This is a genomic window from Thermoactinomyces sp. CICC 10523 (assembly GCF_016055105.1).
Taxonomy (GTDB): Bacteria; Bacillota; Bacilli; order Thermoactinomycetales; family Thermoactinomycetaceae; genus Thermoactinomyces_A; species Thermoactinomyces_A daqus.
This window is the reverse complement of sequence record NZ_JAECVX010000008.1, coordinates 57672-115342: the sequence shown is the minus strand read 5'-3', so window position 1 is coordinate 115342 and position 57671 is coordinate 57672. Positions and strand designations below refer to the sequence as shown.

The 57671-nt window shown below is 50.3% G+C and carries 54 protein-coding genes and 1 tRNA gene (1 of these 55 only partly in view); 13 read left to right on the top strand and 42 right to left on the bottom strand.

Going from position 1 to position 57671, the window contains the following annotated elements; translation table 11 throughout:
- The 4 genes from I8U19_RS11395 to rpoN form a co-directional block, all read right to left on the bottom strand.
- A protein-coding gene (locus I8U19_RS11395) for a phosphoglycerate kinase (protein WP_033099847.1) crosses the window boundary here: on the bottom strand, window positions 1-1027 show its 5' portion. 161 nt of this gene lie to the left of the window's left edge; the window shows 1027 of its 1188 coding nt (coding positions 1-1027); its start codon is at window positions 1025-1027; the stop codon falls past the left edge of the window.
- A gap of 123 nt (window positions 1028-1150) precedes the next feature.
- Window positions 1151-2161: a type I glyceraldehyde-3-phosphate dehydrogenase gene (gap, locus tag I8U19_RS11390; RefSeq protein WP_033099846.1), complete on the bottom strand. Its 1011-nt coding sequence runs from the start codon at window positions 2159-2161 to the stop codon at window positions 1151-1153.
- Between the two features lie 59 nt (window positions 2162-2220).
- Entirely contained in the window at window positions 2221-3252 is a 1032-nt protein-coding gene (locus I8U19_RS11385; RefSeq protein WP_033099882.1) for a sugar-binding transcriptional regulator, read from the bottom strand.
- Window positions 3253-3401: 149 nt separating this feature from the next.
- A complete protein-coding gene (gene rpoN / locus I8U19_RS11380; RefSeq protein WP_052153984.1) occupies window positions 3402-4769 on the bottom strand; it encodes an RNA polymerase factor sigma-54 in 1368 nt (455 codons plus the stop codon).
- A gap of 303 nt (window positions 4770-5072) precedes the next feature.
- Between rpoN and I8U19_RS11375 the strand changes: the two genes are divergently transcribed.
- Window positions 5073-5147 (top strand) — tRNA-Arg (locus I8U19_RS11375).
- A gap of 65 nt (window positions 5148-5212) precedes the next feature.
- On the opposite strand, the gene I8U19_RS11370 is transcribed toward I8U19_RS11375, so the two are convergent.
- Window positions 5213-5629, bottom strand: coding sequence for an NUDIX hydrolase (locus I8U19_RS11370; RefSeq protein ID WP_033099845.1), 417 nt, complete (start codon window positions 5627-5629; stop codon window positions 5213-5215).
- Between the two features lie 435 nt (window positions 5630-6064).
- Here I8U19_RS11370 and clpP point away from each other — a divergent pair, with 435 nt between their 5' ends.
- Window positions 6065-6655 (top strand): ATP-dependent Clp endopeptidase proteolytic subunit ClpP, encoded by a 591-nt coding sequence (clpP, locus tag I8U19_RS11365; protein WP_033099844.1) that lies wholly within the window; start codon window positions 6065-6067, stop codon window positions 6653-6655.
- 331 nt (window positions 6656-6986) lie between these two features.
- On the opposite strand, the gene I8U19_RS11360 is transcribed toward clpP, so the two are convergent.
- The 18 genes from I8U19_RS11360 to I8U19_RS11275 all read right to left on the bottom strand — a co-directional run bounded on the left by I8U19_RS11360 (window position 6987) and on the right by I8U19_RS11275 (window position 21997).
- Entirely contained in the window at window positions 6987-7349 is a 363-nt protein-coding gene (locus tag I8U19_RS11360; protein ID WP_033099843.1) for a cation diffusion facilitator family transporter, read from the bottom strand.
- A gap of 92 nt (window positions 7350-7441) precedes the next feature.
- A complete protein-coding gene (locus I8U19_RS11355; RefSeq protein ID WP_033099842.1) occupies window positions 7442-8116 on the bottom strand; it encodes a hypothetical protein in 675 nt (224 codons plus the stop codon).
- 188 nt (window positions 8117-8304) lie between these two features.
- Window positions 8305-8562: an HPr family phosphocarrier protein gene (locus I8U19_RS11350; protein WP_033099841.1), complete on the bottom strand. Its 258-nt coding sequence runs from the start codon at window positions 8560-8562 to the stop codon at window positions 8305-8307.
- Window positions 8563-8577: 15 nt separating this feature from the next.
- The gene (gene whiA, locus I8U19_RS11345; RefSeq protein WP_033099840.1) at window positions 8578-9522 is read right to left on the bottom strand and encodes a DNA-binding protein WhiA; all 945 of its coding nucleotides are present in this window, start codon (window positions 9520-9522) and stop codon (window positions 8578-8580) included.
- Between the two features lie 15 nt (window positions 9523-9537).
- Window positions 9538-10524: a gluconeogenesis factor YvcK family protein gene (locus I8U19_RS11340; RefSeq protein WP_033099880.1), complete on the bottom strand. Its 987-nt coding sequence runs from the start codon at window positions 10522-10524 to the stop codon at window positions 9538-9540.
- Window positions 10525-10544: 20 nt separating this feature from the next.
- Window positions 10545-11420: an RNase adapter RapZ gene (gene rapZ / locus I8U19_RS11335; RefSeq protein ID WP_033099839.1), complete on the bottom strand. Its 876-nt coding sequence runs from the start codon at window positions 11418-11420 to the stop codon at window positions 10545-10547.
- A 34-nt stretch (window positions 11421-11454) separates the two neighbouring features.
- Complete coding sequence (locus I8U19_RS11330; protein WP_033099838.1) at window positions 11455-12399, bottom strand: ROK family glucokinase; 945 nt, start codon at window positions 12397-12399, stop codon at window positions 11455-11457.
- Between the two features lie 223 nt (window positions 12400-12622).
- A complete protein-coding gene (locus tag I8U19_RS11325) occupies window positions 12623-12949 on the bottom strand; it encodes a thioredoxin family protein (RefSeq protein ID WP_033099837.1) in 327 nt (108 codons plus the stop codon).
- A gap of 18 nt (window positions 12950-12967) precedes the next feature.
- On the bottom strand, window positions 12968-14629 hold the full coding sequence (locus tag I8U19_RS11320) for a tetratricopeptide repeat protein (protein ID WP_052153983.1): 1662 nt from the start codon (window positions 14627-14629) through the stop codon (window positions 12968-12970).
- A gap of 196 nt (window positions 14630-14825) precedes the next feature.
- Entirely contained in the window at window positions 14826-15473 is a 648-nt protein-coding gene (gene hisIE, locus I8U19_RS11315; RefSeq protein ID WP_198055956.1) for a bifunctional phosphoribosyl-AMP cyclohydrolase/phosphoribosyl-ATP diphosphatase HisIE, read from the bottom strand.
- On the bottom strand, window positions 15470-16228 hold the full coding sequence (gene hisF, locus I8U19_RS11310) for an imidazole glycerol phosphate synthase subunit HisF (RefSeq protein WP_033099835.1): 759 nt from the start codon (window positions 16226-16228) through the stop codon (window positions 15470-15472). The genes hisIE and hisF overlap by 4 nt, the downstream gene beginning before the upstream one ends.
- The gene (gene hisA / locus I8U19_RS11305) at window positions 16225-16968 is read right to left on the bottom strand and encodes a 1-(5-phosphoribosyl)-5-[(5-phosphoribosylamino)methylideneamino]imidazole-4-carboxamide isomerase (RefSeq protein WP_033099834.1); all 744 of its coding nucleotides are present in this window, start codon (window positions 16966-16968) and stop codon (window positions 16225-16227) included. Before hisA ends, hisF begins: the two co-directional genes overlap by 4 nt.
- A 1-nt stretch (window position 16969) precedes the next feature.
- Complete coding sequence (gene hisH / locus I8U19_RS11300) at window positions 16970-17587, bottom strand: imidazole glycerol phosphate synthase subunit HisH (RefSeq protein ID WP_033099833.1); 618 nt, start codon at window positions 17585-17587, stop codon at window positions 16970-16972.
- Window positions 17587-18183, bottom strand: a complete 597-nt coding sequence (hisB, locus tag I8U19_RS11295; RefSeq protein ID WP_033099832.1) for an imidazoleglycerol-phosphate dehydratase HisB — start codon at window positions 18181-18183, stop codon at window positions 17587-17589. Before hisB ends, hisH begins: the two co-directional genes overlap by 1 nt.
- A complete protein-coding gene (hisD, locus tag I8U19_RS11290; protein WP_370589776.1) occupies window positions 18158-19468 on the bottom strand; it encodes a histidinol dehydrogenase in 1311 nt (436 codons plus the stop codon). Before hisD ends, hisB begins: the two co-directional genes overlap by 26 nt.
- Complete coding sequence (hisG, locus tag I8U19_RS11285) at window positions 19468-20100, bottom strand: ATP phosphoribosyltransferase (RefSeq protein WP_033099831.1); 633 nt, start codon at window positions 20098-20100, stop codon at window positions 19468-19470. Before hisG ends, hisD begins: the two co-directional genes overlap by 1 nt.
- Entirely contained in the window at window positions 20094-21275 is a 1182-nt protein-coding gene (gene hisZ, locus I8U19_RS11280; RefSeq protein ID WP_198055954.1) for an ATP phosphoribosyltransferase regulatory subunit, read from the bottom strand. Before hisZ ends, hisG begins: the two co-directional genes overlap by 7 nt.
- A 149-nt stretch (window positions 21276-21424) precedes the next feature.
- Window positions 21425-21997, bottom strand: a complete 573-nt coding sequence (locus tag I8U19_RS11275; RefSeq protein ID WP_033099829.1) for a non-canonical purine NTP pyrophosphatase — start codon at window positions 21995-21997, stop codon at window positions 21425-21427.
- A gap of 395 nt (window positions 21998-22392) precedes the next feature.
- Here I8U19_RS11275 and I8U19_RS11270 point away from each other — a divergent pair, with 395 nt between their 5' ends.
- The gene (locus I8U19_RS11270; protein WP_160173800.1) at window positions 22393-22539 is read left to right on the top strand and encodes a hypothetical protein; all 147 of its coding nucleotides are present in this window, start codon (window positions 22393-22395) and stop codon (window positions 22537-22539) included.
- A gap of 63 nt (window positions 22540-22602) precedes the next feature.
- Here I8U19_RS11270 and I8U19_RS11265 read toward each other — a convergent pair whose 3' ends face one another.
- Genes I8U19_RS11265 through I8U19_RS11255 form a run of 3 tightly spaced genes read right to left on the bottom strand, consistent with a single transcriptional unit; the run spans window position 22603 to window position 24760 of the window.
- Complete coding sequence (locus tag I8U19_RS11265; RefSeq protein ID WP_033099828.1) at window positions 22603-23328, bottom strand: amino acid ABC transporter ATP-binding protein; 726 nt, start codon at window positions 23326-23328, stop codon at window positions 22603-22605.
- The gene (locus I8U19_RS11260) at window positions 23325-23993 is read right to left on the bottom strand and encodes an amino acid ABC transporter permease (protein ID WP_033099827.1); all 669 of its coding nucleotides are present in this window, start codon (window positions 23991-23993) and stop codon (window positions 23325-23327) included. Before I8U19_RS11260 ends, I8U19_RS11265 begins: the two co-directional genes overlap by 4 nt.
- Window positions 23993-24760: an ABC transporter substrate-binding protein gene (locus I8U19_RS11255; RefSeq protein ID WP_198055953.1), complete on the bottom strand. Its 768-nt coding sequence runs from the start codon at window positions 24758-24760 to the stop codon at window positions 23993-23995. Before I8U19_RS11255 ends, I8U19_RS11260 begins: the two co-directional genes overlap by 1 nt.
- A gap of 440 nt (window positions 24761-25200) precedes the next feature.
- Here I8U19_RS11255 and I8U19_RS11250 point away from each other — a divergent pair, with 440 nt between their 5' ends.
- Both I8U19_RS11250 and I8U19_RS11245 read left to right on the top strand, forming a co-directional pair.
- Window positions 25201-25554, top strand: a complete 354-nt coding sequence (locus I8U19_RS11250) for an EthD family reductase (protein ID WP_160173799.1) — start codon at window positions 25201-25203, stop codon at window positions 25552-25554.
- A 153-nt stretch (window positions 25555-25707) separates the two neighbouring features.
- Entirely contained in the window at window positions 25708-26793 is a 1086-nt protein-coding gene (locus I8U19_RS11245) for a quinone-dependent dihydroorotate dehydrogenase (protein ID WP_198055980.1), read from the top strand.
- 229 nt (window positions 26794-27022) lie between these two features.
- On the opposite strand, the gene I8U19_RS17675 is transcribed toward I8U19_RS11245, so the two are convergent.
- Complete coding sequence (locus tag I8U19_RS17675) at window positions 27023-29683, bottom strand: deaminase domain-containing protein (RefSeq protein WP_198055952.1); 2661 nt, start codon at window positions 29681-29683, stop codon at window positions 27023-27025.
- A gap of 333 nt (window positions 29684-30016) precedes the next feature.
- Window positions 30017-30226 (bottom strand): RNA chaperone Hfq, encoded by a 210-nt coding sequence (gene hfq, locus I8U19_RS11235; protein WP_198055951.1) that lies wholly within the window; start codon window positions 30224-30226, stop codon window positions 30017-30019.
- 312 nt (window positions 30227-30538) lie between these two features.
- On the opposite strand from hfq, the gene I8U19_RS11230 reads away from it, so the two are divergent.
- Both I8U19_RS11230 and I8U19_RS11225 read left to right on the top strand, forming a co-directional pair.
- The gene (locus tag I8U19_RS11230; protein WP_198055950.1) at window positions 30539-32098 is read left to right on the top strand and encodes a golvesin C-terminal-like domain-containing protein; all 1560 of its coding nucleotides are present in this window, start codon (window positions 30539-30541) and stop codon (window positions 32096-32098) included.
- 205 nt (window positions 32099-32303) lie between these two features.
- Complete coding sequence (locus I8U19_RS11225; protein ID WP_198055949.1) at window positions 32304-32624, top strand: YolD-like family protein; 321 nt, start codon at window positions 32304-32306, stop codon at window positions 32622-32624.
- Between the two features lie 38 nt (window positions 32625-32662).
- On the opposite strand, the gene I8U19_RS11220 is transcribed toward I8U19_RS11225, so the two are convergent.
- From I8U19_RS11220 to lgt, 4 genes are all read right to left on the bottom strand, one after another.
- Window positions 32663-36160, bottom strand: coding sequence for an efflux RND transporter permease subunit (locus I8U19_RS11220; protein WP_198055948.1), 3498 nt, complete (start codon window positions 36158-36160; stop codon window positions 32663-32665).
- A gap of 207 nt (window positions 36161-36367) precedes the next feature.
- Window positions 36368-36868, bottom strand: coding sequence for an acyltransferase (locus I8U19_RS11215; RefSeq protein ID WP_033099818.1), 501 nt, complete (start codon window positions 36866-36868; stop codon window positions 36368-36370).
- A 12-nt stretch (window positions 36869-36880) separates the two neighbouring features.
- Window positions 36881-37522: a pyrophosphatase PpaX gene (gene ppaX, locus I8U19_RS11210; RefSeq protein ID WP_033099817.1), complete on the bottom strand. Its 642-nt coding sequence runs from the start codon at window positions 37520-37522 to the stop codon at window positions 36881-36883.
- Window positions 37523-37536: 14 nt separating this feature from the next.
- Window positions 37537-38442: a prolipoprotein diacylglyceryl transferase gene (gene lgt / locus I8U19_RS11205; protein ID WP_198055947.1), complete on the bottom strand. Its 906-nt coding sequence runs from the start codon at window positions 38440-38442 to the stop codon at window positions 37537-37539.
- Between the two features lie 455 nt (window positions 38443-38897).
- Between lgt and I8U19_RS11200 the strand changes: the two genes are divergently transcribed.
- Window positions 38898-39116: a hypothetical protein gene (locus I8U19_RS11200; protein WP_198055946.1), complete on the top strand. Its 219-nt coding sequence runs from the start codon at window positions 38898-38900 to the stop codon at window positions 39114-39116.
- A gap of 46 nt (window positions 39117-39162) precedes the next feature.
- Here I8U19_RS11200 and hprK read toward each other — a convergent pair whose 3' ends face one another.
- The 3 genes from hprK to I8U19_RS11185 form a co-directional block, all read right to left on the bottom strand.
- Window positions 39163-40095, bottom strand: coding sequence for an HPr(Ser) kinase/phosphatase (hprK, locus tag I8U19_RS11195; RefSeq protein WP_152568475.1), 933 nt, complete (start codon window positions 40093-40095; stop codon window positions 39163-39165).
- Window positions 40096-40184: 89 nt separating this feature from the next.
- Window positions 40185-41297 carry an ABC transporter ATP-binding protein gene (locus I8U19_RS11190; protein WP_198055945.1) on the bottom strand — a complete coding sequence of 371 codons (1113 nt, stop codon included), beginning with the start codon at window positions 41295-41297 and terminating at the stop codon, window positions 40185-40187.
- 114 nt (window positions 41298-41411) lie between these two features.
- Window positions 41412-42374 (bottom strand): PucR family transcriptional regulator, encoded by a 963-nt coding sequence (locus I8U19_RS11185; RefSeq protein WP_198055944.1) that lies wholly within the window; start codon window positions 42372-42374, stop codon window positions 41412-41414.
- A 269-nt stretch (window positions 42375-42643) separates the two neighbouring features.
- On the opposite strand from I8U19_RS11185, the gene I8U19_RS11180 reads away from it, so the two are divergent.
- Window positions 42644-43282, top strand: coding sequence for a class D sortase (locus I8U19_RS11180; protein WP_198055943.1), 639 nt, complete (start codon window positions 42644-42646; stop codon window positions 43280-43282).
- Window positions 43283-43464: 182 nt separating this feature from the next.
- Here I8U19_RS11180 and I8U19_RS11175 read toward each other — a convergent pair whose 3' ends face one another.
- The gene (locus tag I8U19_RS11175; RefSeq protein WP_033099811.1) at window positions 43465-43800 is read right to left on the bottom strand and encodes a phage holin family protein; all 336 of its coding nucleotides are present in this window, start codon (window positions 43798-43800) and stop codon (window positions 43465-43467) included.
- 354 nt (window positions 43801-44154) lie between these two features.
- Here I8U19_RS11175 and gnd point away from each other — a divergent pair, with 354 nt between their 5' ends.
- The 4 genes from gnd (at window position 44155) to I8U19_RS11155 (ending at window position 47552) form a co-directional block, all read left to right on the top strand.
- Complete coding sequence (gene gnd, locus I8U19_RS11170) at window positions 44155-45051, top strand: phosphogluconate dehydrogenase (NAD(+)-dependent, decarboxylating) (RefSeq protein WP_198055942.1); 897 nt, start codon at window positions 44155-44157, stop codon at window positions 45049-45051.
- A gap of 213 nt (window positions 45052-45264) precedes the next feature.
- The gene (locus I8U19_RS11165; RefSeq protein ID WP_198055941.1) at window positions 45265-45684 is read left to right on the top strand and encodes an Rrf2 family transcriptional regulator; all 420 of its coding nucleotides are present in this window, start codon (window positions 45265-45267) and stop codon (window positions 45682-45684) included.
- A gap of 209 nt (window positions 45685-45893) precedes the next feature.
- On the top strand, window positions 45894-46562 hold the full coding sequence (locus I8U19_RS11160; RefSeq protein ID WP_033099808.1) for an NAD(P)H-dependent oxidoreductase: 669 nt from the start codon (window positions 45894-45896) through the stop codon (window positions 46560-46562).
- Window positions 46563-47021: 459 nt separating this feature from the next.
- Entirely contained in the window at window positions 47022-47552 is a 531-nt protein-coding gene (locus I8U19_RS11155) for a peroxiredoxin (protein WP_198055940.1), read from the top strand.
- A 544-nt stretch (window positions 47553-48096) separates the two neighbouring features.
- On the opposite strand, the gene I8U19_RS11150 is transcribed toward I8U19_RS11155, so the two are convergent.
- The 6 genes from I8U19_RS11150 to I8U19_RS11125 all read right to left on the bottom strand — a co-directional run bounded on the left by I8U19_RS11150 (window position 48097) and on the right by I8U19_RS11125 (window position 57487).
- Window positions 48097-48291: an alpha/beta-type small acid-soluble spore protein gene (locus I8U19_RS11150; RefSeq protein WP_033099805.1), complete on the bottom strand. Its 195-nt coding sequence runs from the start codon at window positions 48289-48291 to the stop codon at window positions 48097-48099.
- A gap of 88 nt (window positions 48292-48379) precedes the next feature.
- Entirely contained in the window at window positions 48380-51262 is a 2883-nt protein-coding gene (gene uvrA / locus I8U19_RS11145) for an excinuclease ABC subunit UvrA (RefSeq protein WP_033099804.1), read from the bottom strand.
- A gap of 6 nt (window positions 51263-51268) precedes the next feature.
- Window positions 51269-53248: an excinuclease ABC subunit UvrB gene (gene uvrB / locus I8U19_RS11140; protein ID WP_198055938.1), complete on the bottom strand. Its 1980-nt coding sequence runs from the start codon at window positions 53246-53248 to the stop codon at window positions 51269-51271.
- A gap of 209 nt (window positions 53249-53457) precedes the next feature.
- Window positions 53458-54567, bottom strand: a complete 1110-nt coding sequence (locus I8U19_RS17670; protein ID WP_152568474.1) for a PDZ domain-containing protein — start codon at window positions 54565-54567, stop codon at window positions 53458-53460.
- A gap of 215 nt (window positions 54568-54782) precedes the next feature.
- Complete coding sequence (locus tag I8U19_RS11130) at window positions 54783-56258, bottom strand: S41 family peptidase (protein ID WP_370589198.1); 1476 nt, start codon at window positions 56256-56258, stop codon at window positions 54783-54785.
- A 137-nt stretch (window positions 56259-56395) separates the two neighbouring features.
- Window positions 56396-57487, bottom strand: coding sequence for a murein hydrolase activator EnvC family protein (locus tag I8U19_RS11125; protein WP_081943700.1), 1092 nt, complete (start codon window positions 57485-57487; stop codon window positions 56396-56398).
- Window positions 57488-57671: the final 184 nt, after the last annotated feature.

Sequence of the window (57671 nt, the reverse complement as noted above, 5' to 3'; positions counted from 1 at the left end):
TTGATTCGGCCAGCGCTTTGGCCACTGCATTGGTTCCCGCGGCAAACTGGTCAAATTCAAATACACCCATCGGCCCGTTCCAGATCACCAGTTTTGAAGCCTTCACCACATCGGCAAACAGTTCCCGGGTTTTCGGACCGATATCGACAGCTTCCATGTCGGCCGGAATCTGGTCGATATCCACAATTTTAACGGTCTTCGGATTGGGGCCGAATTCGTCGACAACAACCACATCAACGGGCATGTAAAAACGAACGCCGTTGCGCTCCGCTTTTTTTATCATCTCTTTGGCCAGTTCCACTTTATTTTCTTCAAAGAGCGATTTTCCGATCTCATACCCCTTGGCGTAGGCAAAAGTATAAGATAAACCGCCGCCGATGATCAGGTTATCCACTTTATCGAGCAGATTTTCGATCACGCCGATTTTGTCCTTCACTTTTGCCCCGCCGACGATCGCCGTAAAGGGACGCTCCGGATTGGTCAAGGCACGGCTTAATGTTTCAATCTCTTTTTGCAGCAGGAAACCGGCGACCGCAGGGAGATAAGCGGCAATTCCCGCAGTGGAAGCATGTGCCCGGTGAGCGGCGCCAAATGCGTCATTCACATAGAGATCGGCCAAACGGGCAAATCCTTTTGCCAACTCAGGATCATTTTTCTCTTCTCCAGGATAAAAGCGGACATTTTCCAGCAGAAGCACATCTCCGTCTTTCATCTCGTTTACCCGGGCTTCAACGGCAGGCCCAACGGCTTCATCCACTTTAAGTACAGACTGACCCAGATATTTGGACAAGGCTTCGGCGACCGCGTTCAAACGCAGTTCCTCAACCACTTTTCCTTTAGGCCGGCCCAAATGGCTGGCCAAAATCACTTTGGCCCCGTGTTCAATTAAGTATTGGATCGTGGGCAGTGCCGCGCGAATCCGGGTATCGTCGGTGATTTTCCCTTCTTCCATGGGCACGTTGAAATCGACGCGGCAAAAGACGCGCTTGCCGCGAACGTCAACATCGCGCACAGATTTTTTATTCATGGGGCTTCCCTCCTTATGCTGAGAAAGAGGAGAGCAGCTCTCCTCTTCCCGATCTTCCAAACCGTTCATTAGTATAACATATTTGCAATTAGTATAACTTCATCCGATTATTTAATTTATGGATCAAAGTCCTTTACCGGCTATATAAGCGGCTAGATCAACAACACGGTTGGAATAGCCCCATTCGTTATCATACCAGGAAACGACTTTTACCATATTGCCTTCCATCACCATCGTGGACAAGGCATCGATGGTCGAGGAGTGGGAATTTCCGTTATAGTCGATGGATACGAGCGGCTCTTCAGAGTAAGCCAGAATACCTTTGAGTTCGCCTTCAGCAGCTTCACGGAGTGCACCGTTTACTTCTTCAACGGTGACTTCTTTGCTCAGTTCAGCCACCAAGTCCACAACGGATACGTTTTTGGTCGGAACGCGCATGGCCATTCCGTTTAATTTCCCTTTCAGTTCCGGCAATACGAGGGAAACCGCTTTGGCGGCACCGGTCGTTGTCGGAATGATCGATTCACCAGCAGCCCGGGCTCGGCGCAAATCTTTGTGCGGCAGGTCAAGAATTTGCTGGTCATTGGTATAGGCGTGAACGGTGGTCATCAAACCGCGCACAATCCCGAATTTTTCGTGCAATACTTTGGCAAACGGCGCAAGGCAGTTGGTGGTGCAGGAAGCGTTGGAAATCACTTGATGGCTGGCAGGATCATATTTTTCCTCGTTTACACCCATCACGATGGTAATGTCCTCACCTTTGGCCGGAGCGGAGATGATCACTTTTTTTGCTCCTCCAACCAGGTGTTTGGCTGCATCTTCACGGTTCGTAAAACGGCCGGTCGATTCAACAACGATCTCTGCGCCTTCTTCGGCCCATTTGATTTGTGCAGGGTCGCGTTCAGCCGTTACTTTTACTTCCCGGCCATTCACGCTGAAGCCATTTTCCGTAACCTTTACTTCTGCGTCCAATTTTCCGTGCACGGAATCATATTTCAAAAGATGAGCCAACGTTTTGGAGTCGGTCAAATCGTTTACGGCTACAACTTCCAATTCGGGATGGTTCAGCATAGCACGGAACACATTTCGACCGATACGGCCAAATCCGTTGATACCCACTTTTACTTTTGCCATTATCTCTTCCTCCTTAATGTCTTATCCGTAGTATCCACAGTTAAGGGTGGGATTCATTCTCACATGGCAATCGCATTTTGCAGAATTGCCCGTGCTGCTCCTTCATCTGTGATCAAGGTGTCCTGGGAAATGTGGGAGCAGATCGCGACAATCGCTTCCGCTTTGCTGGAACCTCCGGCCACGGCCACAGCTTTTTCCACCTGATCGAGTTCCTCCAGCTTCAGGCCCAGCGTTTTGATGCGATGAACGATCTCTCCGTCGCGGTTGAAGTAATAACCAAATGACTCGCCTACCGCTTTCGTCTCCTCCAGTTTTTTCAGGATTCCGGGATCCGATTTGCGCCGGAGCGCCATGGTTTTGGCATCGCCGATCCCGTAAATGACGATACGAGCCTTTTTCAGAGAGCTCAGTACCTCCTGAATGTGCGGTTCGCGGATCAAGGTTTGGTATACTTCGTCGCTTACCTGATCGGGCACATGCATCATGCGGTATTTGCCACCCGTCCGTTTTGCCATCAGGGATGCGATGTAGTTCGCTTCCAGTTCCACCGCTTCCCCAACACCGCCGCGGGCAGGAACAAAAGTGGTCATTTTGAAGGCGGGAGTCGGCAACATCATTTCAGCCACCGCCAGCATGGTGCTTCCCCCGGAGACAGCGACAATCTGTTCTGGTTCCGCCTGCTCCTTCAGGTAACGGGCACCCGCTCTCCCGATCTCCTTCTTGGTCCAATCGGAGTCATCCGCATCGCCGGGAACGATGATGACTTCCTTCACACCCAGAAATGCCTTTAACTCCGCCTCCAATTGGTTCAGGCCAAACAGTTCCTTCATGAGCGGTTCCATGTCGGCGAGCAGCTCACTTCCCTTTTCCGTCAGTTTCATTCCGGTCGAATCGACAGAGAGCAGCCCTTGTGCCCGCAAAAAATCAGCTTCTCCGCGCAGCACTCTTTCCGTCATCTTCAAGGCAGCCGTCAAACTCCGCCGGCCGACCGGTTGCATCAACTGAACATGCCTGAGAATTTCATACCGTTTATGCATGACCTGAAGCAGATCCGGCAACAATTGCTTCTGAAGGTTTAAGATTTTATCCATTTCATCCCCCACCACAAGGGACTTCATACGTCCCGCGTAGGACAAAATCGTCCCGACCCGTTCAAAAAAAATCCCCGTTTCGGGATCAACTTCATTTTATCGCAAAGGTGTTTTTCTTGACAAGCCGTCTTTCCATTTTTATTGAAAATTCAAAGAAAACGCTTACGCCGGGCCGAGGAGACAATCCCCATTTCATCCCGGTATTTGGCGACCGTTCGCCGTGAAATCCGAATTCCTTCTCCGCAGAGCAGATCAGCAATTTTTTGGTCTGATAAAGGATCTTTTTTATCTTCCCCCGAAATGAACTGTTTTATTTTTTTCTTCACTGTCTCCTGTGACAGGTTCTCTCCCGATTTCGTTGCCAGACCGGAAGGGAAAAAATAGCGAAACGGAAACAGTCCTTTCGGCGTTTGCATATATTTGTGCTGGGTGGCCCGGCTCACCGTCGATTCGTGCAGACCGACTTCTTCAGCAATGGTTTTCAGTGTGAGCGGTTTTAAATAATCCACGCCTTTTTCAAAAAACTCCTTTTGCCTGGTCACAATCGCTTCGGCAACCCGAAAGACGGTATCCCGGCGCTGCTCGATGCCCTTGATGAGCCACAGAGCGGACTGCAGCCAATTTTTCAGATACTGCTCCACTTCTTCGCCCATCTGTCCTCTGCTGCGGATCAGCTGCTGGTAGTAATGGTTTACCGTCAGCTGAGGCGTATCGCTCTCATTCATCACGACAACGTATTCATCATTCACTTTCTCTACATAAACATCCGGATATACGTATTGGGTGGGTGCGCCGGTATCATATCCCCTTCCCGGGCGGGGATTGCACTTTTTAATCTCATCAACAGCCGCTTGCAGTTCTTCCATCCCTGCTCCGAGAGCCTGTTCCATCTTGCGCCATTTGCCATCCGCAACATCTTCGAGATGGTGACGGGCAATCTCAATCGCCAGTGGATTGGGATGATCCATCCTTTTCAATTGAATTTCCAGACACTCTGACAGCGAACGCGCCCCGACACCGGCCGGTTCCATCGCCTGGATGACCTCCAGACACTCTTCAAACCGCTTTTCACTTATATGAAAGCGCTTACAGACATGGACGGCATCCACGTCAAGATAACCTCTTTCATCCAAATTATAAATAAGATAATGACAAATTTTCCGTTTTGCCGGCGTCAGATCAAACTCGAACAGCTGTGCCTCCAGCTCTTCAGCAAGCGTTCCGCTCCCTGCTGCATAAGGTTCAAAGACGGATTCCTTTTGCTCTTGCCGATAGCCTCCCCTGCGGCGGGAAACCGGCATCTCCTGAAGGTAATTCAGCCATTTATCCAAATTCAGGCGTTCCGCTTCCAGATCCGGCAACTCCAGCACCGGGTTTTCCGTCATCTGTTCAATGATGTACTGCCATAAATCGCTTGCGGAGAATTGCAATATTTGAATGGCCTGACGCAATTCCGGCGTCATCACCATCTTCATCCTTTGCTCCTGATAAAGACCATAACCCATCTGTATAGCCATTCTTTTCACCTCCGCCCCTTCTGTTGATCGCTCCCGGATTATGGATGACGAAAAACGGTTTCCAATAATATTATAATCGGGTCAGCCGCACCAAACCGCAGCATTGGAATACATGCCTCTCTCTTTTTATCAACATGTAAACTTCCTTTTTCTTCACTTAATCAATTATATTTTAACATAAGAAAGCCTGGTACTTTTTACTCTTTTTTGCCAGTACAAAGACCTGAAATTCAATTAAAAAAATCCTTGCCCCGGTTCATTCACTGTGTTATAATGACTTTCGTCAGCTTAATATTTCATTATGCGCCTATAGCTCAGGGGATAGAGCGCTGGTCTCCGGAACCAGGTGCCCAGGTTCGAATCCTGGTAGGCGCGCCAAAATACTGAAAACCACCACTTCCTTTGCTTTGGAAATGGTGGTTTTTTGTCGTCCGTGCTCCGGTCTAAGAAGAAACTGTCTGAAACCCCGCTGAGATGGCACGCTTTGTAAACTCATTAAGAGGTCCATGCGGCACATCATCCTTTACGGAAACCCACTGATAATCGGAATGATCTTCACTCAGCCGGATCAGAGCCGGGTCACTCAGGAGCCGGACCAGAAAGACGATCTCAACCAGGTGCTGATTCGTGTATTCGGAAACGTAAGAAAAGATCTGATAGGGCCGGACAATCTCCACATCCATATTCACTTCTTCGCGAAACTCCCGTTTCAACGCCTCCTCCGGATCTTCGCCGAAATCCACCTTTCCTCCGGGCAATTCATAGAAACCGGGCATGGTCAATTCCGTCAAAGACCGCTGAATGAGGAGCGTTTTTCCCTGATGATAAAGAAAGCCCCGGCAAATGATTTTTTGCTCCATTTCAACCTCCTGCAACCTCATTGCGCAAGCCCGCCTCTTTTTCAATCGGGCTGCCTTTTTCCGGATGAATGCGATTTAAGGAAAATGTTGTCATGCCGGACCATCAACGCCGAAATGCTTTCCGCGAAACAGGGCAGGAACGCCGCCCTTCCTGCGCCGCTCCCCATCTTTAGGGCGTTGACAATCGTTACGTCAACCGATTTACACATCCATTTTAGCAAATCTTCCCACCCGGTTTAAGCAACTCTGCAAAAGGTTTATCCTTTCCCGCTAAAGGTAAAGATACAGAGGCAGTCTTTTTCAAACAGGATTGATTTGACCTTTTTTGACCTTTAGGGTATGATAATAACAGGAACTGTTGTTGAAGTCAGCTACTCGGATAGAGAGAAAGGAGGGGGAGGGTGCCGTTGAAAACTTTTTCAGGCACCCGCAACCATGAACTTGATTCCGATGGTCGTTGAACAGACAAACCGAGGAGAACGTTCATATGACATCTATTCCCGCCTGCTGAAAGACCGGATTATCTTGCTGGGCAGCCCGGTCACAGATGAAGTGGCCAATACCATTGTGGCACAGCTTTTGTTTTTGGCTGCAGAAGACCCGGAAAAAGACATTCATCTCTATATTAATTCCCCGGGCGGCTCGATCACGGCGGGGATGGCGATTTTCGATACCATGCAGTTCGTCAAACCGGATGTTTCCACGATTTGTATCGGGATGGCCGCTTCGATGGGAGCATTTCTGCTCGCTGCCGGAGCCAAGGGCAAACGCTTTGCTCTTCCCAACAGCGAAGTGATGATTCACCAGCCGCTCGGCGGTGCCCAAGGTCAGGCGTCCGACATTGAAATCCGGGCCAAACGCATTTTGCGCACGCGTGAGCATCTCAACAAACTGCTGTCTGAATTTACCGGCCAACCGCTGGAAAAAATCGAACAAGATACAGACCGTGACTACTTCATGAGCGCGCAAGAGGCCCTGAACTACGGCTTGATTGACAAAGTGCTGACCAGCACGAAAAAGAAATAACTCTCTCCAGGAGACACGGGTTCCAGGTCTGATCGCCGGAACCCGTTTTTACTATGTAAACCGGTATATTCCGCGGATGTCCATTGCAGGGGCAGGTCGCGGTGTCCCCTGCTTGACCAACGGCCAAATGCCAATGATTGTTAAAAAGGAATATCACCCTGTTATAAAAAGAAGGAATTTTTCAAAATCTAGAGATGAAAGCTCCCCACCCATTGACCTGGCAACGGATCGGACAATGGGATTTGGAGCCATGAACCATGGAATTTCCGGTTGCTCGGTTTTCCCGCGGTCCGGTCACTGCGGTATCCGCCCTTTCCGATCGGTGCTTCTCCTATTCCTGATGCAGCCATTCATCCGGTTTGATGATTTTGATATGCACCGGATTGATCGGGGCTGCCGAACGTAAGCGTTTTTGAATGAGATCGACGAGATCATGATAGCGCGAGCGCGGAAAATCCCCTTCAGGAACAATGTACATCATGATTTTCTCGCCGTTATACTCCATCCTTACATCCCGCACACCCGGAACACTGAGCGCCACTTGTTTCATTTTGCTTTCCGGGTAGCCCATATGGGTGTAAGAATGGGAATCTTTGTCCAATCCCGTTTGGTCTTCTGTTTTTTCAAATCGTTGGCAAGCGGTGAAAAAGCAGGCCAGAAACAGCGACAACCCGAACAGAAAAATGCGTTTCATCTCAGGCACACCTCCGTGCCATTATTGTTAATCCGGCCCGGCAAATTATACATGAAAATGAAAAAGCCGAAGCGTTTTTCGCTTCAGCCCGCTTATCTCAGAACCGACTTGCCCGGTCCGTAATCATCCGACTTCAACAGCAACTCTGTCATCACCAAACTCCACATTAAGACGAGTTCAAAAACCGAGCCAATCGCCGGGTTATCCACCGCACAGGCAAAACCGACACCCACAACTGCGATAACAATCCCTGCGAGCAAAACGGGCCAGCGCAACCGCCGCCACAAGAAAAAAGCTGCAACCACCAGCGGCAGAAGCGCCAGGATGGTGGAGTACGGAAAATAATTTTTCGAGGGAAAATACTGGATCACCCCATGGATTCTGACCGGCTCCAAGTTAATCCATAATATATTGGTAAAAATCCCGAGCACTGTCAACAAAAACGTATACAAATGTGTAAAGACCTGAACAATTAAATATTCCGACCATTCGACCTGAATCCGGCGCAAAATATCCAGGGAGACAAAAACAAGAGTGGGCGTTAACAAGACATCGAACAAATAGCGAAACAAGCTGAGCATCTCCAGCAAATCCCCTTCACCGAAAAGGTTGCCCACCGACAGTACCGCATGATCGTAAATGAACGTCAAAATCAGGAATAAAATCCAGGATGTTCCCCAAAACGAGGATTCACGAAAAAAACGAAAACTCCACACAAACAACACGAGATACAAAATCGTAATCAAAGGGTAAAGGAACGTATCCATTTTTTCCTCCAAACGGAATGCTCATCAGTTTCCCTGTTCCATACCTTTTCTTTTATCTTATAAAATAATCGGGATCAAGTTCCGCCTAAATTGTGACACGTTTGATACGATTTTCCGCCCTGAAGAAGACAGCGGCGGACCAACCCCATCTTTTTTTGCATGGGGATGCCGCCGCCTGATGCACTACATTATTCCGGTTTGCTTACGATCTCCGCCAATTTATTCACAGCTGCTTCTTCATCCGAGCCATCTGCCACAATGGTAATCTCCGCACCCCGGGACACGGCCAGACTCATAATGCCCATAATGCTTTTGGCATTCACTTTTTTCGTTCCTTTTACAACAAAAATTTCGGAAGTAAATTTGTTTGCTTCCTGCACAAACAACGCTGCCGGGCGCGCGTGTAATCCTGTTTCCAATTCAACGATGACTTTTTTTTCTACCATAGAAATCCTCCTAACCTAACCATTTGACGATTGCCGCAATTTCCGGGCCATCTCGTCCAATTTGCGCAAGCGGTGATTAATGGCAGATTTGCTCACTTTTCCGCTCGGCAGTACCTGCCCCAACTCCGCCAAATTCATTTCCGGGTATTTCAGCCTGGTTTCCGCCACCTCTCTCAAGCGGGCGGGCAGCTGATCCAAGCCGATCTCCCGATCGATCAGATGAATATTTTCGATTTGGCGCATGGCTGCCTGGATCGTTTTATTCAGGTTCGCCGTTTCACAATTGACCAGACGATTGACGGAGTTACGCATATCTTTCATAATACGCGCATCTTCAAATTTCAGCAGGGAAGGATGAGCCCCGATAATATTCAAAAATTCCCCGATTTTATCTCCTTCTTTAATGTACACCACAAACCCTTTTTTACGCTCAATGATTTTCGCATGCAAATGAAATTCATTCATCAGTTTGCACAATGCTTCGCTATGATCATCATAAGTCGAGACAATTTCCAGATGATAGGAAGCACTGTCCGGATTATTCACCGATCCTGCGGCCAAAAAAGCCCCGCGCAAGTATGCCCGTTTGCAACAAGGCTTTTGCAGGATCGCGGGCGAAATCCCCTCTGTCTGCTCCCATGTCCCCCGTTTAAAAATGCCCAGGTTGTATAATACTTCTCCTGCCTGCCGGGATAAGCGGATCATGTAAACATTGTTCTTTTTCAAGCGCACTTTTCGGCGCACCAGCACCTCCGGCTGGATCTGATAAAGGGTTTTTATCAACGAAAAAATATATCGGGCCGTTGAGGGATTCTCAGTCGTAATATCCAGCATAAATGCCTTTTTCTGCAGCTGCACCGCTCCGTTCATTCGCACCAACGCGGACAGAATGGCCCGTTTGCAGCAAGGTTTTGCGTCAAGTTGGGTCAACTCTTTTTTTATGTTTGAGGTAAACGACATTTGGCATCCCCTTCTTTACCCGCTATGCCGTTTCTGCATGCGCTCGTCAATCAGCCTTTCGATATGGCTGCTGATCCGCTCAGCATCGTGACGCACAACAGAACGATATAGCAACAGGTTATCCGCGATCACGCGGCAACCCATCTCCTGAATCCGGTCAATATCAGGAAGAACCATCTTTTGCCCTTTTTCCGCGTATTTTTCCTGAATGGTAGGGGGCGGAACCTCGTTATTGATGATGGCGACATCAAACAACGGCTTTTCCACATGATCATAAATCGCTTTGATATGATCACTCGCCGTAAAATGATCGGTCTCTCCGGGCTGGGTCATCACATTGCAAACGAAAATCCGGCAGGCGTTGGCAGCGTAAATCGTCTCGCTCATCCCCTTGACCAGCAAATTGGGCAAAATGCTGGTATAAAGGCTGCCCGGACCGATTACGATCGCGTCTGCTTCCTGGATCGCCCGAATCGCCTCTTCCAGCGGCCTCGGTTCCGGGGGATTGAGAAAAACGCGTTTAATTCTTTTCCCGGTTTGCGGGATTTGCGATTCGCCTTTAATGATGGAGCCGTCGGTCATTTCAGCCATCAGGACAACATCTTGCTCGCTGGCCGGAAGCACCCGTCCGCGGACAGCCAAAACGCGGCTCATCTCTTGAACGGCGTGGGTGAAATCGCCCGTAATCTCTTTCATCGCTGCGATCATCAAATTCCCGAGCGTATGCCCGGCCAAGCCTTCCCCGCTGGTAAAACGATACTGGAGTACCCGCTCCAACAGCGGTTCGGTATCCGCCAGAGCAATCAGCACATTGCGAATATCCCCGGGCGGCGGCATTTGCAAATCATTGCGCAACCGGCCTGAACTGCCGCCGTCATCAGCAACGGTCACAATCGCCGTAATCTCGATCGGCAATTTTTTCAATCCGCGCAGGATGACGGACAATCCTGTCCCGCCACCAATGCAGACAATCCGCGGTTTCCTGTCCCGGTTTTCTTTCAATCTTTTTTTCGTTGCCAATGTTATCCGCCTTTCCTGATGTCTCGATGTGCCACACGACAACGTTCATAATCCTTGAATTCGCCATAAAGGTACTCAGCAATCGCCACCGATCGGTGCTTGCCGCCCGTGCAGCCGATCCCGATCACAAGTTGCGCTTTTCCCTCACGGACATACTGCGGAATCAAGAACCGCAACATGTCAACCAATTTATCGAGGAACTGTTTCGTTTCCGCCCATTTCATCACATATTCAGCGACATCCTGATCTTTGCCTGTTTGCGGACGAAGCGAGTCAACATAGTGCGGGTTGGGCAGAAAACGAACATCGAAGACCAAATCAGCATCGATCGGAATCCCGTGTTTAAAGCCAAACGATTGAAACGTAACCGCCATCCCGGCATCATCCCGCCGGGCAAACAACGTGGCTATTTTCTCTTTCAGCTGGGCAGGTTTCATCATGCCCGTATCAATGATATGGTTAGCCCGTCCTTTAATCTCCTCAAGCAATTTGCGCTCTTGCATGATCCCGTCAAGGGGAGTCCCATCAGGAGAAAGCGGATGCCTGCGTCTGGTTTCCTTATACCGGCGCACCAGGGTCTGGTCATCAGCATCCAGATACAGAATCTGATAGTGAATGTCATGCCGTTTCTCCAATTGATCAAGCGATTCAAAAAGAGAAGCAAAAAATTCCTGGCCCCTCAAGTCGATGACCAGGGCGACTTTGCGATATTTGCCATTGGACTCCTCAAGCAGTTCGGCAAACTTGGGAAGCAGGATGGGCGGAAGGTTATCGACACAAAAAAATCCATGGTCTTCAAGGCTTTGCATCGCAACTGTTTTTCCAGCTCCGGACATTCCAGTGATGACGACTAATGTGAGTTCTTTTGCTTTTTCCATGCCATCACCTCGAATCCATTTTTTATATTATACCTTATTTGCGCCCGCGTGCTAAAAGTCCGGCCGCTCCGATGAATCCGGCCCGGTTCCCCAGCTTCGCCAGAACAATCTCGACCCCCTGTTTCACGTTGTCCTGCGCCTCTTTTTCATATGCTTCCCTGAGCGGGTTTAAGAGCACATCGCCCGCTTTTGCAACTCCTCCGCCGATGATAAAGCGGGACGGATTAAGCACCAGGGATAAAACGGCCAAAGTGCGGGCCAGCGCATCGATCGCCTTCGCCACGATTTCGGAAGCCACCGGATCGCCTTTCGCACAGGCGGAGAAGATTTCACGCGCGGAAAGGGACTCTGCCGTTAAAACCGTTTCCCTTCCCTGATCGATCGCTTCCCGGGCCATGCGTACCAGCGCAGTGGCGGAAGCAACCGTTTCCAGGCAACCGATTTGCCCGCAGTTGCACCGAACCCCCTCACGATCCACCTGAATGTGGCCCACTTCACCGGCAAAACCGTTCATGCCATGAAGCAGATGCCCTTCCGCAATCACCCCTCCGCCGACTCCGGTTCCCAGGGTAATGCAGACGAGATCGTCCACGCCTTTACCGGCGCCCTGCCATGCTTCTCCCAATGCCGCAACATTGGCATCATTGTCGATGGAGACCGGAACTTGCCAGGCCTGTTCCAGTTTCTCCTTAATCGGCACATTTCGCCAACCGAGATTTGTTAAATATTTCACAACCCCGTTTGGAATATCCAAAAATCCGGGCAGCCCGACACCGACACCGCCGATTTGATTCCAAGAGATCCCTGCACCATCCGCCAGTTGCTTCGCGTCCTCCACCATGCGCGCAATCACGCCGTCCGGGCCATCCTCTTTCTGCGTCAGATGTTCCGCCTCTGCCAAAACTTCTCCGGATTCCGACATCAGGCCCATTTTCATGCTGGTACCGCCTACATCAATCCCGATATAATATTTTCTCATAGCTGCACCTCAACCTTTGATGTCTCCGTTTTCATTTCTGAAACTAAGCATATCATGCGCATCAGACGCATACAATGCCTAAGAACAGATTCCTGTCCTTTCGGTACATCCCGGAGGGGGGAAGGCATGCCCCCAAGCTCTGACATTTGATGGCTCTTCCACAAAAAAGAAAGGACTGCCGGCTTCGATCAGCCAGCAGCCCGCCCCTTCACCCGATCAAGGCTTATTCTTTCGTTTCGCTGTATTCCTCCAAGAAAGCTTCAATCTGCTCTTTTGTCTTCGCGTAACGACTCGGCAGGCGTCCCACTTCTTTCCCGTCTTTAAATACGATAAAAGTGGGAATTCCTTTTACATTATATTCTTCGGCGATCGTGCGCGATTCATCGACATCCAGCTCGCCAAATTCAAATTGGCTGGCAAACTTGGCAGCGATGCCGGGCATGTCGGGAGCCACCCGTTTGCAATCGACACACCAGTCGGCGCTGAACTCGACAACCTTATTTCCTGTATTGATAAACGAATCAAAACGATCTTTATCCAGTTTTTTCATCAGGACGTTTGCCTCCTTTTAGGAAAAACACTTTTTCGCCATCGGTTCCAAGATTTTCGCATGGCGGGAAACCGTCGACAGCGAAACCTGATATTTTTCCGCCACTTCTTTTTGCGTCAGGGCAAAGCCATGGTATTTGGCCGCCAGGTATTCAAGAGCAGCCGCCCACCCCTCCACTTTGCGCACAGTAGTCACCTGCTCGGGAGAGTGGGTCATCCATGCTGCCCACAAGCGCTCAATCGCCTCTTGCAACTGGCGGGAGCGCCCGGGTATGTTCTCCAGACAGCAATGGAGCACTTCCTGCCATTTCCCCCGCTCGGCCGGCTCCTTTTCATTCTTGCGCCCCGAAGTGGCTGCCTCGATCTGGCGCAGGAGAAATAAAGCCACTTCCCGCAGATCTTGGTCTTCATCCTGTTCAATAAACGATTTCAACAAACTTCTGACCTCGTCATCCGCAATCCAGCCGAGCAGACGCAATACATGCAATTTGGTCTCACGGTCTCCTCGGCCGAGCGCCCAGAAAAAAGAGGAGCGGATCAGCGGATTTGTTTTGATCTGCTGCAATAACTCGCTGCTGTCATTGCCGGATTCAAAGCGCAGGAACTGCTCTTCAAACGGCAGCTGATAGTGATAGTACACCTTTGGAATCTCTTCCATTTGCAGCCACTCATCCATATGTTCCAGGTAGAAAACAGGAACCTCGGACTCAGAATGAATGGCCGCCGCTTTTTTCCAGAAATACCGGGCGCGCTCATAACGGCCGGAGTTCCATGCCGCCACGGCCGCATAGTGATAAAGGCTCGGTTCATGCACTCCATCCAGCTTGATTAGGCGCACGAACAGCTCGTAAGCGACGTGATGTTCGCCCAAAATCCCGAGTGTGGTCGCCAATTTGTAAGTATGTTCCTGATGAAACGGAACCAGTTTTTTGAGCATCTCAATAATGCCCTCGTTTTTTTCCGTCTCGCCGGTATGATGGCTGAGAACAGCCAGATTGCACAGGGCATGCAAATTGTTGGGATCGATTTTAAGTACCTGTTCAATCAGGTTCATCGCTTCCTGCAATTCCCCTGTATAGTAGTAGGCCAAAGCCAGATTGTTGCGGGCCGCCAGAAATTCCGGATGCTCCTCGATGATTTCCCGCAAGAGCCTGATCGCTTGCAGAAAGCGCCCTTCCTCCAAGTAGGCCCTTGCTTCTTCATGCTTCATCATGTACGGAGGGAGCCCGGCCGGAACCACTTCTTTCGGCGGACGTCCCATCTCTTCGGCCAACATGTACAGCATGTCTTCCGCTTCTTCCGCATACTCTCCGCTTGGATCCATGGTCAAATATTCGAGCAGGTAATCTTCGGCCAGCTCCAAGTCTCCCATATTGGCCGCATTATTCGCCATGTAAAAGAGACATTCGTACAATCCCGGATCAACTTCATCCAACACTTTCCCCAGTACTTCGTTTGACTCCTCGAAGCGCCCCAATTCCGACAAGATCCCCGCCAGATTGCAGTAGTTGACAGGATTGTCAGGCTCGAGTTCCATTGCCAGACGAAAATATTTCACCGCTTTATCATATCGGTGGCGGTCAAGCGAGCGAACGGCGCGTTCAAAGAAAAATCCCGCATCCATCCGCAAACGAACAATTTTTTCATTTTTATTATTTATGCCAACCTGAGTCTTTTTCATCTTGAATCCCCCTCACCCAGCAACACGTTTCCGAGCTGTGGTGCGGTCCGTTTTAATGATGAACTTCTCTTTCGCTTAAAAACTTTGAGATACTATTTTATCCATATTATAACCTAAGTAAATGGGGAATGGGAAAAAGCAAAATGAAAAAAAGATCGCCAATCCTGACGATCTCTTGAACAAAGTGGCATCTGATTCAGTTCTCCCCGTGTGATTTGCCGTTTTTCACATTGCGTTCTTCCAGTTCACGCAAAACCTCGTCCAACGGCAGTTTTTGCTCCCGGAGCAGGACGAGCAGATGATAAAGCAAGTCCGCCGTTTCATGGCGCAACTCATCCGCCGAGCGGTTTTTGGCGGCGATGATCACTTCGGCCGACTCTTCTCCCACCTTTTTCAATATTTTATCCAGCCCTTTTGTAAACAGGTAAGTGGTGTAGGAACCTTCCGGGCGCTCAGCCTCGCGGCGGGCCACGACCGATTCCAACCAGTTGATCACGGAGAAGCGGTCAGGTGCAGCCGTAACTGCCTTGTCAAAACAGCTGTAGGTTCCCCGATGGCAAGCGGGCCCCATGGGAATAACTTGCACCAGAATCGCATCGCCGTCGCAATCATAATGGATAGCCGTAACCTTCTGCACATTCCCGGACGTTTCCCCTTTATGCCAAAGTTTTCTGCGGGAACGGCTGTATAACCATGTTTCTTCTTTGCTGATCGTGAGAGAAAGCGCTTCTTGATTCATATAGGCTAGGGTGAGCACTTCTTTGCTGACTGCATCCTGGATAATCGCCGGAACAAGGCCGTTTTCATCAAATTTTACTTTTGCGGGGTCAAAGGTGACATTCAACGCACTTCCACTCCTTTAGCTCGCAGGTGCTCTTTCACGCTGGCAATCGAAACTTCTCCAAAATGAAAAATAGAGGCAGCCAATGCGGCTGAGGCAGCAGTTTGCTCAAATACTTCGGCAAAATGCTGCTCATTTCCGGCACCGCCCGAAGCGATGACGGGAATGTTTATTTCCCGGGAAATTTCCCGGGTCAGCGGCAGATCAAAGCCGTTTTTCTGACCGTCCTGATCCATGCTGGTGAGCAAAATCTCGCCCGCTCCCCGATCCACCGCCTCTTTTGCCCAGTCCAAAGCCCGTTTGCCGGTGTGGTTTCGCCCTCCGTGCGTATAGACAAACCAATCCCCGGCATCCGGATCGTATTTGGCATCGATCGCCACCACGATACACTGGCTGCCAAATCTCCTTGCTCCTTCTTCAATCAGTTCGGGATTTAAGATTGCCGAGGTATTGATGGAAACCTTATCCGCACCTGCGCGCAGAATCTCAAACATGTCCTCCACACTCCCGATCCCGCCGCCGACGGTGAAAGGAATGCTCAGCTCCCCTGCCGCCCTTCTCACAACATCGCGCATCGTCTTACGCCCTTCATGGGAAGCTGAAATATCGAGAAAAACCAGCTCATCGGCCCGCTGGCGATCATATTCGGCCGCAAGCTCCACCGGATCGCCGGCATCGCGCAGGTTGACGAAGGAAACACCTTTCACCACGCGCCCGTCTTTTACGTCCAGACAAGGGATAATTCGTTTGGTAATCATTGATTCCTCACCCCGGCCACTTCACGCATCGCCTCCCCGAGCCTGATCGCGCCGGTGTACAGCGCTTTTCCGATGATCGCCCCTTGAACTCCTTCCCTTTCTGCCTTTGCCAATTCCTTCAAATCGTCAATTGATTTGACTCCACCCGAAGCGATCACCTGTTTTTTACACGCGCGGGCCAAATCGCGGACCGCTTGCACATTGGCACCTGACAGCGTGCCATCACGGGAAATATCGGTAAAAACAAACGTTTCCGCCCCCAACTGCACCATCTCCGCAGCCAGCTCCTCAGCGGACACTTCCGAAGTATCCAACCAGCCGTGGGTGGCCACTTTGCCATTGCGGGCATCAATGCCGATCGCAATCCGGCGGCCATGTGATTTCAGCGCCTCTTTCACAAAAGCCGGGTCATCCAGAGCAGCCGAGCCGATGACCACACGGCTCACCCCCGCTTCGAGCAAGCGTTCCAGGCGCTTGTGATCGCGCACTCCGCCTCCCACTTGAACGGGAACTTCAACCAACCGGGTTAATTCTTCAATCAATCGGTAGTTGGCCGATTCTCCGGAACGGGCCGCATCCAGATCGACCACATGCAGCCACTCCGCTCCCTGCCTGATCCAGGTTTGCGCCACCTGCAGCGGATCTTCCCCGTACACCGTTTCCCTGTCGTAATCTCCTTGTGTCAGCCGCACGCATCTGCCACCGCGAATATCAATGGCAGGGTATAATTGAAAGTTCATGTTACACTCCCACCTTCGTCTCTGTTAAGAGCACAAATCGCTCCAGCAATTTCCTGCCCAGCTCTCCGCTCTTCTCAGGATGAAACTGCATGCCGTAAATATTGTTCCGCGCCACGACCGCCGTTACCGGCTGATAATAATCCGTGGTGGCAATCACGTCCTCCGCATTCCTCGCCTGCACATGGTAAGAATGGACAAAGTAGACATAATCCTCTTCCAAACCGTAAAAGAGAGGGTGGGGATGCTTGATCGACAGCCAGTTCCATCCCATATGGGGAATCAGATAATCTCCGGAAAACCGGACGACATGGCCGGGCAACAGGTTCAGCCCCTGATAATACCCATGTTCATCACTGCTGGAAAATAACAGTTGCATCCCGAGGCAAATCCCGAGCAGCGGTTTCCCCTGGTTTGCTTCCTGTTTGATGACGGAAACCAGCCCGCGTTCCTCCAATTCGCGCATGGCATCCCCAAACGCCCCGACACCCGGCAAAATGATCCCGCCCGACTGCTTGATTTCCTCATGGTCAGAGGTAACCCGAAACGGGACATTCATCCGCTTCAGCGCCATGGAAACGCTGTGCAAATTTCCCATTCCATAGTCGATGACAGCCAGCATCACAGCACCCCCTTTGACGAGGGAATCCCCTGCACGCGCGGATCAAGCGATGTGGCTTCATCCAGCGCTCTGCCCAACGCCTTGAAACAAGCTTCAATCATATGGTGGGTATTGCGGCCGTAATGAAGAATCACGTGCAACGTCATCCGCGCCTCCAGGGCCAGCTTCCAGAAAAATTCATGAACCAGTTCCGTGTCAAACTGCCCCACCTTGCCACCGGGAAGATCCACCCGGAATTCCAGATGGGGACGATTGGAGAGATCAAGTGCCACTTGCGCCAGCGACTCATCCATCGGGACAAAAAAGTTTCCATAGCGCCGGATGCCCCGTTTATCCCCCAAAGCGCGGCGAAGCGCCTGACCCAGGCAGATGGCAATATCCTCAACCGTATGGTGGTCATCGATTTCATGATCGCCTTTCGCTTTGACGCTCAAATCAAACTGGCCATGCTTGGCAAACAAATCAAGCATATGCTCCAAAAACGGAACGCCTGTCCGCAGTTCCGTCCGTCCCGATCCATCCACGTTCAACGTCAGGGAAATCTCCGTTTCACCGGTTTTTCGTTCAATGCTACCGATTCGCTCTTTTGCTTCCACCTTTTTGCTCCCCTTCCTTCGCATGATCCAGACGCACCCGGATGGAGGCAGCATGGGCCGTCAAACCTTCTGCCCGGGCCAGTGTCATCACTTTTTCCCCGTCCCGGCACAGCGCCTCCCTGCTGTAGGAGATCAGGCTCGTCTTTTTCACAAATTGATCCACACCGAGCGGGGAAAAGAAGCGGGCAGTTCCATTCGTGGGCAGGACATGGTTGGGCCCGGCGAAATAGTCGCCGATCGGCTCCGGACTGAAGTTCCCCAAAAAGACGGCTCCGGCATGTTTTACTTTCCCCAGCCACTGCCACGGTTCTTCGATGGCAAGCTCGAGATGCTCAGGGGCCAATTGATTGGCTGCGGCAAAGGCCTCTGCAAGGTCGTCAACCACGCAAATCGCTCCGTGCCGCCGGATCGATTCCGCCGCAATCTCGCGCCGTTCCAGCCGGTTACATTGCAGCTCCACTTCCTTTGCCACTTTTTCCGCCAAATCGGGAGAAGGCGTGATCAAAACAGCGGAAGCCATCGGATCATGCTCCGCCTGCGAAAGGAGATCGGCAGCGACATACACGGGATTGGCCGATTCATCCGCAATTACGACTATTTCACTCGGCCCGGCGATGCTGTCAATATCAACCTGCCCGTAAACAGCCTGTTTCGCCAAGGCAACATACACGTTGCCAGGGCCGACAATTTTGTCAACCGGCGGAATGCTTTCCGTTCCGTAGGCCAACGCAGCCACCGCCTGCGCTCCGCCAACTTTGTATATCGACGTCACCCCGGCGATCCGCGCGGCTGCCAGGGTCGGAGCATAAACCGTGCCATCGGGCAGAGGAGGCGTCACCATCACCCGTTCCGGCACCCCCGCCACTTTTGCCGGCAAAACATTCATCAGCACGGAGGAAGGGTAAGCGGCCTTTCCCCCCGGCACATAGACACCGACCCGTTCAAGCGGCCGGATCAGCTGGCCTAAAATCGTCCCGTCCGGTTCGGGTGAGAACCAGGAATTCTGCTTTTGTTTTTCATGGTAGGCTGAAATGCGCCGGGCAGCTTCATGAAGCGCTTCGAGAAAAGCGGGTTCCACTTTCCCCATCGCCTCGTCGATCTCTTCTTCGCTCACCTTGAGCGTCACAAGATCGGCTTTGTCCAATTCTTTCGTCAGCCGAAACAGCGCGGCATCCCCTTCTTGTCTGATCTGTTTGATAATGCTTTGGACAATGCGCCTCTCCCGCTCGGTATCCTGGTCATTCTTCCGCCTGGTATCCAGTTGCTCTTTCTTTATGATCGAGATCATCGCCTGACACACTCCCCAATCACCTTGCTTAAAGCGTTCATCAAAGCCGAAATGGGTTCACTTTTCAATCGGTAACTGGCCCGGTTAGCAATCATCCTGGACGTGACCGTGCAAATCGGTTCAAGCTCAACCAGCCCGTTTTCCCGCAAAGTTTGGCCGGTGGACACAATGTCGACGATCCGGTCGGCCAAACCGATGATGGGTGCCAGTTCAACCGAACCGTTTAGCAGGATTACCTCGACTTGCTGCCCCTTTTCTTTAAAATATTTCTCGGCGATGCGGGGGTATTTCGTGGCAACCCGCGGGTAAAGTCCCGGTCTCCAGTCCGGCTTCCCCGCCACGGCCATCCGGCAGGGACTGATGCGCAAATCGAGCAGTTCATACACGTCGCGTTCCTGCTCCAACAGTACATCTTTCCCCACAATGCCCAAATCGGCCACACCATACTCCACATAAGTCGGCACATCCATCGGCTTGGCCAGAAAGAGGGAGAAGCCCGCTTCCGGCATGGTAATCACCAGCTTTCGCGAATCCTCGTTCAGAGAATCAGAGACGGGAATCCCCGCCCTGCTGAACAATTCGAGGGCTTCCTTTAAAATGCGCCCTTTGGCCATGGCAATGGTCAGCATCCGCCTTCCCCCTTTCCTTCCGGCAAGGTCACAACCCGGTCATAGCGCTTTGCAATCTCGGGCAGCCCGTCCTCTTCCGCAAGCAGATGGGTCGCCACCGCATATCCTTCCTCCCGCAACTGACGGGCCCGGGACAGAGCTTCTTTTTTCCGGTCTGCCTGATAAAACAAGCCGATCGTTTCCCGAGGTTCGGGACGGAGCGGGCATGCGGCAAGCAAATGGTCAAGTTGCACCGCAAAACCGGTCGCCGGCAAAAAACGGCGGAAATGACGATACAGCCCGTCATACCGTCCCCCGCTGAGCAACGGGAATCCCTGGCCGGCAGCATATCCTTCAAAGTAAACACCGGTGTAGTAATCAAGGCTGCCCACCAGCCCGAGATCAAGGGTCATCGCTCCGGCGCATCCATAAGCATCCAGATATTCAAACAACTCTTCCAGATGCTGTCCCGCTTCCTGAACGGCAAGACTCCGGCTTCCGCTCGTTAAACGTTTGATCTGATCCAGCGTCGTTCCTGCCTGAACCAACGTTTCAATCTCAATCCGTTGAGACTCCTTCAACCCGATTTCCCCAAGCTGCTTGCGAAATTCGACCAAATTTCGCGCTCCCAGCTGCTCTTTCAGCCGGGTGAGCGCTTCATCATCCTCAATGCGCTCGCGCAGGAACCCTTCCAACAGCCCGACATGACCCAGCGCGATTTGAAAGGAATCGACCCGGCAAGCGGTCAAGACCTTGACAGAGAGCGCAATCACTTCGGCATCTGCCTCCGCCCCCGCTTCCCCGACCAACTCAACCCCGGACTGAAAAAATTCGGAATTGCGGCCAGCTTCATTTTCCTGCGCACGAAAAACATTGGCATGGTAACACAAACGCAGCGGAAGCGGTTCGTGTTTCAACAGGGAAGTAACCACCCTGGCGATCGGGGCGGTTTGGTCCGGCCGCAACACAAGGGTGTTCCCTTCCCGATCCATGCATTTGAACATGCGTGATTCAGCGATGGCGCTCGCTTGGCCAACCGTCTCATAAAATTCCAGGGTCGGCGTCCCCACTTCCGCATAGCCCCATTTGGCAAACTCGGTTTGGATCAATTCTTCCATCATGCGTTTCCTTGCAGCCAGTGGCGGCGGAAAATCACGAAAACCAGTCGGTTTTTCAAAAATAAGCGGCTTGGTCATTCTGGCTCCCCTTCATCCGTTTTGCTTTAGTTTGCTAATACGCTAAAGGATTAATTGTTTCATAGTATAACACGCTTGCGGCACTTTGGCTAGGAGGCTTTTCCCGTAAAAAATTTATTGCCGGTTTTGTCTGGCTTTTAGTTGGAAAATCAGTCCACCTGTTCGGTCTCTTTCAGCCAGTTCACCATCTTTTCCAACGCCTTCCGCCGATACGAATAATGCATTCGTTCCGCTGATGTCATATCTTTTAATACCTTTGTCGCACCATCGGGAAGAAAAATGGGATCAAACGGGAACCCCGGCTCCGGTTTGATCCTCTCCGGCCACTCCTCCAAAATGACGCCCCTCGTCTTCCCGGTGAATACCTTCTGTTTCCCTCGCCAGCTTACCCCGACTGCACCTTCAAACCAGGCCCTCCGGTCTTCCCCTGCCAGCAGCTTCGCGATCCCGCGATAGCCGATTCTCTCAAACACGCGTTTGGTCAGGACCCCGGGGAATCCGGGATAAGCGGCCAAATACAGTCCCGCATCATCCACCATAATGGGACCGGATCCGCTAACGGCCGCTTGCTCCAATTTGATGCGGGCCACTTCTGTCACCGTTCCTGCATCCGGTTCGTCCAGCGGAAGGTCGATGCTTTCCACTTCAAAGCCGAATGGAGATAAAATTTCCCTCGCTTCTGCCAATTTCCCCGTATTTTGTGTTGCAAAAAAAATCTTCATCTGACTCTCTCCTCTTATCGCACATCAGGCATGCTGTTCTCCTTTTATCGGAATCCATTTTTGCTCTTCCGCACCCCTGCTTTCCTATCTTAATCTACCCTAAGCCCGTTTTTCATTCACATCTCCGCACCGCCCGGCCATAATTTTAAAAAAGTGGACAAAAAATGGCGCTTTGTTACGAATATATAAATATATTTATTTTAAGCTTATGGCCAAAGTCTCCCGGAGCAGGAGGATGCGGGGTTTGGTGGTTTTCTTCACTTTCCGCTCCTGAAAAAGTCGTTGCAGAGAAGCCCCCTTCCGCTGAAGTTTATCCACTGCCCGGATGATTGACTTTTTGTGACTGAACCTGATGTTTCCGATTCAACGCTTGTGGAAAGGAGAGGACGCACATTATGGCGATGTTGGCTTTCTTGTTTTTCACAGCTGGGGTCGTCCTCGAATTGCTCGGCTTCATTCTCATATTAAAAGGAAAAGCAACCTCACTGGAGCCTATCATTCTGGGACTGGTCTGCTTTTTAATCGGTTTTTTGGCCCGCTGAATCCGACCATTTACATAAAAAAGCACTCACCCTCGCCGGATGAGTGCTTATGGCCTTTGTTTTTTATCCCAGCACTTGACTCAAAAACTGACTTGTTCGCTCTTCGCTCGGATGCTCAAATATTTTCTCCGGCGTTCCTGTCTCCACAATCCGGCCTTCATCCAGGAAGACGACCTGATCGGCCACCTCACGGGCAAATCCCATTTCATGTGTCACGATCACCATCGTCATCCCCTCTTTGGCCAGTTCCTTCATCACCGACAGCACTTCCCCGACCAACTCCGGATCAAGAGCCGAAGTAGGTTCATCAAACAACATGGCTTTCGGTTCCATGGCCAAAGCCCGGGCGATGGCCACCCTCTGCTTCTGACCGCCGGACAGGGAGCCGGGATACACATTTGCCTTGTCCTCCAACCCCACCTTGCACAGCAATTTCCACGCCATTTCTTTCGCTTCTTTTTTCTTCTTTTTCTTCACATAAACCGGAGCTTCCATGATGTTTTCCAACACATTTTTATGGGGGAACAAGTGAAAGTGTTGGAAGACCATCCCCACCTCCTGACGAATCCAATTTAAATCGCTTTCTTTTGGGTCGACCTTTTCCCCGAAGAGGTAAATTTCCCCGGAATCGGACTGTTCCAGAAAGTTCATGCAGCGAAGCAGGGTGCTTTTTCCTGAACCGCTGGCCCCGATCAGCACCACCACTTCCCCTTCGTTTACCTGAAGATCAATCTCTTTCAATACTTGCAGCTGCCCGTACCACTTGCTGACCGCCTTCAGTTGAATCAAGCCCTGACACTCCTTTGTTCGACATTAAGCCGTTTTTCCAGCCATCTCAGCATAAAGGTGAAGATGAGAATGAGCGCAAGATAATAAAGCCCGTTAACCAAATAGGTTGGAAACTGTCTGAAGTTGTCCGCAGCTGCCCCCAATCCGCTCGCCCACAGTTCTGTTCCGCCGATGTAAGCAACCAGTGAAGAATCTTTCAGCCCAATAATAAACTGATTGCCCAAAGCAGGAATCGAACGGCGAAACGCCTGCGGCAGGATGATCCGGCGCATCGCCAGCCAATAAGACATCCCCAGGGAGCGCGCCGCTTCCATCTGGCCATTTTCAATCGATTGAATCGCCCCGCGGAAAATCTCGGCGATATAGGCTCCGGCATGGACAGCCAAAGCGATCACCCCCGCCGTAAAGGAATCCAGTACCACGAATTCCGCCAGGCCAAAATAAAGGGTGACAATTTGTACAATCAGCGGTGTCCCGCGAATAATCGCGATGTAAAGAAGAGCCATTCCCTTGAGAACAGGATTCCCCGACAGGCGGCAAAAAGCGAAAAACAAACCGATCGCCGTCGCCAGCAGCAGTGACCAAAAAGTGAGCTGCACGGTCTGCCAAGCCGCCTGCATAAACTCGTCAAAAGTGGTTTGGAAAATCTCCAGTAACGTTATCATCAGCGGGCTCCCTCCTCTTGTTCGTTTGTCAAAATATTCCGATTAAAATATTTTTGGCTGATCCGTTCATAAGTTCCGTCGGCAATGATCTTTTGCAGAGCCCGGTTCATCTTCTCCCTTAACCGGTCATTACCTTTGCGAACCGCAATCGCCATGTTATCCGTGGTCAGCGGCTTACCGACATCCTGAATCGGAAATCGCATCTTGTTCATGGCATACAGGCCGACTGCCTGATCCGTAATCACGGCATCAATCCGATCGGTCGGCAAATCCTGCAAGGCGGTAATATCGCTGGTATACTCCACAATATCCGGGGAATATTTTGCAGCAACATCTTTAAACGTACTCGCCTTGACCACACCGATTTTTTTCCCTTTCAGGTCTGCGGCCGATGTAATGCTGCGGTTCCCCTTTTTCACGAAAATCTGCGCCCCTGAACGGTAATACGGGTCGGTAAAGTCAACGGCCTTCTTCCGCTCATCCGTAATCGCCATGCTCCCGATGATCGCATCATACTTTTGCGCCTGCAAGCCGGCAATGATCGTCTCCCAGGGAGTGGTCACGGGCTTCGGCTTCAATCCCATCTCTTTGGCCAGCGCCTTTCCGATTTCCACATCAAAACCGGTCACCCGGCCCCCATTTTTAAAATCACGATAGTTAAACGGCTTGTACAATCCGCTCATGGCAAATGAGAATGTGCCTTTTTCCAGGGTAATCTGCCCTTTTGGCCCGGGACCGGCACAAGCGGTCAAACCCAAAAACGCCATCAGCAAAAAAGAAATACCGGATATCCAAAGGAAACGAATTACAAAAACCTCCTTTTGCCGATGGAAGTTATTTCAAAATAAACTTCTTGATTCTATTTTGAAATAACTTCCATACTTAAATTGTTTCACTCTATAAAACCCCTGTTACCCTTCTATATCGTTTTGCAAATATTTATATTTAAAATAATTATTCCGCAACTACTTACATCCATTCTTCGTCTATAAAAAGAAAGGTTGCTTGCAGAAAAATAAATAAAATGATCTTGAAAAGATTCATTTTTTTCTACACAATGTAACCCAAAAATATTAAAATTAAATTATTAGTCTCCATTAAGCAATTATCTTTTATTCTTCTTTTTATTCGTTTTTTGTTGCATTCCTCAATCCATATTGGGTTGCATTTGACGAGACATGAATGTTTTCTGGAGAGGAGTTTTTGCATGTACAAGGTGATCGGGCTATACAAAAAGACAGAGAAAGAAGAAGAATTTATAAACCATCTCACCAATAACATTATTCCCCAAGCGCTGAAGATTCCCGGGATTATCAAAGTCGATATCACACACCTCGTCCCCTCCCCGTCATCTCCAAGTGATATTAACGAATACAATGACTATTTCCTGATGTGCGAAATCTACTTCGCCAGCTCGGATGCATTGCAACAAGTTCTGGAGAGCGAACAGGGGAAAGCGATCGCCGAAGTCTGGGTGGGAAGCGCCTCTTCCTTCTTAACCACTTACGTCGGTAAAGAGGAATCTTATACAGCGAGTTTATTTACACGCTATCAAACATAAACCTTTGCATGCTTTTCATCCCTTGCAAATATCCATCCCATGTCTGCACTTGAAAAGCTGGCCGGTCCGTACCGGCCGGCTTTGTTTTTGTCCCCGATTGTGGTATGCTACGTTTCGGAAAATCAGGGTTTTGGAAAGGAAGTTCAGTCCATGATCTATCGCTCCTTACGCCGTTTACTGTTTCAGATGGACCCGGAACAGGCTCACGAATGGACGATCCGCTCGCTCAAATGGATGCAGGCAAATCCATGGATAAAAAACTCGTTTCAAAGGCAAATGACCGTGAACGACCCGCGCCTTCACACCACTTACTGGGGACTTTCATTTCCAAACCCCGTCGGACTGGCAGCCGGGTTTGACAAACACGCCAACGTATACCCGGGTTTGGCCGCTCTTGGCTTTGGTTATGTGGAAGTGGGAACACTCACTCCACGGCCGCAAAGCGGAAACCCCAAACCACGCCTCTTTCGGCTTCTTCCCGACCAAGCGGTGATCAACCGTATGGGCTTTAACAACGATGGGGCGGAAGCAGCCAAGGAATCATTTACCCGCCTGCCCCGCCCCTCCATTCCGATCGGCATCAATTTGGGCAAAAACAAGGACACACCCAATGACGAGGCTGCCGTGGATTACCGGAAAGGATTAAATGAACTTTATTCCTGCGGCGATTATTTCGTGATCAATATCAGTTCTCCCAACACCAAGGGATTGCGCGATCTCCAACATGCCGCCTCGTTAAACAGCCTGTTGGCCGCCATCCTGGAAAAGCGCGATGAACTGGCGAAAAAATATGAACAAAAACGGCCAATCCTCTTAAAAATTGCCCCGGATTTAGAGAACGAAGAAGTGGAAGAGATTGTCACCATCGCCCTTGAAAAAGGAATTGACGGTATCATTGCCACCAATACCACCATTTCCCGCGAAGGTTTGTCCTCTCCTTTGCAGAAAGAAACAGGCGGGCTCAGCGGCCGTCCGCTCGTCAACCGCTCCACGGCTATGATTCGCCGAATTTACAAAATCACCCGGGGCCGGGTGCCGATCATCGGAGTCGGCGGGATCTTTACCGGTCAGGACGCCTATGACAAAATCCGTGCCGGGGCCAATCTCATCCAGGTTTATACCGGCATGATCTACCGTGGGCCCTCCATCGCCAAATGGATTAATCAGGAACTGCTCGAACTGATGAATCGGGATCAAGTGTCCAGCATCAGCGATCTGGTCGGTCTGGATCATCAGTAACTCGTCCGTTCATCGCCGGCAAATTTCAGGCTCTCCCTCTTTTTCGTTCGGGAGAGCCTGTTTTATACCGAAGGCGATAAATTCCGTCAAAACCAAAAGTTTCCTGAACAACTTTTGAAACGGAATGAATAAGGCAAGACAGCTGTCCGGGTCTTCAGACCTTCACTCGAAACATCTGAGCCCCTTCCTTGTAAAAAGCCCGGAAAAGTCCGGGCTGCAGCTTCTCCAACTATGCCTTTAACTCTATACCTTTGACATCAAGCTGATATTTCTCTATGGCCTTTTTCAGCCAATTTTGCTTTGGATGATCAATATAATTCGTAAAATCCGGTTCCCGGCGATATTTTTTCACAACCCCCTGCTTCCAAAAGTACTCTTGGATGATCTGCCGGATCTTCTCTGCATCTTCATTTTGACAGCGGATCGTCAGCTTGGCATAAAACTCCTTTGGCCGGCCTTCCTTCCGATAAAATTCAACATGAATGACTGCATGGGGATTGACGTATCTATTTCGAAGAAGATAAAAGCTTGTTTGATTATATTGTAATCGATCCAAGCTATCCTGATGTAGCTTTATGTCCCCCTCTCCATAGCGAATTCTCATCGCTTCTGCGATTTCTTTGATCAATTCCGGTTGTAAATCAACGGTACGCAATTCAAACTGGTACTGCTGATACTCCTCCGGGCAATACTTCTTTTCCGGTGGTTTTTCCGGTACATCGATGTCCAGATTATATTTTTCTGCATAGGGCCTTAACCAATTTTTATAAGGATCATTCACATAGTTTACAAAATCCATGTTATAGTCTTCATAAAGATCTTCCGCTGTTTCCACAAATCTACGGAATGCTTGCTGCACCTTGGGCGCATCTTCTTTCCGGCAACGCACCACTACATGGCAATAATCATTTTCATCTCCGACTCCGGCATAAAAATACACCGCGATCACGGCATTCCGGTCTTTTTCCTCATTTCGAAACAGATAGAACAGATCCTTTTCTCTTCGGTTATACCAAGCATCACCGTAATCCTTTAACTCTTCCCCGGAAATTTGGATCTCCATCGCCTCTGCAAATCCTTTGATTAATTCCTCATCTGCATCCAGGCAATACATCTCCCACTGATATTGTTCATAATCTTCCGGTCGAAACATCTTATCCCTCCTGTTTCTAATGGATCCATCATACGCTCCGACCTGATTATCTGCCTTAATTAATTTTCGATTTTTCCCTTGACAACCGGGACACGTCCTCCGTTCGGTAAACAGGATGAGCCGGTCTCCCTCTTTCCCCGGACTGTTCCCTAGTTTACTGGATATATATTCCAGTATTTTTGGTTCGGAGTCATACTGGCGCCCATGTCCGATATTCTCATTTTCATCAGGTTGATAATCCATTGGGTATACCTCTTCTTGCCCCTCTTTTGCTTTCACATAGTCAAACTTAAACTTATCTCTCGGGACTTCCTTTACCCATCCCTCTTCAAAAATAGGAATGTTTTTCCCGGAATAAGCCTTCAGCTCATGTTCCGAAATTCCCGCGATTTCCACTTTGGCCGTGGCGAAATTTTTGCCTCCGTCTAAAAGAGAATCTCGAAACTTAACAATACTATTTGCTTTATTTTTACTATACCCTTTCGCAGTTAACTGTTTAGTCGCTTTATCCTTATTTTCAGTCCCAACCAATTCAATAATCTCTTCTATTAGCTTTTTCCGTGATTTTTCCGCTTCGGTGGATAAGCCCTGAGTTTGCTTGGCCAGCAGTTCCGGAGTGATTTTTTGTGTGGGGCTGGCCCAGCCGTGCGGGTCGAGTTGGTCGCTGTAGGAGATCACATCTTTCGGGACGCTGCCAGGACGGAAACAATGGAGCGGCCCTTCCGCAGCGGCAAAATACTTGGGCATGGGCTGGTAGCCGAAGCAAGGATCGGCGGACCTGGCCAGATACTTTTCCAGTTTCGCCAAGACCGGCCCTGTCTGTTTCTGGACGGACGCTTTGACCATCTGAACGGCCGGTTGGATCACCGGTTCCATCAAGTGATAGCCACCGACCAACAATCCACCGGTCAGAGCTCCGGCCAGCACGCGTTTGAAGCTGAACTTTCGCCCGTGCAGCCAGTCATCAACGATCGTGGTGCCTGCTCCTTCTCCGGCGCCGATCACGATTTTCCGGGAGAAGAGCTTCTGCATGGCTTTCGGGAAGCGGCTGATCCACCGGCTTCCTTTTTCCATCAATGCACCCGCGGTTTTAAACCGGCTCAAGTAGGGAAGCATTTTCACTCCAAGCCAGCCCAAACCTCGCTCCAACGCTGCGGAGAAGCCCATGCCGCACAGCCCGAGCACTCCGCCGATGCCGCCTTCCAAAAAGGTGGACTGGTCGATTTTCCCGCCATTGAGCAAAACACTGATCCCAAATGAAGTTATCGCGCCCCCCAGAACCGATGCACCGAGCGGTGGCGCAATAAAGCACAAAACCACACCGACGATGATGACGGCGGTAAACAATATGTACCCTTTGTATTTCCAAACCCAGTCCCAGGCGGCGGACAGCCCGTCGACCACGCCGCGCGCAAACTGGTCACATACCTTGGCAATCCAGTCCCAGGCTTCGGCAAAACCTTCTTTCGTTTTCTGCCAGGCAGCCGAAACTTTCTGTTTCGTTTTGGACCAGAGACTGGAAACGCCATCCTTCATCTCTTTCCAAAAGCTGTGATTCTCGTTTTTTGCCTCGGTGACTGCTTTGGACGGTGCCGGTGCAGGGCCCGATTTCACTTTGTCAAAGTGATCATTTACTTCCGGGACTTGGAAGCTCCCGCTCTCGGCATAAACCGGGACATGTCCCAGCAGTCCTGCCCCTGCAAAAATGAGGAGCATGACCACAACCCATTTGAACACGCTCTTCCTCATAGCCCTTTACGGAAAGCAAAAAATCCCCGCTTGCTTTTCCGTAAATTTCCCTCTTTCGCAAAGAGAAAGAATCTATTTAATGGAATTTACCTTCAAATTATATAAAATTTTTCATTCGATGGCAGAATAATTTATTAAAATTTTATACAAAAAGCCCTTAAGCAAATATGCTTAAAGGCTTGTTTCCATCGGTGTAACTTTTTTAACTTTGCTGCACCCCCCGTCCAACAACCCGTTCTCGCCGGCGAGAGCATCGTATGACCTGCTACTACCCCTACTTTCTGGTCTTCGCATTTTGAATAATCCGAGAGATTGAAGATATTACATTGCAATGACAGGCGACTGGGTCTGGATCGTACTGACCATCTTCTTGAAAATAAGAAATTGGTTGCCTTCTACTTCGATTGAAATGGTGAATTTGTCAAAATCCCGAATCACTCCCCTGTATTGAAATCCATTCACCAAAAACAATGTAACCGGTATGTTCCTTTCCACCAGCTGCGTAAGAAAATTCTCCTGAATGTTGTCCATCAGGACCATTCTCCTTCCTCTCGTTTTAACGTCTTCTACTGCATTTCTTTCCCAATTCCCCCTCAGGCAAACGAATTCCTCTTTTCCATCGTCTTCTCGTCGTTTTTCCGCTCTCCCCTGACATAAAACCGGCATCATGAATAAAATAAAACCAGCAATTCAGCAATGTACAGAAAAGAATACAAATTTAATAATCTAATAAATTCATCCTAATAATGTATAAATATATTGCTATATAAAAATAGAGGCGTTATAATATATTAAGGCTAAATATTTTGATTTTTCAATTAAATATTATTGGGAGGAGTGCTTGTGTTTCGGAATCGGTGGGGATCTTGTTTGCTCATCTTCCTGCTTGTCCTCGCTTTTAGTCCGGCCATGTTGTTTTCCGGCAGCACCCGGGCATCCGCTGTGCCTTCTTCAGAAAGCGGTTCCTCCAAACCCGTTTACCATCCCGGGCCTCTTTATGAACAGTTTAGGCAGGCAGCGAAGGAATTTCATGTTCCCTTGACCATTCTGCTCGCCGTCAGCTACGCCGAAACGCACTGGCAAGATCATCACGGAAAACCGAGTGAACTGAACGGTTACGGGTTGATGCACCTGGCCGATAATCCAACGAACCATTCACTGCCGGAAGCCAGTCAGTTGCTGGGCATTCCGGAAAATCAGCTCAAAAATGATGTCAAACAAAATATCCGCGGCGGTGCAGCCGTTCTCGCCCAGCGGGCCAAAGAGCTGAATCAGGGCAAGCTGCCGCAGGATTTGGCCAAATGGTATACTGCTGTCGCCGCTTACAGCGGGCTATCCTCCAAACTGACGGCCAAGTGGTATGCAGATGAAGTTTACAGCCTGATCAACCACGGCGCCTATCGTCTGGTCGACGGCAAAGATATGTTTATCCGTCCGACGCGGGTGATCCCCGACAAAGGTATCTATGCCGACGTGAAAGCGGTGCAGGCGGCAGCCACTCCGGACTATCCCTATGCCAATTGGGTTGCCGCCTCCAGCAGCAATTACACGGCAGCCAATCGCGTGGCAGACGGAAACAGCATCAATTATATCATTATTCATACAACAGAGGGTTCCTACAGCGGCACCATCAGCTGGTTCCAAAATCCGCAGGCGCAGGTGAGCTCACACTATGTCATCCGCTCCAGCGACGGGGAAATCACGCAGATGGTCCAAAACAAGGACATCGCCTGGCATGCCGGTAACTGGGATTACAACGTCCACAGCATCGGCATCGAACATGAAGGATATGTCAGCGATCCATCCTGGTTTACTGATGCGATGTACCGCGCCTCCGCCAGTTTGACGCGCTGGCTCTGCGACAAGTACGGAATTCCCAAAGACCGTTCCCACATCATCGGACACAATCAGGTTCCAGGTTCCACGCACACCGACCCCGGCTCCGGATGGGACTGGAACTATTATATGTCACTGGTCAACCAATCATCCTCATCCACGGAGATCGTTGTCGACAATTCCAATACATCCCGCGTTTCCGTCAGCGGCAACTGGGCGCTCAGCTCCTGGAACTCCCAAAAATACGGAGCCGACTATTACTATACCACTCCCCAGGCGGTCAGCGAACCTGTCTGGTTCAAATTTAACGTACCTTCTTCCGGTTCCTACAGCGTTTACGCCTGGTGGCCCGCTGATCCCGGCTATAACAGCAACACGCCCTATATCATCAGGACATCCAGCGGAAATCAAACGGTTTATGCCAACCAGCAAGCGGGCGGAGGAAAATGGAATTATCTCGGCACCTTCAATCTCCCCGCAGGCGATCAATACATCGTCGGGGTTTCCCGCTGGACATCGGGAACAGGCTATGTGATTGCCGATGCGGTGAAGCTGGTAAAAAATTAATGCGAAAATAAGTGTTCAAAGCCGGTAACGCCGGATGATGGCGTTGTCCCGGCGTTTTTTTGTGAGCATGTGTTGCCGGTCTGAGGCCGGTGCGCCGATCCCCCGCAAATTTGCCTGGTTCCCCCGTGCTTACCAACTTTTTTTATTTCCTTCTTGATATCAGAACATATGTTCGTGTATGATGATTAGCAAAGGGGGGAGCGGGATGAATGTGATCAACTTTCATCAATGGTATGAGAACCGTTTGTATCTTGCGCTTATGCATCAATCCGAACCGAAGCGAACCTGGAAATATGAACCGCCGCAAATTGAACCTGACCAATTGGAATATATGGCTTTTTTACTGGAAGAAGCACATGAACTGGAAAAACCGGTTCTGGTCACGTATGCGGGCAAACACTCCCCGCTGCAATTTTACGGTCAAGTGATTCACGTCCAACCTTATGAAGGTTGGTTTATCATGGCTAACGGCCAGATAAAGCAACGGCTCCGCTTTCGTCAGCTGATCGAAGTGGACTGGTTCTGAAACAAAAGAAGCCCCGGGGTTTCCCTCGGGGCTTAAGCTTATGCCTGCACTTTTATCAATCTTTCCCGGATGCGTGTCAATAAAAGATAGACGATCGGAACAATAAACAAGGTTAAAAAGGTGGAGGAAGTAAGCCCGCCGATGACGACAACTGCCAGCCCCTGGGACATCAGGGTTCCTTCTCCATACCCCAGTCCGAGGGGGAGAAGCGCGAAGATCGTGGCAAAGGCAGTCATCAGGATCGGCCGCAAACGAGTGCCGGCCGCTTCGAGCAAGGCTTCTTCGATCCGGAGTCCGCGCGCCTGCACCTGTTTGACGCGGTCGATCAGGACGATGGCGTTGGTAACCACGATTCCGATCAGCATCAAAGCACCAATCATCGCGGAAACGCTGATCGGCTGCCCGGAGATCCATAATCCCGCCAGCCCGCCGATCACAGCGAACGGCAGGGAGAAGAGAATGGTAAAGGGTGCGGTCGCCTCGCCAAATGAGATCATCATTACGATGTAAACGGCGGCAATGGCCACCACCATCGCCACGCCCAATTGGGCAAAGCTTTTATTCATCTCTTCCGTGTCACCGCCGATTCTGACGGAAATACCTTTGGGGATCTTCACCTGATTGATCGCCGATTGCACTTCCCGGGAGACAGCCCCCGTATCCTTGATCGTCACATCTCCGGAAACGGTGGCATAGCGCTGACCGTTTTGCTTTTGAATCGAAACCGGTCCGCTCACGACTTTGACATCGGCGATTTCCCCCAGTTTGATCAAATCGCCCGTCTGCGACAAGATCTGGATCTCTTTCAGCCGGTTGAGAGAATTGAGATCGTTCTCCTCCAGACCGAGGCGAACGTCCTCTGCAGTCGGGCCATTGTTTATCTCAAACACTTTATCGGCATCGAGAAGGCCTCGTATGGTATAAGCCACTTGTTGCGCCACCAGTCCTTTGCGGGCGGCTTTGGCTTCATCCACATGGACATCGACAATTTGCCGGCTGGCACTCAGATTGTTGCTCACATTGGTCAAACCGTGGACGTGTTTTAACCGGGAGGTGAGCGCTTCGGTCACATTTTTGACCTGGTCCATGTTGCTTCCCTGAATGCTTACGGAAATTGAACTGGAAGGCGGTCCGACGCTCCTCACTTCATTCACTTCGATTTCCCCTTGTTGCCCCAGCGGTTTTAATTCCGTCCGCACTTGGTTCAAAAAGGGATCCATGTTGGTGTGATCAGCCAGTTTGACGAAAATGGAGGCGCGGTTCGGACTGCCGATGCTGCCATCGGACATCAACTGTCCGCGCAGGTTCCCCACCGAAGAGGAGATGATCTCAACTTCCGGGTGTTTCTTCAGGGTCTTCTCAATCTTACCGGTAACCTCATTTGTCTTTTCGAGATCGGTTCCGGAAGGCATTTTCAAATTGACCTGCATCGCCTTCTCTTTTTCCGAAGGCAGAAAACTGGTGCCCACGAGCGGAACCAGTCCAAGGCTCAGGACAAGGAGCGCGACGGCTCCGCCCAGCACGATCGCCTTATGGCGAAGCGACCACGCCAGTGCCTTTTTATAGCCGGAAGCAAAGCGGCTGTGACTGCGCTTCTCGCTCATTTTTGTCCCGCGCAGCAACATGATTTTGGACAGAACCGGAACAATGGTAACAGCGACCAACAAGGAGCAAAGCAAGGCAATCGCAACTGTCACGGCAAACGGATAAAAGACCTTGCCGACAATCCCGTCGATAAACCCGAGCGGAATAAAGACGGACACCGTTGTCAGCGTTGAGGAGGTGATCGCTGCCCCCACTTCTTTGGTCGCCAGGTAGATAATCTCCGACGTGCGTTCTGGTTTGCGCATCAGATGGCGGTAAATGTTCTCAATGACGACGATGCTGTCATCCACCACCCGTCCGACTGCTACGGCAATTCCCCCCAAAGTCATAATGTTGAGGGAGATATCCGCCTCTTTTAATAACACGATCGTGGCAAAGATCGAAATGGGAATCGAAATGATCGAAATCAGGGTAATCCTGAATTTGCGAAGGAAAAGCAGGATGACCACCGAGGCGAACAGCGCACCAAGCAGCCCTTCGCGAATCATTGAACGAATCGATGCTTTCACGCCCTCCGATTGATCAAACAGCTTGATCAGATGGAGATCGGGATTTGCTTTTTTCAATCCGGCAATTTTCTTGTTGACCTGAGTGGCCACATCGACTACATTGGCATCCGGATTTTTGATGATGTCGATATTGACCGACGGCTTCCCATCGGTACGGGTGATCATGGTATTGTTATCCGCTGATTCAGTAATGGTGGCGATATCGCCCAATTTTACCGTCTTGATCTCCGGGTTTTTCAGTTCGGGTTTTTTCGTTTTGGCGGAAGGAAGCGAAGGTTTTCCCGCCATATTCAGCTTCGGCACGGACAATTTCGACTTGGTCCCGGCACCGGACGCTTTCATTTTCTCACTGAGCTGTTTCAGCACGGCCATATTGATGGCGATATCGCGCTGCAATTCAGCCGCTTTCGCTTTCAGTCCGGCATCATCGGGATTTTGTTGCAGTTGCTGAAGCGTTTTGTTCAGTTCCAACTGATCGCCGAGCACCTGTGCCTGTTTGGCCTGTGCCATTTGCAGCATGGCCATTCCCTGACTCATCTGGCCCATTCCTTGTCCCAGGCCGTTGACTGCCTGACCGAGCCCTGATACCGCCTGACCCAGTCCGCCGACCGCCTGTCCCAACTGTCCCATTCCCTGGCCGATCTGATTGAAGGCATCCTGCATTCCTTCTCCGGGGTTTGCCGGAACCGTGAGTTCGTAGTTCTTTAACTGGTCGATATTCGTGATTTTTTGGTTGATCCGAATCGGCATATCGACAGAGCCCGATTCCAGGTCACCGACAGGCAGGGACATGTCGGCACTTTGCAGGGCCTGCTCGACCTGCTGCAACGACAAGTTATATTTTTTCAATTGATCCGGTTTGAGGCGAATATAGACCGCTTTGGCCCCTTCTCCCTTGACTTGCACTTCACCGACACCGTCAACCGTCTCCAGCTCCGGCTTCGCTTTGTCGGTTACCCAGCGTTCGAGATCAGCCGCATTTTTCTTGTCGCTGGTCACAGCCAGGGTGATCAGCGGGTACGTATTTAAACCGAATCGGTTAAAAGTGGTGTTCATCACGCCATCCGGCAGTTTGAGACGATGGATGGCATCTTGCATCTCCTGCTGCGCCTTATCCAAATCAGCAGAAAAATCAAATTGCGCTATAACCACGGACGTGCTGTCCGCAGAAACGGAGGTGACTTTCTGTACCCCCTTTACTCCCATCACTTCTTTTTCAATCGGCCCCGTCACTTTCTGATCAATGTCCTCCGGCGACGCTCCCGGATAAGGAGTAATCGCGACAATGACCGGAAAATCGATGTCCGGCATTGCTTCCATCTTAAGCTGTGACGCTTCGTACAGCCCGCCGCCGATTACCAGGATCACCAAAAGGACGATCGCCGACACATTTTTCAAAGAAAACCGGGTCAGCCAGCTCACTCTTGGCCCTCCTTTTTTTGCGTAAAAAAACTTGCCGGTGTCTGCATGGTCACCGAGCAAGTTTTTCTCCCCTTCCCAACAAAGTTTCATGTGCTGTCTATAGATTATTTCTGAATAACCTTACAAATTACAAATAAAACTTAATAAATAATCACTATCATCTTACCGAACAGGCGGAGGGTGGGTCAATTTCCGTTTTGTGAACTTTCATGTTCCTCCGTCTTCGCCGTCCACACGGATCAGGCGAATCGGATTTCCGGCGGCAAAGGCCCGGGGAGGCACATCCCGGGTTACGACAGAACCGGCTCCGATCACGGCATGATCCCCGATTGTCACTCCGGGCAAAATGGTGGTGTTCGCTCCGATCATCACATGATTCCCGATCGTTACTTCGCCCAGACGATACTCGTCGATCAGGTATTCATGTGTCAAAATTGTGGAATTGTAACCGATGATGCTGTTGCGGCCGATCCGGATTTTCTCCGGGTAGAGAATATCCATCATCACCATAAACGCCACTGCCGTTTTCTCCCCCACTTCCATCCGCAAAAAGGTGCGATACAGCCAATTTTTCAACCACATAAAGGGAATGTACCTGGCAATGACGATTACGAGCGTATTTTTGAACACTTTCCAAAACGAAACCGTCCGGTAAACCTGCCATAGCGAATTGGCCCCCTTGACGGGATAGCGTTCCGTTTTTCTCATGCGGCGGTCCCCCTATGAGCGGACTCCGACAATTTGCAGCAAGTCCCTCATATCCTCCAAATAATAATCGGGATCATACTTTTTCAATTCCTCCGCATGCAAGCTCCAGGCTACGGCTGCCGAAGCGACACCTGCCCGTTTCGCCGCCAGGATATCATAACGGCTGTCCCCGACCATGATCACCTGTCCGGGTGTTCCGCCCAAATGCTCCATGGCCAGAAAAATCATATCCGGCTCCGGCTTCGCTTTTTCCGTATCGCCTATGCAAACGACTGTTTTCATAAACCGTCCCAGATCAAAGAGTTTTAAACCCATTTCCACGACAAGGCGGCGTTTGTTGGAAACAACCCCCATCAGCACTCCGGCCCGGTCCAGCTCGCTGAGCGTCTCCCGGACATGGGGAAATTCCAACACCAATTCGTCGTGTTTTCTCTCATTAAAGGCATGATAGGTCTTCACCATCTCCTCAGCCTGATCGGGATCAAAGCGGCGCATCTGGTCGTAAAGAGGCTCACCCATAATCTCCAGAACATCCTGCTCGGTGTATTTCCCCGGACAATGAAGTTCCAATGTATGCATAAAGGAAGCCAAAATCAGCTCATTTGTATTAATCAAAGTCCCATCCAGATCAAAAAGCAGAATCGGTTTTTTCACTCGTTCTCCTCTCCTTATGCTTCATTTGTCTCTACGGCCGACCGGTAAGGAACCCAAGCCCGCCTGCTCAGACGGCGCCATAAAATCATGCCCAGTCCGATCAGCATCCCGAGCAGACTGACCAATTGCGCCACCCGGATGTTACCATGCTCCAGACTCCCCGCCTGAAGCCACGCTCCCAACGGCTGCCACAATGCATTCAGCATGTCGCTTAACCACATTGGACCGGTGAAGGAAAGACTGTCAGTCCGCAATCCTTCGATAAAAAAGCGGCCCAATGAATACCATACCATATATGTAAAAAAGATTTCTCCGCGGCGCAAGTTGATTTTGCGAAGCAACAGGAGGAGGAGAAAGCCGATCCCGTCCCATATCGATTCATACAAAAAAGTGGGCTGGTAATAAACGCCCTGGATATTCATCTGGCTGATGATCCATTCGGGCAACTGAAGAGCTTCCAGCATCGCCCTGCTGACCATCCCCCCGTGCGCTTCCTGGTTGATAAAATTCCCCCACCTTCCCAGCGCCTGGCCGAGCAGAATGCTGGGGGCAATAATATCCGCCATGTTCAAAAAGGAAAGGTGGTATTTTCTCATAAAGAATGCCCCCGCCAGAAAAGCTCCGAGCAACCCGCCGTGAATTGCAAGCCCTCCATTCCACACGGCAAAAATGTCCATCGGGTGATGGAGATAATACTCCCATTGAAACCCGACGTAATAAAGGCGCGCTCCCACAACGGCCGCCGGCAGCACCCAAACCACCAAATCCAGAAAAATTTCAGCTGGCAGCTGGTGACGCTTTCCTTCCCGGATCGCAAGCCATAATCCCAGAAGGGCAGAACTGCCCAGGATAATTCCATACCAGTAAATGAGGATCGGTCCCAGGGAAAAAGCGACCGGATCGATCACAGCCAAAGTCATCGTTTTTCCGCTCCTTTTCTGTGAAAGTTCATTGGAGAAATCGGGGTATTGTCCCCTTTTTGTTTTGACTGTACCTTCATCCCGAGGAAGATTTGAAAGTCCGCTTATCGGCAGGCATGTTGATTTGCATCAAATATTGATTAATCAACAGACCTGATTCATTCAACATTTCTATTTATTTTAACCTATTTTTTCCAGATAACATCAAAAACCGGGACTGCATATGAAAAATATTTTCGTCTGTTCTCTTTATCAAATTTACATACTGTTCAAAAAAATATATCCCCCCGGCCTTTTCCAATGCCTCTGACTGGTATAACATAAGAAATGATCCCAAAAATGTTCGCTTAAACCCTGAAATTTAAAATTTATTCACTTATCTCCCCGTTTTTATTATGGACAGAAAAAGTCAGATTCATTAAAATAATATACACAATATTTTGGAGGGATTTATATTGCTTGCAATCAATCCGTCGGATCCGTCCCTGGAAGGCGATGAAGAACGTTATGACTGTATGGAATGCGGAGCACAAGAAAGCATCGTGATCATCGACAACCGGGGTTTTTGCAGCACGCCGGGCTGCCTCCATAATGATCCGGTTCAATTTGTCTTTTTTCCCCAGTGGCCCAAACCAAAGGCGTGCCATATTGAGCGAAAAAGATTTTTAAAGTGACCATAAACAAGAGGTGCCGAACCATGATTCAGCACCTTTTTTGCGTTTAATCCCAGTCATCCGTCTCGTCGATCGCTTCGCCCAGTTGCTGCACAAATTGCTGGGCAGCATGATAACCCATGCGCTTAAGACGAAAATTCATCGCCGCCACTTCAATGATGACGGCCAGATTTCGCCCGGGGCGCACCGGAATGATCAACTGCGGCAACTCGGTATCAATGATGCGGATTTTTTCCTCATCCAGGCCGAGACGGTCATATTGCTGTTTTTCCTGCCATGCTTCCAAATGGATGGCCAGCGAAATTTTCTTTTTGTCCCGAACCGCCCCCGCTCCGAACAAGGTCATCACATTGATAATTCCCAGCCCGCGAATTTCCAGCAGATAGCGGATCAATTTGGGAGCATGTCCGATCAGCTCCCCTTCTTCGGTCTGCTGAATCTCCACCGCATCGTCGGCCACCAGGCGATGCCCGCGCTTGACCAGTTCCAACGCGGTCTCACTTTTGCCGATCCCGCTTGAGCCTGTGATCAGAACCCCAATGCCGTATACATCCACCAATACTCCGTGAAGGGTGGTCATCGGGGCCAGATGTTTTTCCAGGTAATTGGTTAACTTGCTGGCGAATCTCGTCGTTGCCACCGGTGTGCGCAAAATCGGAATCTTTCTTGTCTCGGCCGCCTTGATCAATTCAGTGGGAACCTCAAAATTGCGCGTGACGATAAAGCACGGAATTCGCGGATCGCACAAACGATCAAACCGTTTTTTTCTCTCCTCGCCGCTCAGTCTGTCGATAAAGGAAAGTTCGGTTTTTCCGAGGAGCTGGAGCCGTTCCGTCGGATGAAACGTAAAAAAGCCTGCAAGTTCCAATCCCGGGCGATACAGATCAGAGACCTCCACTTCCCTGTTCAGCTGGTCCCATCCGCAAATGACTTCCAGATCAAAATCCTGCACCAGATGTTCCAATGTCACTTTTTTCATCAATGGTCTCTCCTACTTCGCTTCTTGCCACCATCTGTAAAGAAGAAGCGACTGGGTCAGCATCCAGTCGCTCATGCCTATGCCTAAGTTTACAATACTGTTTTTTCCGTTTCCTTGTCAAAAATATGCGCTTTATTCATGTCGAACGCCAGCTTGATTCGCGCCCCGGGTGCATATTGGGTTCGTGCATTCACTCTGGCGGTCAGCCATTTTTCCCCAAAACCGCTCATGTATAAATACATTTCCGCTCCCATATTTTCGGCCACTTCCACTTTGCCTTCAAAGGCGCTGTCCGGGGAAGCCTCGAAAAAGACCGGTTCATCATGCACCGCTTCCGGACGGATGCCAAACACCACTTCCTTGCCGACATATCCTTGTTCACGCAGCCCGGAAGCCTTCCCTGCCGGAATTTTTACTTTGGCGCCGGTAGTGGTGAAATAAACATCGCCACTTTCCTCAATGAGGGATCCTTCAACGAAGTTCATGGACGGAGAGCCGATAAATCCTGCCACAAACATATTGGCCGGCTTGTTGTAAATTTCGGTCGGGGTATCCACCTGCTGAATGACACCGTCACGCATAACGACAATGCGGTCCCCCATGGTCATCGCTTCCGTCTGGTCATGGGTGACGTAAATAATCGTCGTTTCCAGGCGCTGATGCAGCTTGCTGATCTCTGTCCGCATCTGCACGCGCAATTTGGCATCCAGATTGGAGAGAGGCTCGTCCATCAGGAACACCTGCGGTTCGCGAACGATGGCCCGGCCCAGGGCCACCCGCTGCCGCTGGCCACCGGATAATTGCTTCGGCTTCCGGTCCAGCAGGTGTTCAATATCCAAAATCCTGGCCGCTTCATGCACCCTTTCTTTGATTTCCTCTTTTTTGAATTTGCGCAACTTCAAGCCAAACGCCATGTTTTCATATACTGTCATATGAGGATAAAGTGCATAGCTTTGAAAAACCATGGCAATGTCGCGATCTTTGGGCGGAACGTCATTGACCAGGCGGTCACCGATATACAGTTCCCCTTCGGAAATATCCTCCAAACCCGCGATCATCCGTAAAGTCGTTGATTTTCCGCATCCTGAGGGACCGACCAGGACGAGAAACTCTTTGTCTTTAATGTCCAGATGAAAGTCTTTAACCGCAGTAAAACCGTTGTTATATCTCTTAAAGACATGATTGAGCCGGACTTGGGCCATTCGGTTTCCTCCTTGATAGCGCTTTCTGTTTAATTAAAATCTATTTTAGATTAAAGATTAAAAATATTCTATGTACAAATCGCACAAACCTTTTTTGGCAGTTTGCACAACCCATCATTCCGCATCTTTTTGCAACAAGAGCAACATGATTTTCACCAGCACGGCATCGTCAAACGAACGCACATCATAGCCTGTTTCCTGTTTAATGCGGTCCAAACGGTACAAAAGCGTATTGCGATGAATATAAAGATGCCTTGCCGTTTCACTGATGTTGAGATTAAATGCAAACAGCGCTTTCAGCGTTTTCGCCAACTCGGGTTCTTTCAGCAGAGAAACGGAAGGGAAATTTTTCTTAAACAAGGCGACGGCCTCATCGTCCAATTGCGTAATCAGCTTTTCCAGTTCCAGCTTCCAGGTCGCCATCACCTGGCGCTCCGGATAAAAAATGCGGAACAGCCCGGCCGCTCTCCGAAGTTCACTCCACATGCGGGCCGCTTCTTTCGCATGATGAATCGGCGGATGCACCAGCACCCGAATCCAGGTTCCGGCTTCACCGGCAAACACCTCGCACAATTCCTCTGCCGCTTTTTCCAGCGACCGTTTGAAATCCGTCCCTTCGCTGAATGATGACAAAGAGGCCAGCACCAGCCATTCGCGCTCATGGATGGAGATCACCCATGCCATCTCTTCCCCGAAATAAGCTTGAAACAATTGGGCGGGCTCATCAGCCGTTCCTCCGGCCGGTGAAGTTAGCTGGACGTAAAAAGGCACACGATCGTTCCATGAAAGCTTGGCGATTTCGGGCGGAACCGGAACCTCCCCTTCATCCTTCACCAACGATTGGAACCAGTCGGAAAGGCTAATCCCCTCCCCCTGTCCCCGCCGGTCCCGCAGCCACAGTTCCACCAATGCGCACTCACGCGGGGTTAAGGGAATTTCAAAGGTAAAGGCCGTTCCGGACGGCAAATAAAAAACCGGTGAAGTTCCCTCCATCGGCTTCTTCACCCGTGCCCCGGCACCGATCGCCCGCTCCAGCTCCCTCAGCCATTTCTGTTCCTGCGGGGATAACCAGACCATTTGGCACTTCGCTCCTTGTTAAAAAGATTTCACAACCAAAAAGATCTTCTCATTTCATCGTCAGTATACAAGATTCCACCCCTGCAAACAAAGCACCAGCCACTAATACTCACTCAAAATCATGACACAAAAAAGAATTTGTCATCGAATAAAATGGATGATACTTTTCTATACAAGGATTTCGAAACTCCAATGTAAAATAGATTAGGAACAGTTCCGGAAGATGCGCCGAACAACAGCGGTGCAAACCTGAGCAGGAGTGATAATGAATGGCGCGAAAAATCGCATGGTTGCTGATCGTAGCAGGAGTTCTCCTGCTCGGTTACAACGCATATCAGTGGTGGGGAGAAATCCGGGTCGCCGTCGTTGATCCGAAAATGGCGATGGCCATCTCAAAAGAATGGGACGACAGAACCAGGATGCCCTCACTCGACAAAGGGGAACCGGTCACCGGTGAGCACGCCAAAAAGGGAACCGTCGTCGGACAGTTGGTGATCCCCCGTCTCGGAGCCATCCTCCCCATCGTGCAGGGAACGGACGCGGACTCCCTGAAAAAAGGCGTCGGGCTGTATGAAGGATATGGCACGGTAAATCCAGGGGAAACCGGCCATGTCGTCCTGTCCGGCCACCGCGATACCGTTTTTCGCGGAGTGGGAAAATTGCAAACGGGCGACCGCCTCTATGTAAAATATCACCATAAGGTCTTTACATACCAAATTCGCAAAACGTGGATCACCAAGGCGGATGACCTCACTGTCATCGTTCCGATCCCCCGTCCGGTTCTGTCCCTGACCACCTGTTATCCTTTTAACTACGTCGGCAGCGCACCGGACCGGTATATCATCCGCGCCGATTTGATCAAGATCGAAAACGAAAACCAAAAAGACACCCAAACATTGGGCAATTAAATCCTGTCATCAACCAGCGTTGCCACCACCAGCCATTCAGGCAGGAAGTGGTGTCCCCTTCCGCCGGGGGCCCCGGAATCGGGGAAGTCAGGAGGGGATACCATAACCCTGACCTGCGATGCACTTTCTCACTTTCACAAAAAATGGAGACGGCACGTTGACACCGACCCCCACTCATCGATTTAATCCATAATTCGGTCAGCAATCCACGATGCCACGGCTACAATCAATGCGCCGAGGAAGGCAGGCACAAACCCGTTGACATCAAATCCCCTGATCAGCGCACCAGTCAACCAGAACAAAATGGCATTGACCACGAGTGAAAACAGCCCGAGTGTGACGATATTGATCGGGAGGGTGAGCAACATAATCAGCGGCCGGATAATCAGGTTTATCAGCCCGAGTACCAGTGCGGCCAACAGTGCCGTTCCCCAGCTTTGCACATAAATTCCCGTGACGATTTTGGATGCCAGCAAAACGGCCAGCGAATTAATCACGAGCCTCACAATAATGCCCATCTCAATTGCCTCCTTGCTTTCAGGCATATGACTTTCAAAGATTTTTCCTTTAATTTCCGCTTCATTCTGCAGCAAAGTCCCCATTTCTCTCGGTTCCATCCATTATTTGGTTGGTCAATCCCCTTCCTCCGTTATTTCTTTCCCGTTTTTTACAAGAAAAACGCGTTTCTCATACATGATTTTTCCTTTAATGCGCAACCTCTAAAATGAGCTTGCAACCTGGATGGCAACGTTTTCAAAACCCTTATTTCCATGCGGTTTTCCCCGATTTTTACATGCAGTTTTTTTTTATTTATAGTATACTTTTGGGAGTTGAAATGTACGTTTTTCGTATGGCGCAAAGGAGTGGACAACATGAAACTAGGAATGATTGGCCTCGGCAAAATGGGGATGAATCTGGTTCTGAACCTGCTTGATCATCAACATGAAGTGGTAGTATACGACGTCAATCCGGAGCCAAGACAAAAACTGGCCGAAAAAGGAGCGATTGCGGCTGATTCGGTACAAGCCCTGATTGCAGACCTCCCGTCTCCGCGGGTGGTATGGCTGATGGTTCCTGCCGGTGAAATCATCGATACGCTGTTACAAGATATTCTTCCGCAACTGCAACAAGGGGATATCGTAATCGATGGCGGAAATTCCCATTATAAGGATTCTCTGCGCCGGAGCAAACAATGTGCGGAAAAAGGAATTCATTTTATGGATGTCGGCACTTCCGGCGGGATGGAAGGGGCACGTGAAGGCGGCTGCTTCATGATCGGCGGCGACAAAGAAGCATTTGCCCATATCGAACCTCTCTTCCGCGATCTCGCTGTAAAAGACGGCTATCTTTATACGGGCGAAAGCGGCAGCGGACACTTCCTGAAAATGGTGCACAATGGAATTGAATACGGCATGATGCAAGCAATCGGTGAGGGGTTTGAGGTTCTCGACAAAAGCCAATTCAATTATGACTACGAGGATGTAGCCCGCGTTTGGGCCCATGGCTCGGTTATCCGCGGCTGGCTGATGGACTTGACGCAAAACGCCTTCTCCAAAGATCCGCGCCTTGAAGGAATCCGCGGCGTCATGCACGCATCCGGCGAAGGACAATGGACGGTTGAAACGGCTTTGGAACTCAAAGCGGCTGCTCCGGTGATCGCCATGTCACTGTTTATGCGCTATCGTTCCCTGGAAGAGGATACCTTCCACGGAAAAGTGGTTGCTGCATTGCGAAACGAATTCGGCGGACATGCTGTCGAGAAAAAATAATGCGGACACAGGCTTTCCCGAAATACATCGGGGAAGCCTTTTTATTGCCGGATCTGCGTCAATCGCATCACTGTGACTTCCCCGTTTGCTCCCGATGATTGACGGCCAATCTTCGTTATTTTATGATTAAGTTTACATTGAGGTCGAGTCTCCGTAAGTTTTTATACTAACTGTATTAATTATGATTACAGTATGCTTGGAGGAAGACGGTTAGTGAACAGTGAATTTACAATAGCAGTGCACAGCTTGGTATACTTAACCCATCTGCCTGGTCACATGGCAAGCAGTGAATCGATTGCAGCCAATGTTTCCACCCATCCGGCACGAATTCGCAAGGTGATGGGATGCCTGCGAAAACACGGATTTGTGAAAACAAAAGAAGGGATCGGCGGGGGGTATATTCTGGATTGCGACCCGGACGAGATAACTCTGGCCCAGGTCTATCGCGCAGTTTCCTGCGGATCATTTAAGCCGTCCTGGTGCACCGGAGACCCCGAACAAACTTGTCCGGTTTCATCCAATGCCCAACGGGTTATGGATCAGATTTTCGCCGACGCTGAAGCGTATTTTGAAACCTATTTGGCCCGGATTACGATACGTTCCGTTTTGGAAAAAATAAAACAGTGTCCATAATCCCGGTTTCTTTTTCCCTTACTGTCATTAAAATAATTACAGATTGGATCGTCGTAACTTCCTCCATCGTTTACGTGAAAATAAACTGTAATCAGTTCTATAACATTTAGAGCGCGCATAAAAATCGGAAGACCGCCCCAATGTAAGAGATAATGCAGGTTTATATTAATCCAAAAACACCCGACACACGAAAGGAATGAACATACAAAATGAACAAACAATCCATTAAGGAGCAAGTTCTTGAAGCATTCCGCTTTCGTCATGCCACAAAAAAATTTGATCCAACCAAGAAGATCACGGATGAAGATTTTAACTTTATTTTGGAGACAGGGAGATTATCCCCCAGCTCGGTTGGACTGGAGCCGTGGAAATTCCTGGTTGTGCAAAACCGTGAACTGAGAGAAAAATTGAGAGAACTTTCATGGGGAGCTCAAGGTCAACTTCCCACTGCCAGCCATTTTGTCGTGATTCTCGCCCGCACCGATGCCCGATTTGATTCCGATTATGTCAAAAACCATATGATCAATGTTAAAAAGATGCCGGCCGAACAGTTGGAAGCGCTGAGCGAGCGGTACAAATCGTTCCAGAAATCCTTTCACATCCTGGACAATGACCGGTCCTTGTTTGACTGGTCATCAAAACAGACCTATATCGCTTTGGCAAACATGATGACGGCTGCGGCGCAAATCGGCATTGATTCTTGCCCGATTGAAGGTTTTGACCCCGATGCCGTAAACCGGCTGCTCGCCGAAGAAGGCTTGCTGGAAGACGGAAATTTCGCTGTCTCTGTCATGGTCGCCTTCGGTTATCGGGCAGAAGATCCTCATCGCCCCAAAACAAGAAAAAGCTTGGATCAGGTCGTCGAATGGATCGAATAACAAAATCAAGCAAGATTCGCACCCTGCCATCCGGACGGAGGCAGGGTTTTCTTCACCATTTCAGCGGATTACCAACAACGGTGCTTCACTCATATCTGTGTTCAATCAGCCCTTCCGTTCCAGGTGCACAACCATTCGTCAGCTTCACCGTTTGGTCTCTTTCGTCAAACAAAGAACCGCTGTTTTCCGCCGGGCCGGGTCGAATCGTTTGCCATGGTCGATCTTCACACAGTCAGGCGAGATCCTCCATGAGCGATCAGGAAAATCGTTTTGCCTCTCTCCTGCACGCAGTCTTGAATCACCAGCCAGTCTGCACCTTCCCCAAGCGAAAACTATTACTTGTTAATAATAATTATAATTTAATATTGACTTCAATCTGAAGGGATGATATCGTAAAAATACAGACATGAGGATGGCCATCCTCCTGTTTCAAATTATTGTTTACAGGAGGAATCTTTCATGAACAAACGAACTGTCGGCTTGCCGGCACCTGACTTTGATCTTTTATCGACCAAGGATCTGTCATCACTGAATGAACGGATCAAGTTACGAGATTACCAAGGCAAATGGCTGCTTCTGTTCTTTTATCCCTATGACTTTTCTTTCGTCTGCCCAACGGAACTTCGTGCCCTGTCCGAACGTTATGAGGAATTTAAAGATTTGGATTGTGAAGTGATCGGAGTAAGTACGGACAGTATCTACACGCACCGCGCCTGGATTCAAACACTGCCGGCCGATAACGGTTTGGGAGCGATCCGCTATCCTTTGGCTTCAGACCGAACAAAAGAAGTGGCCCGGGCCTATGGTGTGCTGAATGAACAAACAGGGGTGGCGGAACGAGGTTTGTTTATCATTGATCCGCAAGGAATCATTCGTTATCAGGTGGTTACCGATGAAAATATCGGCCGTGACGTCGATGAAACGCTGCGTGTACTGCAAGCCCTGCAGTCCGGCGGCCTCTGTCCGGCCAATTGGAAACCGCAGAATTGAATTTTATCAAATCCAAGGTGAATCTCGTTTAGAGAGAAAGATGAATAAGTAATCCTGAAGGTGGTGACTGTTTTGCAACAGGACAGCTTTAAACAAATCAGAGAGAACCTTTCATTCCGTGAGGAAAATGGAGAAATCCTGCTTTATTTTGGAGAGGAGCCGGTCGGAAGGATTCCGCAAAAACTCCTCAGCGCCGACAGGAAACAAGCAAAACCTTCACCCAAATTCACCCGATCATATGTTGAAAATTGTGATTTGGGTTGGTGTTAGTGACCCGGAGCTTGCCCCGCCATGCCTGAAGACAGGGCTCCTGCGAACGGTCACACAGACGACCGGTTTTTTGGCAGACTCTGCCCGCAGGCCCTTCCATACTCTGCTGCTCCCTGATTTAGCTTTAGTTCCTCAACTCCGGCAAAACGGGACGGACTGTTTTTTTGCAACAACCCCATATCCACAGTTTTCAAAGGGATGATACCATTCTGATAAAATCCCGTCAGTCATTCGCAAAGGTATAAAAAAAGGGGGGGCATCATCCCCCCTTTTTTTATTGCTGACGCTTCATCATCTGTTGTTGCGCCATTGCCACAAGACGTTTGGTCATTTCACCACCGACCGAGCCATTGGCCCGGGCCGAGGTATCCGCTCCCAACTCTACCTGTTGTTCTCGAGCGATCTCCTCTTTCATCTGGTTCAGTGAAGCTCGGGCACCTGGTACAAGCAGCTTGTTCCTGTTTGCCAAATTCCTCACTCCCCTTGAATCGGATGGTGAAAGATCGTCTTGCTTCAGTTAGTTTGTGCAATCGGCCACGCATTTATTGTTTCTTCTGCTACCTTGTTGTCTCCGCCATCTCCGCTTCGATTTGCTTCATCTTCTGCTTCATGCGCTCGCGATCCCGCTGCAAAATCGGGGCGAGGAACTGTCCGGTATACGAACCGCTCGTCTCGGCCACCTGTTCGGGTGTTCCGGCAGCAACCACAGTCCCTCCTCCGCTTCCGCCTTCTGGACCCATGTCAACAATATAATCGGCGGTCTTGATCACATCGAGATTGTGTTCAATCACAAGAACGGTATCCCCGTTTTCGACCAATCTGTCCAGCACCCGAAGAAGACGGGCGATATCATCAATATGGAGGCCGGTCGTCGGCTCATCCAGCACATACAGGGTGCGTCCTGTACTCCGCTTGTGCAATTCCGAAGCGAGCTTGACCCGCTGCGCTTCCCCGCCCGACAGCGTGGTGGCCGGCTGCCCCAGCTTCATATAGCCGAGTCCCACATCATAGAGGGTTTGCAATTTGCGTTTGATGCGCGGGATGTTCTGAAAAAAGTCAAGCGCCTCCTCCACCGTCATCTCAAGGACATCGGCCACGTTTTTCCCTTTGTATTTAATTTCAAGGGTATCGCGATTATACCGTTTCCCTTTGCACTGCTCGCAAGGTACATAAACATCGGGAAGGAAGTGCATCTCGATTTTGATAATGCCGTCGCCACGGCATGCTTCACAGCGGCCGCCCTTCACATTGAAACTGAACCGGCCCTTTTGATAGCCGCGTACTTTTGCCTCCTGCGTGGAAGCAAAAACTTCGCGAATATCGTCAAACACCCCGGTATAGGTGGCCGGATTGCTTCGCGGCGTACGCCCGATCGGCGATTGGTCGATGCTGATCACCTTGTCCAGATGATCAGCCCCTTCAATTTTCTTATGCTTCCCGGGAATGGTTTTGGCTTTGTTTAGCTGACGAGCCAGCGCCTTTAACAGGATTTCGTTGACCAGGGTGCTTTTCCCGGAACCGGAGACGCCGGTCACGCAGGTAAACACCCCGAGCGGGAATTTCACACTGATGTTCTTCAGGTTGTTTTCCTGCGCCCCCACGACTTTCACCCATTTGCCGTTCGGCTTGCGGCGCTCTTCAGGAACGGGAATAAATTTGCGTCCGCTCAAATATTGTCCCGTTAACGAACGCTCATGGTTCATAATCTCCTGCGGCGTTCCGGCGGCAACCACCTGTCCGCCATGCGCTCCGGCACCCGGTCCGATATCGATGATATAGTCGCAGGCGAGCATCGTATCTTCATCGTGCTCCACCACGATCAAGGTGTTTCCCAAATCCCGCATCTTTTCCAAGGTGGCGATGAGCCGGCTATTGTCCCGCTGGTGCAATCCGATACTCGGCTCATCCAGGATGTAGAGCACTCCCATCAGGCTGGAACCGATCTGCGTGGCGAGGCGAATCCGCTGCGCTTCCCCTCCTGACAGGGTGCCGGCGGCCCGGTTCAGGGTGAGGTAATCCAGGCCGACATTCACCAGAAATCCGAGGCGCTCCCGAATCTCTTTCAACACCAGCCGGGCGATTTGCATCTCTTTCTCGCTCAGCTCAAGATTCTCAAAAAAGGCGAGTGCTTCTTTGATTGACAGTCTGGTCACATAATCGATATTTTTACCGCCGACGAGCACATGAAGCACTTCCCGCTTCAATCGAGCTCCTTTGCATGTCTTGCAGGCCTTGGTCGTCATATAGGTTTCGATCTGTTCGCGGATCAGTTCCGATCCGGTTTCGCGATAGCGGCGATTTAAATTATTAACAACTCCTTCAAACAAGGTGTGCGCTTCCCTGGTGAAGCCCATGTCATTGGTATAGCGAAACGGAAACCGCTCCTTGGAACCGTGAAGGATCAGATCCTTCTCCTTCGGGCTGAGCTCTTTGAAGGGTTTGTTGATATCGATTTGAAAATGGTCACACACTGCTTTCAAAAGCTGCGGATAGTAGTTGCTGCTGGATGAAGCCCACGGTTCAATCGCCCCTTCTGCCAGGGAAAGGGACGGATCGGGAACGACCAGATCAGGGTCGATTTCCATATGACTGCCCAAACCGTCACAGGTGGGACAGGCACCAAACGGACTGTTAAAGGAAAACATGCGCGGCGACAGTTCATCCAAACTGAATCCGCACTCCGGACAAGCCAGGTTGGAACTAAACATCAATTCCTCACCACCGATCACATCAACAAGCACCTCGCCGCCGCTCAGTGAAAGGGCGATTTCCACCGAATCGGTCAGCCGCGTTTCCACTCCCGGTTTCACCACAATCCGATCGACGACCACTTCGATCGTGTGCTTTTTATTTTTCTCCAGCTTGATCTCATCGGACAATTCCATCATCTCGCCGTCGATCCGCACGCGCACATAGCCCTGAGCGGCAATCTCTTTCAACAGCTTGACATGTTCTCCTTTTCGTCCTTTCACCAAAGGAGACAAAATCTGGATGCGCGTCCGCTCCGGAAGCTCCATCACGCGGTCAACCATTTGCTGGACCGTTTGTGACGTGATCTCAATTCCGTGTTCGGGACAATAAGCGTGTCCCACCCGCGCAAACAGCAACCGCAGGTAATCGTAGATTTCCGTCACTGTTCCCACGGTAGAACGCGGGTTGCGGCTGGTCGTCTTCTGATCGATCGAAATCGCCGGCGACAGGCCTTCGATCGCATCCACATCCGGTTTATCCATCTGGCCGAGAAACTGGCGGGCATAGGCGGACAGCGACTCGACATAACGTCGCTGCCCTTCCGCATAGATGGTGTCAAAAGCGAGGGATGATTTGCCGGAACCGCTGAGTCCGGTCACAACGACAAACTGATCCCGCGGAATCGTCACGTCGATATTCTTTAAATTGTGCACCCGCGCACCGCGGATTACGATATTCTCATGTGCCATCTGCCTTTAACCCTCCGCTTTCAGTTCCAGGATCAGATCACGCAATTCAGCTGCACGCTCGAAATTGAGTTCCTTGGCCGCACTTTTCATCTCTTTCTCCAGAGATTCGATCAGCTTGATCCGTTCTTTTTTCGTCAATGCCTTCGCCTTTTTGTTTGCTTCGTATTCCGCCGGCTGTTCCGCCACTTTGGTCGCTTCGATGATCTCATGCACTTTCTTGCGGATCGTCTGCGGCACGATGCCGTGTTTCCGGTTGTATTCCATCTGGATTTTGCGCCGGCGTTCCGTCTCATCGATGGCTTTTTTCATCGAGTCGGTAATCGTATCGGCGTACATGATCACTTCTCCGTTGGCGTTCCGTGCCGCCCGCCCGATCGTCTGGATCAGGGAGCGTTCCGAACGGAGGAATCCTTCCTTATCGGCATCGAGAATGGCGACCAGGGAAACTTCCGGCAAGTCCAATCCTTCCCGAAGCAAGTTAATGCCGATCAATACATCAAATTCACCCAGGCGCAAGTCACGCAAAATCTGCATCCGTTCAATCGTTTTGATATCCGAATGCAAATAGCGCACCCGAATCCCCATTTCCTTCAGGTAATCCGTCAAATCCTCCGCCATTTTTTTGGTCAGGGTGGTAACCAGAACCCGCTCGTTCCGTTGGATCCTCTTTTGAATTTCCCCGATCAAGTGGTCGATCTGTCCCTGGATGGGATGAATGTGAATTTGCGGATCAACCAGACCGGTGGGGCGGATAATCTGTTCAACCACTTCCGGCGCTTTCTCCAGCTCATAAGGTCCGGGCGTGGCCGAAACAAAAATGATCTGGTTGATCTTGTCCTCGTATTCCTCAAATTTGAGCGGGCGGTTATCCTTGGCGGACGGGAGGCGGAATCCGTGCTCCACCAGGACATCTTTCCGCGCCTGATCCCCGTTGTACATTGCGCGAATCTGGGGAATTGTCACATGGGACTCATCGACGATCATCAAATAATCATCGGGGAAAAAGTCAAGCAAGGTATACGGCGGTTCGCCCGGCTTCTTCCCGACCAGGTGACGTGAATAGTTTTCGATGCCGGAACAGAAACCGACTTCCCGCATCATTTCCATATCGTAACGTGTCCGTTGTTCAAGGCGCTGCGCCTCCAGCAGCTTGCCCTGATCCCTCAGCTCTTTCAACCGTTCTTCCAGTTCCGCCTCGATATCCCTGAGCGCCCGGTCCATCACACCGGAACTTGTCACATAGTGAGAGGCCGGAAAGATGGCCACATGCTCGCGTTCCCCGAGAATTTCCCCGGTCAGGACATCGATTTCACGAATCCGTTCAATCTCATCACCAAAAAATTCGACCCTGACCGCCTGCTCACTCCGGGAAACAGGGAAGATCTCCACCACATCCCCGCGCACACGAAAGGTCCCGCGGGTGAAGTTCAAATCATTGCGCTGATACTGGATATCGACCAGTTTGCGCAAAATCTCGTTCCGATCCCGTTCCATACCGACGCGCAAAGAGAGAACAAGGTCGCGGTATTCCTCCGGTGAACCCAAACCATAAATGCAGGAAACACTCGAAACGATAATCACATCGCGACGCTCAAACAGCGCGCTGGTAGCGGAGTGGCGCAGCTTGTCAATCTCATCGTTAATCGAGGCATCTTTTTCGATATACGTGTCCGTCGCCGGAACGTACGCTTCCGGTTGATAATAATCATAATAGCTGACAAAATACTCAACGGCGTTATGCGGGAAAAACTCCTTCAGCTCCCCGCACAGCTGGGCCGCCAGCGTCTTGTTGTGAGCAATCACCAAAGTCGGTTTATTTACACGCGCAATGGTCTGCGCAATCGTAAACGTTTTTCCTGTACCCGTCGCACCCAGCAGGGTTTGAAACCTCTTTCCCTCCCGGATGCCTTTTACCAATTGATCAATGGCCTGCGGCTGATCTCCTTGAGGCTGAAACTCAGAAACGATCTCAAATTTCCTTTCCATCCGATTCACCTCTTTTCCACTCTTCGTATTATATCATATCGGTTGACATAAAGAGAACGTAAGTTCTGTGACTTGTGCTGTTCCTCCGTTATACGCCTCAGGTTCCTGCCTCAAGGATTCCCTTCTGCGAAAAAAAAGAACCCCGTGCAGCAGAGGTTCAAGATAAACTTTCAAACAGGCGTGCTGATTTGCATGTAATTCGGGAAGTTTCAGGGAGAGGAAAGCGTTTTATACTCTTCGATCGGTTCCGCCTCCGGGTCGGGAATGGCTCCGACCACGCCCAAGTGCCGGGGATCGTCTTCATACAAAACTTTCTGCATAATATGGTGGTCGTTCCGCTCATCGAGCACTTCCAGTTTGCAAAAAGTGGCATTTTCCGAACAGCGGATCAAATCCTCCATTGTCCGGATGCGGCTGCCATTAAACCGCTGGATGATATCCCCTCTTTTCAATCCCATCTCAGCTGCCGGCGACCCGGGAACCACTGCCAGCACCTTCATCCCCTTCTGATCGGAAACGTATATCGGTTCCCTTCGCTTTTCAGCCATCCTCCCCCATTGATAAATCATTTCATGGGCCATGAGCGCAAAGGCAGCGGCAATCCAGACCGCTCCATCCCAAACGCGCATCAGGCCCAAAATGGCGCACAGTCCGAGGCCATAAAGAAGAGTCAAGGTGGAAACCAGCCGTTTTTGCTGTTTCAGCGGTTTGGAGAGAGTGACGCTGCTGAAGGACAGAAAAACAGGCAGGGCAAACGGATGGGCTTGATGAAAAAGAAGCAGGGGAACCGGCCATCCCTGTTGCAGCATCAGCCCGTTCACCTCTTGCCCGCCGGCTCGTTCGGCAATGATCGGATAAGCACCATAAGCCCCGTCCAGCCGGATCAGGAACCATTCCAACAGATGGAGAATCCCGACCAGCCAAAGCCAGTAGCCGATGGAAAAATGCTGCAAATGGCCGATCAGTTGATTCCACGGAGCCCCGACAGGCGGAAGAGGGAATATTCGCAAAAAAAGGCTGGCCAGGGAGAGCAGCCCGACGGAATAAGCCAGGCAAACGAAACGAAATCCGGCAATCGCCAGCAAAGCCATACACCCGAGAACGAAAAGCCATTCTTCCTCTCCAATTCCCCAGTCAGACACAAGCAGACAAAACGAAACGAACAGACCGGCACCGGCCCCCAGGAACAAAGTCCGGAAAAAAAGGGATGTTGGGGACTTCAGAGTACAACCAAACCGCTTTTGTTCATAATGTTTCAGCCAGGCTGCATAAGCAAGCGAATAACAGACGGACGACAGATAGGCGGGATGCCAAAACACAGAAAACCACTCCCATAAGAACGGAAGTGGGGCCTTCCACAACAAACCCAACTTTCATTCCTCCAAATCAGGCATGTTTCTCAGCCACAAATACTGGACTTAAACAGAGGGATTACTGCTTTCCAACCATGCAATTCAATACGCCTGCCTTCAAATAAAAAATAACCCCAACGGAAATTATTGGGGTTATTTCTACATTCAGAGGGAAAATCCCTTTATTTCATTTTTTTCTTCATCCATTCAATCGCCACTTGCAACGGAACGTCATTTTTGGGGTCCTGCAGGAAGTCGATAAACGCTGAACGGAGCTGATCGGCGGTTTTCCGGTCAAACTGTCCGGTGACCGGAAGATTTTTCGTCTCCTGGAACTCCCTGACCGCCTGTTCGGTACGGCCGTCAAAATAGCCATCCTGCCGTCCCGGATTGTAACCCAGTGCATCGAGGATCATCTGCATGTTTTTCACATCACCGGAGTTGTCATCCCGTTTTAACGGCTTTGACGGCTGTGGCGGAATCGCCTGCGCATAATCCGGCAGCGAAACCGGCACGTCCGGCTGGATCCCCTTACTGCCGCCATGTTGATCGATCCAGTTCCCTTTTGGTGTCAACCATTTGGCAATCGTCATCTTAATGTTGCTGCCGTCCTTGAAATCCTGCGTCGTTTGCACGGTTCCTTTGCCATAGGACCGCTCGCCGATCAGGGTGGCACCGGCCGATTCTTTCAATCCGGCAGCCAGAATCTCCGAAGCGCTGGCGCTCCCTCCGTCGATGAGCACAGCGATCGGGTACGGTTTGGGCTGATCCAGCTTGGAAGTGAATTTCGTCTTGTTCCCGTTTCGGTCTTCGGTCATCAGCACCACCGAATGATGAGGAACCAGTTCATCCAGAATATCGAGCACGACCGGCAAAATTCCGCCAGGATTCCCGCGAACATCGATGATCAAACCTTTCATCCCCTGTTTTTCCAGGCCGGCCAGGGTTTTGTGAAACTCTTTTGCGGTGTCCTCGGAAAACTGGTTGATGGTAATGCGCCCGATCCGGTCTTGCAATATCTTGCCTTCTACGGTCTCCATGGCGATTTCATCGCGTACCACCGTGATGTGAATAAGATCATGCACACCGGGCCGCATGATGTCCAATACCGCTTTGGTTCCTTTGGGGCCGCGAATTTTGCCAACCGCCTCGTTGATGTCCATTCCTTCCAGGCTTTGCCCGTTCACCTTGATCACTTGATCTTCCGGGCGCAATCCCGCTTTTTCCGCAGGTGAGCCCTTAATCGGTGATACAATGGTCAGGCGCCCGTTTTTCATCGTGACTTCTGCACCGATCCCGGTAAATTTGGACTTCAGATCTTCCTGGAATTGAGAGGCCTGATCCGGGCTCATATAAGTGGAAAACGGATCTCCCAGCGAATTGACCATTCCGGAGATCGCGCCGTCGATTAGCTTCTGGTCGCTGACATTGTGAACATAGTTGGCCTTGATGAAGGCAAAGGCTTGTTTCAATTTGTCGGAATGGGCATCAAAAGCCGCTTCCTGCCGAGCCAGGTCGCTTGAGAACAAAGCCCCTGCTTTCCATTGATCGAGCAGCCCGCCGTCCCCTACCACGAGCACGGTTCCCAAACTGCTGAAAATCATGGCGACAACGACGATGATCGCAACCGTTCTACCTCTGAATATTGTAAACACCACCTTTTGGCCGCTCTTGAGACAGATAGTTTGCCCGGAGCCTTGTACATTTCCAACTTATGATTTGACATGTGAAAATAGTCATCAAAAATACTGCCCCTTGGCAGAATGGAGCAGTCCGACCGACCGCTCCATCCGTGTTACTTCATATAATCCATTGGATTATACGGTTGTGGTCTGTCCCCGTAACCGATCCGCACTTCAAAGTGCAAATGGGGTCCGGTGGAGTTCCCGTTGCTGCCCATGGAGGTGATCTGTTGTCCGGCTTTTACCTCTTCACCCACTTTCACTTTCACCTGATACGGGTAGCTGTGCGCGTAACGGGTAAAGAAGGGCTTGCCGTGATAATCCCCGTGATAAATCGTGATCAGCCATCCATACCCGTAAGAGGGGCGGCTTGATACAACCACGCCATCGGCCGCGGCATAGATCGGTGTCCCCAGGCTCCCGCCAAAATCCATTCCTTCATGAAGCTTTTTCGTATGGAAAATCGGGTGAACACGCCAGCCGAAAGTGGATGTGACCGGCCCGTTGACCGGTTTTCTCAGCGGACCTGTCCACGGGAAATGCAGTTTTCCTGCCTTCCAATCCGCCAAGTTGATTTTGATGATTTCATCTTCATAATCATCTTCCATCGCTTCAACCTTGGACAATTGTGAGTTCGTCTTGTTCAGTTGCGCCATCAACGATTGATAAGCTTTATTTGCCTGTTCAATGTATTTGTTTTGCTCCTTGATCTTTTCATCCAATTTGGCTTTCTCGCGCAGCACATCGTTCAGCACTTTCTGCCGCTCCGCCACCAGTTCATAATCACGCTCGGCGATCAACCGGACTACCTCAAACCGTTTTAAGAATTGGTTAAACGAATTGGCCGAGAGAAGCTGGGCCAGGTAATTGGTCTCCCCTTGCATATACAAAACGCGGATACGAGCCTTAAATTTTTGGTCAACTTCCTCTTTTTCCTTTAATTTCTCCTGATATCTTTCCTCAATCGGGTCCGCTTCTTTTTGGATTTCCTCGATTTTCTTCTTTGCGTTTTCCATTATTTGTTGTTGCTTCGATATATTTTCATTAATTTGATTCTTCTCTTCCAAAACGGACTGCTTCTGTTTTCGGATTTCGTCAATTTTTTGTCTCGTTGCCGATGATACTTCCGCGTGTGTTTCAGAGACCGGAACGCCGGTGACCGCCAACGCTGCCGCCAGCGTAAATGCCAACCATCTCCTCTTCATCGTTTGAAGCGCCTCCCATATCGAGCTGTTCCTGCAAAGGGTTTCTGCGTTCCCCGTCGTCCCTTCCCAAAAGACCAAACGCGAAAAACCGCTGAAAAGCTACAAATCCCGCATCAGGGAGCAACGATTTCTTTCATCTCATCAACTAAACCAAAAAAATGAAGAGCCGACCCCACCGCGAAAA

Coding starts and splice junctions, on each gene's coding strand:
- gap (WP_033099846.1), bottom strand. CDS start 2,161: ATGGCAAAAGTAAAAGTGGGTATCAACGGATTTGGCCGTATCGGTCGA.
- I8U19_RS11385 (WP_033099882.1), bottom strand. CDS start 3,252: ATGGATAAAATCTTAAACCTTCAGAAGCAATTGTTGCCGGATCTGCTT.
- rpoN (WP_052153984.1), bottom strand. CDS start 4,769: ATGGCTATACAGATGGGTTATGGTCTTTATCAGGAGCAAAGGATGAAG.
- I8U19_RS11370 (WP_033099845.1), bottom strand. CDS start 5,629: ATGGAGCAAAAAATCATTTGCCGGGGCTTTCTTTATCATCAGGGAAAA.
- clpP (WP_033099844.1), top strand. CDS start 6,065: ATGAACTTGATTCCGATGGTCGTTGAACAGACAAACCGAGGAGAACGT.
- I8U19_RS11360 (WP_033099843.1), bottom strand. CDS start 7,349: ATGAAACGCATTTTTCTGTTCGGGTTGTCGCTGTTTCTGGCCTGCTTT.
- I8U19_RS11355 (WP_033099842.1), bottom strand. CDS start 8,116: ATGGATACGTTCCTTTACCCTTTGATTACGATTTTGTATCTCGTGTTG.
- I8U19_RS11350 (WP_033099841.1), bottom strand. CDS start 8,562: ATGGTAGAAAAAAAAGTCATCGTTGAATTGGAAACAGGATTACACGCG.
- whiA (WP_033099840.1), bottom strand. CDS start 9,522: ATGTCGTTTACCTCAAACATAAAAAAAGAGTTGACCCAACTTGACGCA.
- rapZ (WP_033099839.1), bottom strand. CDS start 11,420: ATGGAAAAAGCAAAAGAACTCACATTAGTCGTCATCACTGGAATGTCC.
- I8U19_RS11330 (WP_033099838.1), bottom strand. CDS start 12,399: ATGAGAAAATATTATATCGGGATTGATGTAGGCGGTACCAGCATGAAA.
- I8U19_RS11325 (WP_033099837.1), bottom strand. CDS start 12,949: ATGAAAAAACTGGATAAAGATCGTTTTGATTCGTTTATCAATACAGGA.
- I8U19_RS11320 (WP_052153983.1), bottom strand. CDS start 14,629: ATGAAAAAGACTCAGGTTGGCATAAATAATAAAAATGAAAAAATTGTT.
- hisF (WP_033099835.1), bottom strand. CDS start 16,228: ATGATTACCAAACGAATTATCCCTTGTCTGGACGTAAAAGACGGGCGC.
- hisA (WP_033099834.1), bottom strand. CDS start 16,968: ATGAACTTTCAATTATACCCTGCCATTGATATTCGCGGTGGCAGATGC.
- hisH (WP_033099833.1), bottom strand. CDS start 17,587: ATGCTGGCTGTCATCGACTATGGAATGGGAAATTTGCACAGCGTTTCC.
- hisG (WP_033099831.1), bottom strand. CDS start 20,100: ATGCTGACCATTGCCATGGCCAAAGGGCGCATTTTAAAGGAAGCCCTC.
- hisZ (WP_198055954.1), bottom strand. CDS start 21,275: ATGACCAAGCCGCTTATTTTTGAAAAACCGACTGGTTTTCGTGATTTT.
- I8U19_RS11275 (WP_033099829.1), bottom strand. CDS start 21,997: ATGAAGATTTTTTTTGCAACACAAAATACGGGGAAATTGGCAGAAGCG.
- I8U19_RS11270 (WP_160173800.1), top strand. CDS start 22,393: ATGGCGATGTTGGCTTTCTTGTTTTTCACAGCTGGGGTCGTCCTCGAA.
- I8U19_RS11260 (WP_033099827.1), bottom strand. CDS start 23,993: ATGATAACGTTACTGGAGATTTTCCAAACCACTTTTGACGAGTTTATG.
- I8U19_RS11255 (WP_198055953.1), bottom strand. CDS start 24,760: ATGGCGTTTTTGGGTTTGACCGCTTGTGCCGGTCCCGGGCCAAAAGGG.
- I8U19_RS11250 (WP_160173799.1), top strand. CDS start 25,201: ATGTACAAGGTGATCGGGCTATACAAAAAGACAGAGAAAGAAGAAGAA.
- hfq (WP_198055951.1), bottom strand. CDS start 30,226: ATGGACAACATTCAGGAGAATTTTCTTACGCAGCTGGTGGAAAGGAAC.
- I8U19_RS11225 (WP_198055949.1), top strand. CDS start 32,304: ATGAATGTGATCAACTTTCATCAATGGTATGAGAACCGTTTGTATCTT.
- I8U19_RS11215 (WP_033099818.1), bottom strand. CDS start 36,868: ATGAGAAAAACGGAACGCTATCCCGTCAAGGGGGCCAATTCGCTATGG.
- lgt (WP_198055947.1), bottom strand. CDS start 38,442: ATGACTTTGGCTGTGATCGATCCGGTCGCTTTTTCCCTGGGACCGATC.
- hprK (WP_152568475.1), bottom strand. CDS start 40,095: ATGAAAAAAGTGACATTGGAACATCTGGTGCAGGATTTTGATCTGGAA.
- I8U19_RS11190 (WP_198055945.1), bottom strand. CDS start 41,297: ATGGCCCAAGTCCGGCTCAATCATGTCTTTAAGAGATATAACAACGGT.
- I8U19_RS11185 (WP_198055944.1), bottom strand. CDS start 42,374: ATGGTCTGGTTATCCCCGCAGGAACAGAAATGGCTGAGGGAGCTGGAG.
- I8U19_RS11180 (WP_198055943.1), top strand. CDS start 42,644: ATGGCGCGAAAAATCGCATGGTTGCTGATCGTAGCAGGAGTTCTCCTG.
- I8U19_RS11175 (WP_033099811.1), bottom strand. CDS start 43,800: ATGGGCATTATTGTGAGGCTCGTGATTAATTCGCTGGCCGTTTTGCTG.
- gnd (WP_198055942.1), top strand. CDS start 44,155: ATGAAACTAGGAATGATTGGCCTCGGCAAAATGGGGATGAATCTGGTT.
- I8U19_RS11160 (WP_033099808.1), top strand. CDS start 45,894: ATGAACAAACAATCCATTAAGGAGCAAGTTCTTGAAGCATTCCGCTTT.
- I8U19_RS11155 (WP_198055940.1), top strand. CDS start 47,022: ATGAACAAACGAACTGTCGGCTTGCCGGCACCTGACTTTGATCTTTTA.
- uvrA (WP_033099804.1), bottom strand. CDS start 51,262: ATGGCACATGAGAATATCGTAATCCGCGGTGCGCGGGTGCACAATTTA.
- uvrB (WP_198055938.1), bottom strand. CDS start 53,248: ATGGAAAGGAAATTTGAGATCGTTTCTGAGTTTCAGCCTCAAGGAGAT.
- I8U19_RS11125 (WP_081943700.1), bottom strand. CDS start 57,487: ATGAAGAGGAGATGGTTGGCATTTACGCTGGCGGCAGCGTTGGCGGTC.